The organism is Catenibacterium sp. AM22-6LB (assembly GCF_003435615.1).
GTDB lineage: Bacteria > Bacillota_I > Bacilli_A > Erysipelotrichales > Coprobacillaceae > Catenibacterium > Catenibacterium mitsuoka_A.
The window spans coordinates 443-42,198 of record NZ_QTUM01000013.1 but is presented as its reverse complement, the minus strand read 5'-3'; the positions used below and the strand labels follow the sequence as shown (position 1 = coordinate 42,198).

Genomic DNA, 41,756 nt, shown 5'->3' with positions numbered 1-41,756 from the left:
GCTTGCCCGGTGGTGTGAGAGGACGAAAATAATTTTAATTATTTTCTCCTACTCGATTGCATAAAAAAAAGAAATAGACAAATGCCTATTTCTTGATTTCTTTATAGCTGATTGCGAAAGGTCCAGTTTTAGTAACGATTGTTATTGTATCGCCTTTCTTATACTCTTTAAATTCTTTTGCGGTAGCACGATAAGTAAATTTCTTTTTACCTGTTTTTACATTGAAATGATATACTTGTGAGAACTTAGTTGTATAATGTTCTGTTTTAGTAATAATACATTCATCTGTATTAGTTACCTTTGCAAGAGGATCATTGATCCAGCATAATGCAAGTGGAATAAAGATAATTAGGAAGCATGTAAATAATGCATCTCTAGGTAATCCAGCTTTTTCACCAATCCAGCGATAGAATACAAAGATAATTAAGAATACAATAATTGCTGCATAAATAAGAGGTCTTGTATTTTCCATTGCATATTTAGTAAATAGAATTAACCATCCTGTAATAGTAGGGATAATAAAGTTACCGAAGAACAATCCATATAATTCTTTGATTGCTGGCTGATTTCCTTCGGCAGTTAGACCTAAATAGTAAATACCTGCAAGCACTGGGATAACGATAGAAATTAATCCACCCACAACAAGAGAATCAAGTGCACCAATCATACCAGCCACTAATGACACTAACTGGATAAGTGTTAATACAAGCATTACTGGTTTAGTAACTGATACAGAAGGCATACGACTAGGTGCTTCCTTTGTACCTTCAATATCTTCATAAGGGATCTTATGATCAGTACATTCTTCAACTAATTCAGCTAAATCAGCCACTTCAAATTCTAATGAAGAAAGCTGTGCAATCACACCTTCTTCAGAATAAATAGTAAGTGTCTTACCATCATCTACTAGTTTAGTAATGTCTTCATAAGCATACTTCTTTTCATTATTACCTTCTTTAAAAGTAATATCATCTTCAGTCATCATATAAGAGAAAGTCTTCTTCTTGTTCACCTTTAAAGTGATATAAATCATAAGTAGAAGCCCGATGACACCAAGCCCTGTAATCACATAATAACCGTCGTTTGCTTCTATAAAGCCAAGAACTAACATGATAATACCAAATACAGGACAAAGAAACTTCATTGTACTAATATGAAATAGTAAACTATCCTTATATGTTACGTCTCTATTCATTTGTTTACCTCAACTCCTTACGTATACAGTATATATTACATTAATTTTAGATGTAAACACAAGCGATAGTTGATAAATTATAGCCTTATTAAGGTGATTTATGGTAAAATAAATCTATATGGAGGTAAAAATATGAAAACTCTTACAGTTGCAGTGCCTTGTTATAATTCACAAGATTATATGAGACATGCTATTGAACCATTATTAATATGTGAAAATGATATTGAAATCTTAATCATTGATGATGGTTCTAAGGATCAGACAGGAGAAATAGGAGATTTATTAGAGGAAGAATATCCTGCAACAATCAGATGTATACATCAGGAAAATGGTGGACATGGTGAAGCAGTGAATACTGGTTTAAAGAATGCAACCGGACGCTTTTTTAAAGTGTTAGACAGTGATGACTGGTTTGATGAAGCATCTTTAGTTAAAGTGATTCAGACATTAAAGAAACTTGGTAATGATGTTGATATGATGATTTGTAACTATGTCTATGATAAACCATCAAAGAATACACAGAAACCTATTCGTTATACAAATGCATTCCCTGAAAATAAGATTTTTAGATGGTATGATGTGAAATATTTCTATCCATCACAGAACCTATTAATGCATTCAATTATCTATCGTACAGAAGTATTACGTGCAAGTGGTCTTGTACTTCCTAAACATACATTCTATGTAGATAACTTATTTGTGTATGAACCTATTCCATTTGTTCAGACTATGTATTATCTAAATGTTGATTTATATCACTATTTCATTGGTCGTGATGATCAGTCAGTGAATGAAACAGTGATGATTGGACGTATTGATCAGCAGATCAGAGTGAATAAACGTATGATTGATGCGATTGATATTGATAAGCTTAAATCACGTAAGATGAGAAAATACTTAATCAAGTATCTATCTATGATTACTACAGTAACTACAGTACTCTGCGTAAAGAGTGGTACAGAAGAAAACTTACAGAAACGTAATGATTTATGGGCTTATATGAAGGATACAAAGCCTGCCGTTTATAAGGAAGTAAAGAAGACTGCATTAGGTCTTGCTATGCAATTAAATGATCCACTAGGACGTAAACTAATCGTTGGTGGATATAAACTTGCACAGAAACTATTTGGTTTCAATTAACAGTGATTCTATCACTGTTTTTTTATGTTGACTATTACCTACCGAATCGATAGAATGAAATTTGGGTGATTAAATGATTAAGAAATTCATAAAGACTCATGAACATGCATGGGTTCTTGTCTATTTTGTATTTTATATGCCTTGGTACTTTGGCTTACAACAAAGAGATATTAGTCATTTCTTTGATATGTATGTAGGATTAGATCATATCATACCATTTGTACCAGCATTTATTATTCCTTATATCTATTGGTTTTTATTTGTTGCAGGAACTTTGTTATTTTTGTTTTTTTATGATGCAGATGAATTCTATCGTGGCTTTTCATTTTTAGCTTGTGGTATGACCATTTCACTCATCATATTCACAATCTTCCCGACAACATTCTGTCATCGTCCAGAAGTACTTACAGGCAATGCCTTTGAACAGTTCTGGTTAAGATTCATTTATGGGGCAGATAAACCAACCAATGTATTTCCAAGTATTCATGTATTTAATTCAATAGGATGTGCGATTGCACTCATTAAATCAAAGAAATTCAAAGACAATAAACCAATGCATATATTTGCGATTATCTCAGCAGTACTTATTACATTATCTACAATGTTCATCAAACAGCATTCATGTATGGATGCTGTAGCAGCAAGTATAATCGCATATGTGCTCTATCAGCTCATTTATAAGAGAGAACATCCACGTTTACGTCAATTTGTATATTCTAAGTTTCCTAATAAAGGCTAAAGGTGTCAGTAAAATGACACCTTTTTAATCGCAATAATTCATAAAATAATAATGTTTTGCGGTTTAAAACCGCAAAACCATTGTGATAATGATAGTTTTGCGATAAAATTTATATGAAAGAGGTGATTGTATGATAGAGAGACCATTATATTTAGATAAAATCATGCCTTTTGTAGATACTCCATTTGTGAAAATATTGACTGGAGTTCGACGTTGTGGTAAATCAACAATTCTGAAGATGATTATTAAAAAACTAAGAGAAGAGAAGCATGTGGATGATGAACAGATTCTTAGTTATCGCTTTGATTCTATGGAATATGAAGATATGACTACAAAAGAATTGTATCTGGAATTGAAGTCAAAAATAATACAATCAAAAAAGACATACTTATTCTTAGATGAGATACAAGAAATTGAAGGATGGGAAAAAGTAGTGAATACTCTTGCTTCAGACTTTGATGTAGATATCTATATTACAGGATCCAATTCAAGAATGATGTCTTCGGAGATATCCACATATCTAACGGGAAGATATATTACTTTTCATATTTATACTTTGTCATTTGAAGAATATCTTATGTTCAAGAAAAGCTATACGACTCTTAAGGATTTGAAACAGGAATTTAGCCAATACGTACGATTGGGTGGATTCCCTGCAACTCATTTACAGGATTATTCTCAGGATGAAGTTTATACGATTGTGAAGGACATTTATAATTCTACGATCTTTTCTGATATAGTACGAAGAAATCAGGTCAAGAAGATAGACCAGCTAGAAAGAGTTGTAAAATATACTTTTAATAATATTGGGAATACATTTTCTGCAAAATCGATTTCTAATTATTTTAAATCAGAACAGAGAAAGATTGACAATGAAACAGTTTATAGCTATTTAGAGAAATTACAGAAAGCCTATATTCTTCATAAGTGTTCTCGATATGATTTGCAGGGAAAAGATATATTAAAAACACAGGAGAAATTCTATCTTGCGGATGTTTCTTTGCGTTATTCTGTGTTAGGTTATACTGTAGATAGTGTCGCAGCATCTTTAGAAAATATTGTATATCTAGAACTTAAAAGAAGAGGCTATGATGTTTATATTGGTAAGATAAAAGATAAAGAGATTGATTTTGTTGCAACAAAACAAAATGAAAAAATCTATGTTCAGGTAACACAGGAAATAAAGTCTGAAAAAACACAGAAAAGGGAATATGAACAGCTTTTAGAAATCAGAGATAATTATCCTAAGTATGTTGTGATGGCAGATAATTTTGCGGGTGGTAACTATGAAGGAATAAAAACAATGAACATAGTGGATTTCTTATTAAGTAAAGAGTATTAGAAATGAGTTGAGAGACTCATTTTTTTGCGCATGTAAAAAGACAATATAGAAAAAGTACTATATTGCCTATTACTGATTAAATATGAATAACTCTCTCACAAAGCTTCGCAACATCTAGGTCATGAGTCACAATCACTACAGTGGCACCATTATGATGATATTCCAATAATAGGTTCATCATCATTTTTGTATTTGTTTCATCAAGTGAACCGGTAGGTTCGTCACATAACACAATCTTCGGCTTTTTAAGAAGCAACTTACAAAATGCGATACGCTGAGCTTCTCCACCAGATAAAGAATATATTTTTCTATTCTCATATCCTTCTAGCCCAACAGTAGTGAGTGCTTGTTTTACTGCATTCAATTTTTCTTTCTTATTGAGTTTTGAATACTTCAATACAATATCAAGATTCTCTTTGACGGTATAATCATCTATTAGTGCATTGTTTTGAAACATATAGCCTATATCATATCTCATAAGTAATAATGCATCTTTCTTATTTGAAATTGAATGATGATTAATGATAATTTCTCCCTCTTCTATCTCTTCCAATAACCCCATGATATTAAGTAATGTAGATTTACCAGAACCGCTATTTCCTACAATTGCGACAAGTTCATTTTTTTCTATAGTGAGATTAAAATGATCAAAGATTATTTTTGTATCATAATGTTTTGTTATGTTTTTTAATTCAATCATTTAAAAAGTTCCTTTCAATAGATGAATGATATTCTTTCTCTCAAATTTCTTTATGGAAAGTACATAAGTCATACCCCATAGAGTCATAAGAATCAAATGAATAATAAGAGTGTAGATGAAATAAGAATGACATAATAAAGAAATTAAGAATGTAGATATAAATAAAACAACTGTTGATTTCACAAAATAGAAATACTTGCTAAGAGGTGTATAACCTTCCATTGTCTCTATCGCAAGAAGTGATGCATGATACTGGATGAATATATGAATATTCTGGTAAATCATTAATATCATTAAACTGACTAATGCGACAGAAATCATAATAACCGCAATAAAGAGTGTTTGTTCTTGATGATTTAAAAGAGACATTTCATCATATGCGGTAATGATTTTAGAAGCATATTGATTTAAACTATATTTTTTTAAAATGGACTGAATTCTTTTTTGAGAGCCTTTGATCTTATAAGGATTATATTTATATCCTAGAATGACATCATAATCTTCAGGTAATCCATTTTCATTTGTAAGAACCTGTACAACAGGATTTGTAATACTATTTGAATAATCAGATACGATTAAAGAGTTATAAGTAAAGAATTTCTGATTGTCTTTATAATAGATAATCTTAATACCATGCGGTGTATCAAACATAGCCTGAGTCATCTTATATATCTTCTTTTTTGAATAGTTTTGAGGTGCTAAGACTACTCTTTTCTTTTCATCTTCACTGATGTGAATAGTATGGCCATGTATATCTTGAATCACTTGTTTCTTTAGATAGTTTGTATTGACATAGGCCATACTTGTATTTGTATATGTTTCTTTATCAAATTCATTAAAGTCTGCATAGAGACTACCAAGATGATTGAATTCTTGATAAAGTTCTTTTTGTTTGTTTAAAAAATTCTGACTACTAAACAAGTCACTATTCTCTACATTGGAGACTTCACTCAAGATAGAATAATGTTTCATTGTATTCCACTCATTATGATTATTCATTCTACTTAATAGCGAATAACCAGTCTCTATTCCAATAGATGAGAGAAATAGAATAACTAAAATCATCATGAATAAGACAGCTTGATTGAAATAAATGATTGTTTTAGATGGACCTTTGTTTTTGAGGAAGTCTATTGCTTTCACATCTTTAAAGTGATTGATCATAAGAACACATATACTCAAAGTGAGTAATAGAAATAAGAATAAAATCAAGAAATGATCAATTAAAAATTGAATGACAGATTGATTTATATGTCTGCATACTAGTAATGTAAGGACAAAGAATCCTATGAAAGTAATAAGAAATTGTGATTGTATAATGGGACATATATAATCATACCCAATAGAAAATAAACTATATCCTTCCAGTCTCTTGATGCTGAAAAGTTTATAATTCTGCAGTAAGTCATAAATAATAACCAACACAAGAATGAAATAGAAAGCAGCTAAACAAATGATAATCCATATCATATAATCTACCTGTCCGCTTGAGTCATTGAGGTCTTTTATAGATATATGTAATGTTGCATTCATCTCATTCTTAAATTGATTGAAAGACTGTTCATTTGGAAAGGTAACATATACTTCTCCCTCTAGCTGGTATCCATCACTCAATAGTTTATCTAGCGTATAAGTATTAAAAGTGAATGTATGATCAAACATAGGGGTAGACTTTAAATATTGATTCTTATCATAAGTAGGATAAACATATTTCTTGTAATGGTTATCCTTATTCTTCGTGATAAACAAATTACCCTGATATTTATCTAAACAATTCTTTACAGTATGCAATATTTGAGTTGAATCATTATTCATAATATCATGAGGAATTTGAATAGAATAAAAGCCAGGTAATCCTTTTTCTGCATATACAATATGATTAAAGTATTCATGGCTTGTGAGTGTATAGCTTACAGAAAAGAAGTTACATGTAAGGATACAAAAGATGATAATAATAGCTTTTTTCATAGTAATCTCTCTTTCACATGCACTCTAACATAATAAAAACTGCACTTACATTTAATTGTTGTAAAGTGCAGTTTGTTGTTGTTTAGTGAATCACATCAAAGAGTATGATGTCATTCACTAAACATTGGTCTGTTTGCTGGTATTGATTGATTCCATGATATTCATCTACAATCTCATTAATGATTGTGAGTCCAATACCATGATTATTTTTATTTTCTTTACTTGTATAGCCTTCTTTAAGAGTGACAGGCTGATCAATTGAGTTCTTTATTTGTATATATAGATTATTGTTTTTATTTTTTAAAGAGATAGAAACGTTTTTATCTGTTGTTTTAGAAGATGCTTCAAAGCTATTTTTAAATAGATTATATATTAACGATGATAGCTTTGAATCATTCATTGTGATAGTTCCTAGTACTTGATCATCTATATGACTATGGACTTGAGGATATTCCTCTTTGAAATACTGATAAAGCATATTAATAATATGATTTTGTGAATCATTATTGGTCTTATATAGATGATGACTGAGAATATCTAAATAAGGAAGCAGTTGATCTTGTTGATTTAAATAATAGTCCTTAATCATGAGAATCTGTTTATTGTAATCATGCTTGAATTTTCTAAGTTCCTGATATTTATGTGTATAAGAAGAAAGATATGACTGCTGCAGCTGGATGATTGTTTCTAGATTCTGCTTTGATATATCTTCTTTTTTCTTTTCATAATTCATTTTCAAACAGAAATATAGTAAGAGCATCAATAATAGTGATGTAATGAGAAATAAAATGATATTCCATTTTATACTCTTATTCATAGAAATGTAGAGATTAGTCAATAAGACAAGCTGTGCTGATAATAATATACAGACAGAAGATAGAATAATCAAAATAGAGTTATTAATGATTAAATGATTTCGCTTTGTGATAAAACAAAGGAGAGTTATAAGAATCAATGACACAAGTGCACTGATGAATGATAAGTGATTGATATCGTAGAATGACAAGAACGAATTGATACATATTTGAAAGAATACCATGACAATATAAGAAGAAATAAATTCTTTGATAGATTCCAAGGATAAATCAAAAATAAAAATATAAGCAAGAAACATAAAGACGATATTGATGATAGAGGGATTGATTTCTTTCTTTAATACAATTACAACTAATGAAGCTAAGAAACAAATTATTCCCTTAACACAATGATGTTTATTGAACTCTTTATTGAATAATAAATAACTGATCATCAAAACATTCAACATGAGTAGTATTTGTTCGCAAAATGAAATCATAGTGTACTCCTTATATAATCATAATAGCTTTGTTGGATGTCTTTTAGTTTGCCTCTACTGATTTTGATTATTTCTGAAGTTGTGAGTGTAAGTTCTAAGTGATTGATATCTTTCAAATAATCAAAGTTAATAATGTATGACTTGTGAACACGATAGAAAGGGAAGTGAAGTTCTTTCTCCATATCTTTTAATGATTTGCGAATGAGATAATCTTTACTGTATGTATGGATTATTGTGTAAACATTATCTGCCTTTAAGTAGATGATTTCTTTATAATCAATCATCTGATTATCTAGATAGATACAATCTGTCTTTGATATTTGAATGAGATATTTTTCTAAGTCCTGTGACAAGGTATGACTATTTTTTAATAAATAAGCAATTACATGATTACCAAATGCTTCTATCATTCTATCCTGATATGAAGAGAGAAAGATAATAGGAGTATGAACTTCTAATGAGTTCTTAGTTAAAATACCATCTCCATCATTCATTTCTATATCTAGTATAATAAGAGAAAATGTATCTTTGTTGTTGAGTAGTTCATTACCAGAAAAGAAGTGAGATACTGTAAAAGGTATAGGGTATTTGAATAATATAGAAGTAATCATTTCTTCTAACTTTTGATGAATCGATTGATCATCATCTACAATTGCAATATGAAACATAACATCCTCCCTGTTTAGAGAGATAATAAAAAATATATTATATTTTGTCAATGACAGTATCTATTCCCTAAGATGATTAGGATTTATTATTACATTGTTTGACCATCAAATGATAAATCCTTATAATAGGGAAAAAGGAGTGGGGAGAATGGCGAAAACTATTGTTGGTGCAGTATTAGAAAATGATCCAGCATCACGTAACTGGTTCAATGTAATATTGAACTATCCAGGTGTACATGCTATCTTTTTTTATCGCATCAATCATTTCTTATGGACAAAATGTCATATGAAATTAATTGCACGTTTCCTGTCACAAGTAGCACGCTTTTTTACAGGAATTGAAATACATCCAGGTGCAACGATTGGTAAACGATTATTTATTGACCATGGTATGGGAGTTGTAATTGGGGAAACAACCATTATTGGTGATGATTGTTTATTATATCAAGGTGTGACTCTTGGAGGGGTAGGTACAGGAGAACATACATGTAAAAGACATCCAACCTTACACAATAATGTAATGATTTCAGCTGGTGCAAAAATCATTGGAGATATTACTATTGGAGATAATAGTATTGTAGGTGCGAATTCAGTTGTATTGAAAGATGTACCACCTAACTGTACAGTAGTAGGTGTTCCTGGTATGATTGTGAAAGAGAATGGTGTCAAAGTACATCGCGAATTATAAAAAGGGGCATAAGCCCCTATATAAGTGTCTCAGTAGCTCAGCTGGATAGAGCATTCGCCTCCTAAGGTTGCGTTACAACGGCCACCTCAAAAAAAACTAAATAAGGGATTGCAGTTCGACTTTGATCGGGCTATAATCATATATCAGACACGTCCATATAGCTCAGCTGGATAGAGCACACGCCTCCTAAGCGTGGGGTCGGAGGTTCAAATCCTCTTATGGACGCCAGTGAACAACGCCGAAAGCCTTTGTTTTCAAGGGTTTTCGGCTTTTCTTATATAAAAAGCTACGAAAAAGCTCTTTCACTGTATGAGATAAAATTCTACTCCAAAATTTGATTTTTGACAACCCCTCCAGAATCGAACGGTTGTTATAAGACAAAATCGCCAGCTAATTTTTAGCAGAAAACGGGCTGTTCTTGCTAATGAAAATGCCCTTCCTGCTAATCAGCCCCAAAATCGTGCCAAAAATCCAGCTAATCAAAAAAGGCGGATGTTTTGAATACCATGCAGTTATAGCAGATAAAATTAAATATCGTTATGTACATAGAGCGTCTATTTGCCCCGCATTGGGGATGGATAGGCGCTCTTTTTTTATGCCCAAACCCATGGGCAAATACAAGAGATTGGAGGTGTTTTATTTGAGCAAGCCTGTTTATACCGCAGACAAGCCGAGCGACTGTCATTACTGCTACTTCTGGACGAATGGCAGAAAGGGCTGCCGTCTGGGTAGAAATAATTGCTACTACTTAATCTCTTTGCCGCCGAAACCCAAGTCGGAATGTGATGGCTGTCCCTATGGGCGAGATCACCCGTGCATTGGTTGGTGTACGAAGAAGGTTATGCGTGAAGTGGGGCTTCGTTGATATGGATGTGTATGAACAGGAATACCGCTTCTACTATTTTGCCCGATGTCCTTACGAAAAGACGGATACGACTTTCCGCAGCATTCCGCTGACAACAGAAAGTTTTCCGCAGAAAGAAGGTGGTGAAGCCGTGTGAGTTTTGATTATTTTTACGGTCAGCAATCCGATCTATTCACATTCTATCGAGTTCCGAAGGTGTTGTTCACGAACGAGAGGTTCTGGAATATTTCTGCCGATGCCAAGATGCTGTATGGCATTTTGCTTGACCGCATGAGCCTGTCTGCCAAGAATGGTTGGATAGATAAAAACGGTAGAGTGTATATCATTTTTACAATCGACGAAGCGAAGATGGCTCTGAACTGTGCTGAACAAAAGGCTATCAAGCTGCTCAGTGAACTTGAGAAGAAAGCAGGATTGATTGAACGTAAGCGCCAGGGTTTGGGAAAGCCCAACCTGATCTATGTGAAGAACTTTATCTCTGCTGTGGATTCACAACTCTTGAATTGTGAAAATCACAATTCTGGAACAATGGAAATCACAACTCAAGAACTTCCGAAATCACAATGTAATAATACTGATATTAAAAATACTGAATTTAGTGATACTGATTCTATCTTTCCTTCCGGAAATGGTGGAATGATGGACGAGAATGACCGGTATCAAGAATACTTTGATTATTTCTCGGATCAGCTCAGTATGGATTTGTTGAAGAAGGATTACCCTTACGATTCCGAAATGCTGGATAACATTCTGGAGTTGATCGTTGAAACAGTTTGCACGAAGCGACCGTTGATTCGCATTGGTGCAGAGGAGCGTCCGGCAGAAATTGTCCGCAGTCGGTTTATGAAACTGAATGCCGAACACATTCGATATGTTATGGACTGCTTCAAGGAGAACACCACAAAGATTAGAAATATCCGTCAGTATATGCTGACTACGATATACAATGCGCCGACGACAATAGACACCTACTACGATGCTCTTGTTCGGCACGATATGTCACACGGATATTTGGAAGGAGGATTTAAGAAATTGAAAATGAAGCGAGAGGAAGGAGAGTGACGATAAATGTCGAAAAAAGCAACCATCATTGCGGTGGTCAATCAGAAAGGAGGCACTGGAAAGACCACCACCACCGAGAATCTGGGCGTTGGCTTGGCTCTTGAAGGAAAAAAGGTGCTTCTGGTAGACACCGATCCCCAGGCTTCCCTGACGGTCAGTTTGGGCAATCCCTGCCCGGATGATCTGTCTCCGACACTTTCCGATCTGATGGGAAAGATTATGATGGAAAACCCTATTACTCCCGATGAAGGGATTCTTCATCATCCGGAGGGCGTTGATTTGGTGCCGTCCAACATCGAACTCTCAGGTATGGAGGTAGCACTGGTCAATGCCATGAGCCGGGAAACCATTCTCCGGCAATACCTGGATACAGTCAAACAGAATTATGATTACATTCTTCTTGACTGTATGCCGTCTTTGGGTATGCTGACCGTCAATGCGTTGGCAGCTGCCGACAATGTGCTGATACCGGTTCAGGCAGCATACCTTCCTGCAAAGGGTCTGGAACAGCTGCTTGGAACCATCAACAAGGTCAAGAGGCAAATCAACCCGAAACTGAGGATTGAAGGGATTCTTCTGACGATGGTGGACAGCCGCACCAACTACTCCAAAGACATCAGCAATCTGATTCGGGAGAGCTACGGCGGAAAGCTGAAGGTTTACAAGACCGACATTCCCCGCTCTGTCCGTGCAGAGGAAATCAGCGCAGAGGGAACCAGTATCTTCAAGCATGATCCCAAAGGCAAAGTTGCCGAAGCCTATAAAATTCTGACGAAGGAGGTGTTAAACAATGCAGAAAAAAGGCGCAAACATCAGCTTGAAGGGGTACGATGATATTTTCTCCACCGATCAATCCAGAGCTGAAGCCCAGCAGGAGCGTGTGCAGGAAATTCCGCTTTCTGAGCTACACCCCTTTGAGGGACACCCCTTCCGTGTGGTTGATGATGAAGAAATGATGAAAACGGCAGAGAGCGTCCGAGATTTCGGAGTTCTCACTCCTGCGATTGTCCGTCCTGACCCCGACGGTGGTTATGAAATCGTTTCTGGTCACAGGCGGCACCGGGCATCGGAGCTTGCGGGTAAGGAAACCATGCCTGCGATTGTTCGTGACCTGGACGATGATGCAGCCATTATTTTGATGGTTGATGCGAATTTGCAGAGGGAGAGTATCCTGCCGAGTGAAAGAGCATTTGCTTATAAGATGAAGCTGGATGCGATTAAACATCAAGGTCAACGCACCGATTTAACTTCATCCCAAGTTGGGATGAAGTTGCAGGCAATGGATATAGTCGGTCAGGAGGCAGGAGAAAGCAGAAATCAGGTACACCGTTATATCCGTCAGACCGAACTGATTCCGGAACTGCTGGATATGGTAGATACGGGTCAGATCAAATTCAATCCTGCGGTGGAGCTTTCCTATCTGGCAAGTGAAGAACAGAAGGATTTTCTTTCTGCAATGGATTATGCTCAAGCAGCTCCTTCCCTTTCGCAAGCACAGCGAATTAAAAAGCTCGCACAGGAGGGCGAGTGTACGCTGGATGCGATGTGCGAGATTATGAATGAAATCAAGAAGGGAGAGCTGGACAGAGTAACCTTCAAAACGGATTCGTTGCGAAAATACTTCCCGAAGTCCTATACCAACAAGCAGATGGAGGATAAAATCATTCAGCTTTTGGAGCAATGGCAGAAAAAAAGAGAAAAATCAATGGAAAGGTAAGGTAAAAAATGTTTACACCCAAAAACATTCAGGGCGCTTTGGAAGAACTCTACGACCTTTGCGATCCTGATTATATGGTAGATATGCTCGTAAACTACAGTGAGGAGTTCGATGATATTTCTCCTGCGCTTCTGGCAAAGTCGTTTCAGAAAAATGCCGAGATGATTAGCGAGTATCGAGTATTGTCCTCTGCTGGTGAGGGTATCGACTATCAGGGAAAGGTACTTCTGAACAGCAGAGCCGTGCGGCTTCTGTCCTATGTAGAAGATATGAGCGGCGATGAAAAAGTTCGCACGATTCAGAGCAAGGAGCTGTGGTTAGCAGAAGATATGACATTCTATGTGGTGTCCTGTATGTCTACGATCACGATGGACAAGGAAGAAGCCATTTGTCTTAACGAACACCGCAGCGTGGTTACTACGGTGGAATGCGAGGACGATATTTTCTTCGACATGGGTTCCCTGATTTGCGAACTGGACGATATTTGCTTGTTCGAGCTTTTAGCCGATGTGGATGCGACTATTTATGAACTGTAACAGGTTCATGGATGGTCGCTTTTCTTATTTCCAAAGAAACGGAGGTATCGAAACTTGAAAGAATACGATGTGAAGATCACCGAAACCTTGGAGAAAACGGTTACGGTGCAAGCAGAATCTCACGATGCGGCAGAGGAACAGGTTAGAGCCGCTTATTACAATTCGGAGTACATTCTGGACTCCGAAAACTTTACCGGTGTTGCGTTCGGCACGACCGAGGAACGGGAGGTTCAGAAAGAACAGGCAGATACCATGAATGTGTTGCTGGTAAAGCCGTTCATGTATCCGCAGGCTGTGCAGATCGGCTGTGAGCTGGAGGATTTGCAGAAAGCCGTAGGTGGCGATATTGAGGCAACTTATCCGTTCAATGAGCCGGTTGCACTGGTGATGCACGACGAAGGTAAACTCGTAGGCAAAGAACTGAACCGTGCGCTGCGTGATGATGACGGCGATATTTATGACATTATCGCCGGTGATTTTCTGGTTGTGGGATTGGGCGAGGATGATTTTTGTTCTCTGTCCCCGGAACTGATGAAGCAGTTTGAGGAACACTTTCATCAGCCTGAGACTTTTGTACGCATGGGGCGCAGCATTATGGCGCTTCCCCTGCCGGATGACATGGTGAAGAAAGAAGATGCACCTGTCAAAGCTGATTCGGTTCCCCACAAAAGTAACCCTGACCGAGATGTTCTGTAAGGAGGTTCTTATGCAAAGAAATTCGACGATTGGAGAGCTGATGGAGCGAAAGCGGATTCAGGATGGTGCCAAGGAGTACCAGGGACATACCTATATGGACTTGGCACGATTTGATGACGCCACCAAGCACATGATTATTTTCGATGTGCTGACCGATGAATCGCCTGTCGGTTGGAAAGGCGAAAGAAATCGCCTGTATTTGAGCGATGTGGGTTATCAGAAGGCTCTGGATAACCAGAAAGCTGGCAATATCAAGATTATCAGCCATGCCGCAGTTGCCAAGGGCAATCTGTATTACGACCACAGAGATATGGCACGATAATCTGTTCACTCTACTGCTTGCAGGAGGTGATGAATCATGCAGGAAGAAGTTGAAAACAGAACAGTAAACCTGGCGATCAGCACAACCAAGCTGACGGGGCGCACTATCATTGCCGGTATCCGCAAGTATTTGCAGCACCGGGAAAAAGTGAAGATGAAAAAGGCACGAGACCCTGCCGTTCATGGAAAGCAATCCGTGAAACAGCTTTTGGGACAGAATCAGGGTGCTACGAATGTTGAGATCGACAAAGAGAGTATCCGTGATTTTGAAAAGCTCGCCAAGAAGTATGGCGTGGACTTTGCCGTAAGAAAAGATAAGTCCGTTGATCCTCCCCGGTTTCTTGTTTTTGTCCGTTCTAAAGATGCAGATGCTTTGGATGCAATCTGCAAGGAACATCAGGCAAGGGCATTAACCAAGAATGAAAAGCCGAGCGTTCTGGCGCAGCTGAAGAAGTTCAAGGAAATTGTCGCAGCGATTCCGAAGAAGGTTCGAGAGAAGAAACAGGAGCGTGATCTGTGATGGATAAGAGAAAAATGAAAAAGCTCCTGATTCTGAATTTACCGTATTTTCTGGTAGGGTTGTTCGCTACGAATTTAGGAGAAGCATGGAGATTGGCTGAGGGGGCAGATTCATCTGCGAAAATCCTCAGCTTTTTTCATGCCCTTCCGATAGCCCTGAACAATCCGTTTCCCAGCTTTCACCCGTTGGATTTGCTGATTGGTATTCTCTGCGGCGCAGGACTTCGGCTGGCTGTCTATCTAAAAGGCAAAAACGCAAAGAAGTACCGACACAATGTTGAGTACGGTTCTGCTCGTTGGGGAACGGCAAAAGATATTGAGCCGTTTATTGCACCAAAGTTCGAGGACAATGTGATCCTGACGAAAACGGAGCGGCTGATGATGAGCAATCGCCCGAAGAATCCTGCCAATGCCCGAAATAAGAATGTTCTGATTATCGGCGGTTCGGGTTCCGGTAAAACTCGCTTTTGGTTGAAGCCAAACCTTCTCCAGATGCACAGTTCCTATGTGGTCACTGACCCGAAAGGCAGCATCGTGATTGAGTGCGGCAACGCCCTTTTGAAGCATGGCTACACCATCAAGATTTTCAACACCATCAACTTTCAGAAGTCGATGCACTATAACCCATTTGCCTATATCCATTCAGAAAAAGACATTCTGAAACTGGTGACAACGCTGATTGCCAACACAAAGGGTGATGGAAAAGCCGGTGATGAGTTCTGGACGAAGGCGGAAACGCTGCTCTACTGTGCCTTGATCGGATATATCCACTATGAAGCTCCGGTTGAGGAACAGAATTTCTCCACCCTGATTGAGTTCCTGAACGCAATGGAGGTGCGGGAAGATGATGAGGAGTTCCAGAACCCGGTGGATCTGATGTTTGAAGCCCTGGAAAAGAAAAAGCCGAATCACTTTGCAGTCCGTCAGTATAAAAAATACAAGCTGGCTGCCGGCAAGACCGCTAAGTCGATTTTGATTTCCTGCGGCGCTCGTCTGGCTCCTTTTGATATTCAGGAGGTCAGAGATGTGACTGCCTATGACGAGTTGCAGTTGGATACTCTCGGAGATAAGAAAACGGCGCTCTTTCTGATTATGTCAGATACGGATGCGACGTTTAATTTTTTGATCTCCATGATTTACACACAGCTGTTCAACTTGTTGTGCGAGAAAGCAGATGATGTGTACGGCGGCAGACTGCCGGTTCATGTGCGCTGCTTGATTGATGAGATGGCAAACATCGGTCAGATTCCCAATCTGGAAAAACTGGTAGCGACAATCCGAAGCCGTGAAATATCGGCTTGCCTTGTTCTCCAGGCACAATCACAGCTGAAAGCCATTTATAAAGACAATGCCGATACCATCATCGGCAACATGGATTCCCGAATTTTCCTGGGTGGTTCTGAGCCAACCACGCTCAAAGAACTGAATCAGGCATTGGGAAAAGAAACTATCGACACCTACAACACCTCCAACACCAGAGGTAACAGCCCGTCTTACGGCTTGAATTATCAGAAGTTAGGCAAAGACCTTGCGAGCGTAGATGAGCTTGCGGTTCTGGATGGCAGCAAGTGTATTTTGCAGTTGCGTGGTGTCAGACCGTTTCTTTCTGACAAGTACGATCTGACGCAGCACCCCAATTATAAGTACACATCAGACTTTGATAAGAGAAATGAGTTCAACATTGAGCAGTTTCTGAGTCGAAGGTTGAAGCTCAAGGCAGGTGATGAGTTTGTGGTAGTCGATGCGGATTAAGGAGGTTTCTGTTTGGAAAATCTGAAAACGGTATCTGCCCTGGTTAAGAACATCTTGGAACACGACCACAAGGCAAGAAATACCGACAATCATTTGTACCTGATGGTACTGGAACACTATTCCGGTCTGCGTGGCATCGACATTCATGCCATGACGGTTCCTGTGTTTTTGAAGGAACTGGATAGACGCAGCTTTCCGGGGTTTGAAACTGTCCGCAGAAGCAGACAGAAAGTGCAGGCAACCTACCCTGACCTTGCTCCCAGTGAAGCCGTAGGCAAGCGCAGAGCAAAAAATGAGGTTGTATATCGAGAATTTGCAGAAAGCGAGGTGTAAAAAAAATGACTTGGTGGATCACGGATACCTCTATTGGGCAGCGATTGAAGTTCGTTAGACGATTTCGCCGCCTTACCCAGAAAGAGCTTGGACTCCTGATGGGGTATTCCGAGAAAACAGCGGATGTCCGTATTGCTCAGTATGAGAAAAACGCTCGAACCCCTAATGCAGAAACCACAGCGAAACTCGCAGAGGTTCTGAAGGTTTCACCTGTCGTTTTTTCACCGACAATCTGTGCTTCTCGTGAAGATTTGTTGCAGTCAATGTATTGGCTGTTTCTTATGAAAGGTGGTGGTGATATATATGATTGTGAAACTGAATATGCAAGAAGCAGAATGGAACAGAAACTTGGCGTGATAACCGTCGAGGAGTTCCTTGAAAAGATTCTCGTAAACTAAGCCTTCCGTCCGGTTTTGATGCCGGTAGTACGGAGGGCTTTTTCTATTCTCAAAACAATTTCAAATTTTAGGAGGAAAATATTATGGCATTTTTCAATAGCGCAGTAACCGTTCTTCAGACTCTCGTTATCGCTCTGGGCGCAGGTCTTGGCATCTGGGGTGCAATCAATCTGCTTGAGGGCTACGGCAACGATAACCCCGGCGCAAAGTCCCAGGGCATGAAGCAGCTCATGGCTGGCGGCGGTGTTGCCCTCATCGGCACCACCCTTGTACCTCTGCTCTCCGGACTGTTCGGTTAATCACAAAACAAGGAGGTAATCGCCTTTGGACAGCATACTCCAACAGATCACAGACTGGCTGAAAGAAATGCTCGTTTCAGCTATTATGGGAAATCTGTCGGGGATGTTTGAGTCCGTCAACAACCAGGTTGGCGAGATAGCAACCTCCGTTGGCATGACCCCGGCGAATTTTTCGCCGGGTGTCTTTGCCATGGTACGAAACATCTCCGAGTCAGTGATTATCCCAATCGCAGGCTTGATTCTGACCTTCATTGCCTGTTATGAGCTAATTCAGATGATTATTGACCACAACAATCTGGCAAATTTTGAAACCTGGATCTTCTTCAAATGGGTGTTCAAGACTTTTGTTGCGGTCATGTTAATCACAAACACATTCAATATCACGATGGCTGTGTTTGATGTGACACAGCACGTTATAAACGCAAGCGCCGGTATCATATCCGGAAATACTGCCATAGATGCTTCGGCATTGGAAACAATGGAAGAAACGCTGATGGCAATGGATTTGGGTCCTTTGCTCGGCTTGTTCCTGCAATCCTTTATCGTGCAGGTCACGATGTCCGCTTTGGCAATCATCATCTTTGTGATCGTCTACGGTCGAATGATTGAAATTTATCTGATGGTCAGCCTTGCCCCGATTCCGCTTTCCACTTTTGGAAACAGAGAACAGAGCAATATCGGACAGAATTATCTGCGTTCGCTGTTTGCAATCGGATTCCAGGGATTCCTGATTATGATCTGCGTGGGCATTTATGCGGTGCTGATTCAGTCTATCGCATTCAGTGATGACATCATCGGTTCTATCTGGGGTGTTATGGGCTACACCGTCCTTTTGTGCTTCACCCTGTTTAAGACTGGTTCGCTTGCGAAGGGTGTATTCAGCGCTCACTAAGGGAAGGAGGAAATTGTTTGGCAGCGTATATTCCCGTACCTCGTGACCTGACGAGGGTAAAAACAAAAGTGTTCTTCAATCTGACGAAACGGCAGTTACTTTGCTTTGGTGCGGCGGCGCTCATCGGAGTGCCGATTTTCTTTCTGGTCAAAGCAACCGGAAATGTGAGCCTTGCAGCACTGTCCATGATGATCGTCATGTTACCGTTGTTCTTTCTGGCAATGTATGAAAAGGATAGTCAGCCGTTGGAAGTGGTTGTAGAACACTTCATTCAGACCAAATTCGTTCGTCCCAAGGTTCGCCCTTATCAGACGGACAACTATTATGACGCTTTGATGCGTCAGTACAAACTGGAAAAGGAGGTTGAACGAATTGTTTTTCAAAAAGAAGCCACAGGCAAGAAACATCAAAATGCCTGCAAATCTGAATCGGAAGCAGCAGCGAGAAATTAAAGCTGTTGTGGAACGGGCAAAGAAGGACAACGGTATTCCGCAGACTGCACAGCAGTCCATTCCCTTTCAGAGAATGTTCCCGGATGGCATCTGCCGTGTCACTGACAGTTATTACACCAAGACCATTCAGTTTCAGGACATCAACTATCAGCTGGCACAGCAGGAAGATAAGACTGCCATCTTCGATGAGTGGTGCAGTTTCCTGAATTTCTTTGACAGCTCCATTCACTTTGAGCTTTCCTTTATGAACCTGAGTACCGATGCTGAAAGCTTTGAAAAGAGTATCCGTATCCCGTTCAAGAAGGACAGCTTCAATCCCGTCCGTGCCGAGTATAGCCAGATGCTGAAAAAGCAGTTGGCGCAGGGCAACAACGGCTTGACCAAAACCAAGTACCTGACATTCGGCATTGAAGCCGAATCCATGCGGCAGGCAAAGCCGAGACTCAACCATATCGAAAACGATCTGCTCAATAACTTTCGGCGTTTGGGTGTCATTGCCACTACCATGAACGGCAAAGAGCGGCTGCATCTGATGCACTCTATGTTCCACATGGGTGATAATGATAAGTTCTTCTTCGATTGGAAGTATCTTGTGGAATCCGGGCTGTCCGTAAAGGACTTCATTGCTCCGACGGCGTTTGCCTTTAAGACCAACCGCACCTTCCAGATGGGCAGTATCTTCGGTTCGATGTCTTATCTGGCAATTACGGCATCAGACCTGTCTGATCGTATGCTGGCGGATTTTCTGGATATGGAATCCACGCAGATCGTGACCATGCACATCCAGTCGGTTGACCAGACTGCGGCGATTAAGACCATCAAGAGAATCATCACCGAGCTTGACCGTTCCAAAATCGAGGAACAGAAAAAGGCTGTGCGTTCTGGCTATGACATGGACATTATCCCATCTGACCTTGCTACCTATGGTAAAGATGCGAAGTCACTTCTGAAAGAATTGCAGAGCCAGAATGAGCGAATGTTCATGGTGACATTTCTGGTGCTGAACACCGGGCGCACGGAGCAGGAACTGGAGAACAATGTGTTCCAGGCACAGAGCATCGCCCAGAAGCATAACTGCAATCTGCGTCGTTTGGATTTTCAGCAGGAATCCGGACTGATGAGCAGCCTGCCTTTGGCACAAAACCTGATTGAGATTCGTCGTGGCCTGACTACCAGTTCCACGGCTATTTTTGTGCCTTTCACCACGCAGGAGCTGTTCCAGAATGGTGGAGAAACGCTCTATTACGGGCTGAATGCTCTGTCGAACAACCTTATCATGGTGGACAGAAAGAAGCTCAAGAACCCCAACGGACTGATTCTGGGTACTCCCGGTTCCGGTAAATCCTTTTCCGCAAAGCGTGAAATCACCAATGCGTTCCTGGTTACGGATGACGATATTATCATCTGCGACCCCGAAGCGGAATATGCGGCTCTGGTTCACAAGTTCAATGGTCAGGTGGTAAAAATCAGCTCCTCCAGTACCAACTATATCAACCCTATGGACATCAACCTGAACTACTCTGAGGATGACAACCCGGTAGCACTGAAAGCTGATTTTATCCTGTCCCTCTGTGAGTTGATTATGGGCAGTAAGGATGGCTTGCAGCCTATCGAAAAGACGGTTATCGACCGTTGTGTGCATCAGATTTACCAGAGATATTTCGACAATCCTGCCCCTGAGAATATGCCGATCCTTGAGGATTTGTATGATGCCCTTCTGAAACAGGACGAAAAGGAAGCCCACCATGTAGCGACCGCCTTGGAAATCTATGTTAAGGGTTCTCTGAAACTGTTTAACAACAGAACCAATGTGGATATTCAGAATCGTCTGGTGTGCTTCGACATTAAGGAGCTGGGCAATCAGCTGAAAAAAATCGGTATGCTGATCGTTCAGGATCAGGTCTGGGGGCGTGTAACTGCCAACCGTTCTGCCGGTAAATCGACCAGATATTATATTGACGAGTTCCATCTGCTTCTGAAGGAAGAACAGACGGCAACCTATTCCGTAGAAATCTGGAAGCGATTCCGTAAATGGGGCGGCTTGCCGACCGGTATTACTCAGAATGTCAAAGACCTGCTTCGTTCCCCGGAGATTGCCAACATCCTCGAAAACTCTGATTTCATCTATATGCTGAATCAGGCAAGCGATGACCGAAGTATTCTGGCACAGCGGTTGAACATTTCGCCGCATCAGCTGTCCTATGTAACCAACTCCGGTGAGGGCGAAGGACTTCTGTTCTATGGCAATGTGATTCTGCCGTTCATTGACCGATTCCCGACAGATCTGGAACTGTATCGCATTATGACCACGAAGTTAAACGAGGTGGCACAGGAAAAGGAGGCGTAATGTATGGCGAAAAGACCTACACGACTCCGTTTTACCGAAGATGACCTTGCAGATTCTCATGTGAAGAAAGCTGCCGACCGTGCAGATAAGGCGGTTGATAGGGCTGAAAAAGCGGCAGACAAATTGGCTTCTAAAAAGGCAAAGCCGAAGCTAAAGCTGGAAACAGATGCAGCCGGTTCCCGTAAAGCAAAGCTCCGTTTTGAAAAAGCGGAGTTTACGGAAATCGAGCGCCCATCTGTGGCAAAGCACATGGCAAGCCGTGGTGCCGCAGTCACGCTCACATCCAAAGCACATCGGGCGGTGTCAGAATATGAGGATGATAATATCGGCGTTCAGGCTGTGCAGGAAACGACCAAGGCTGTTGAATCCACTGTCTATACCGTCGATCATGCCGTTTACAGTCACAAGCTGAAAGCCTACGACAAGGCGGAAAAGCTGGTTGAGAAGTCAGATAAAGCAAATGTAAATGCCCTGTATGAGAAGTTCAAAAAGGACAACCCCGATGCCGGTTCCAATCCCTTTTCCCGTTGGCAACAGAAAAGGGCAATCAAGAAAGAATATGCTGCCGCCAAAGCCGGTAAGAATACCGCTTCGACAACGGCTTCTGCATCTAAGGGTGCAGGCAAGGCAACGGGCAAAGCAGCTCAGGGAGCCAAGAACATCACAGAAAGAGTAACGGAGTTCTGCACCACACACTCTAAAACGATTCTGTTTGTTTTGATTGCCGGACTGCTTTTTATGATACTCTCAGGGATGTTCTCGTCTTGTTCGGCTATGTTCCAAGGCGGCACACAGATCATTCTGGGAACTTCTTTTACTGCAAAAGAGGAAGATATTATTGGTGCGGACAATGATTACAAGGCTTTGGAAGCTGCGCTCCGCAATAAAATCAATAATATCGAGCGTACTCATAGCGGATATGACGAGTACCGGTATGACCTTGATGAAATCACCACAATCCTTATGAGCTGGCGGCGTATTTGACGGTGAAGTTTGAGGATTACACCAGAGATGAGGTGCAGGCTACCCTGCAATGGCTATTTGAGCAACAATATGAGCTGACCCTGACGGAAGTAGTAGAGATTCGTACACGAACAACATCTTCTACTGATCCCGAAACGGGAGAGACAACAACAGAGGAAGAAGATTACGAATATTATATTCTGAATGTGAAGCTCAGAAATAAGGGCTTGAACAGTGTGATTTCAAATTCCGGCTTGTCGGAAGATGATATGGAGCGATATAGAATTTTGCTTCAGACAAGGGGCAACAGACCGGATATTTTCGGAAATGACATTTACGCCACCCCTGGCGGCGAGTACACCGATTATGATATTCCGGGCGAAGCGCTGACAGACACAAGATTTGCCAATATGATTCGGGAAGCTGAAAAATATCTGGGATACCCGTATGTGTGGGGCGGCAGCAGCCCGTCTACCTCCTTTGACTGCTCCGGATTTGTTTCCTATGTAATCAATCACTGCGGAAACGGTTGGAGTGTTGGTCGTTTGACCGCAAACGGTTTGATGGGCGTATGCGACATTATCCCGAAAAGCTCTGCCAAACCGGGAGATTTGATTTTCTTCCAAGGCACTTATGATACCTCCGGTGCATCACACGTTGGTATCTATGTTGGCAATGGTATGATGATCCACTGCGGAAACCCCATTTCCTACGCTTCTATCGAATCGAATTACTGGCAACAGCATTTTTACTGCTTCGGCAGAATCAGAAACTAAAGGAGGGATGGCGATTGAGTGCCAAGTTAGACAGAATAGGTGCAGACCTTGAAAAAGCCCGTAAGAAACGGGCAGAATGGGATGCTAAGGTGAAAGACCTGGAACGCAGATACCGTGAGGAGGAAAATTCCGAAATCCATGAGATGGTTCATGCTGCGAACCTGAATCCCGAACAGCTTTCCGAGCTGCTCCGTATGTTTGCTGCGGATATGGCTCCGAAGCCTGATACGATCAATACTATGAATGAGGAGGAAACGCAGAATGAGATTTAAGAAAATTGGAGCCGCATTGCTGGCGTGTGCAATGTGTTTTGGCGTGTTTTCTACAACGGCATTTGCCTATGTAGATGAAAGCGTAGCGACTGAAGAACCTGCGGTCGAAGAAAAAGTTCCCGAAACAGAGCCGGAGGAGCCGATGCTACCGCTTACTCCCGACGGCAATCTGACTTTGGTTGATGACGCTGGCTCGCCTACGAAAAGCGGAAAGCAGTTCATTACCGCTGTAACCAAAAACGGAAACTACTTCTATATCATCATTGACCGTGATGATAAGGGCGAGGAAACCGTGCATTTTCTGAATCAGGTGGATGAAGCCGACCTGCTCAAGCTGATGGACGAGGAAGAAGTTGCAGAGTTCACCAAGCCGGTTGAGGAAACAAAGCCGGAAGTAGTTGAAACAGTTCCTGAAATTACAGAACCGACACCGGAGGAAAAGCCGAAATCCACAAATATGCTCCCGGCGATTCTTACTCTGATTGTGCTTGCCTGTGGTGGTGGATTCTTCGTATTTAAGAAAGTCCAGGAAAAGAAGAAGGCACAGGAAGCGGCAAAGCCTGACCCAGATGCTGATTATGTGGACGATGACGAGGACTATGGGTACGATCCGGAGTTTGAGGACGACGATGAAGATAGCTCCGTCGATGAAGATGATAATGAACCTGTGTAAACAGGATAGGCTTGATGCCTGGGGCAGCCTTCGGGTTGCCTTTACATAGTTTCCGCTTTCAAAAAATAAAAAAATTTGCGTTTTTGAAAGTGACATCTTGCATATACTATTAGCAGACAGTATAATAAGTACAGCGAAGCGGTTTCGAGAAATGAAAAAATTTCAATTTTTGAAAGCGGGTGACTATATGAAAACAATCACGAGAGCAAAATATCTCGATAGAATCATTGAACTGAATGGTACTCCTGACATCAAGATCATCACGGGCATTCGTCGATCTGGTAAGTCCAAATTGATGCAGGCGTATATTGCGTATCTGAAAAGCAATTTTGAAAACATCAATATTATCTTCATCGACTTCATGGATTTGGCGTATGAAGAAATCAAGGAATACCATGCCTTACACGCCTATGTGGAAGAACATTATCAGGAAGGAAAAACGAACTACCTGTTTGTAGACGAGGTTCAGATGTGTCCCAAGTTTGAGTTGGCAATCAATAGCCTGTACTCTAAGGGAAAATACGACATCTATGTAACAGGCTCTAATGCTTTCCTGTTGAGTGCAGATCTGGCAACTCTGTTTACCGGACGCTATATTGAAATTCATGTGTTTCCTTTCAGCTTCCAGGAATATTGCCAGTATTATGATGATATTAGTGACAAAGATAAGCTCTTTGATGAGTACGCTATCAAGGGCGGTTTAGCAGGTTCCTATGCTTATAGAACCGAAAAAGACAGAACAAACTATATCAAAGAGGTCTACGAAACGATTGTTACAAGGGATTTGGTACAGAAATATACTCTCCCGGACACTTTGGTTTTACAACGTCTGAGCGAGTTCCTTATGGATAATATCAGCAACCTGACTTCTCCGAATAAGGTCAGTCAGCTACTGACAGCAAATGAGACTCCAACCAATCATGTAACCGTCGGCAAGTACATTAAGTATTTGTGCAATGCTTTTGTATTTTATGATATTAAGAGATATGACATCCGAGGTAAGAAATACCTTGAAAGCTCTGAAAAGTTCTATTTGTGTGACAGCGGTATTCGATATGCAATACTGGGAAGCAGAAATATAGACTATGGCAGAGTATATGAAAACGTTGTTTGTATCGAGCTTCTTCGCCGTGGATATGATGTCTATGTCGGCAAGCTCTATCAAAAGGAAATCGACTTTGTTGCTCAGAGAGGTAGCGAAAAGATTTATATTCAGGTCAGCGACAACATTTCCGGGCAGGAAACATTTGAGAGAGAATGCTCTCCTCTGCTTCAGATTCGAGACGCTTATCCGAAAATGATTATTGCCAGAACCAAACATCCCCAATATAGCTATGAAGGAATCGAAATTCACGATATAGCCGATTGGTTGCTACAAGAATAAGCAAGGTGAAATATCTCCGTCATTCTCTTTTGAAATGATGGAGATATTTTTATTATGACGGAGATTGTAGAACAGAAAATTGTATCAGGTTGCAAAAATCCTTTCCGAACTTTTTACATAGCAGTCATGCACTACGGTGTGTGGCTGCTTATTTTTTTGTGAAAGGAGCAGATGCAAATGAAATTAGTTTTGGCTGAAAAGCCTTCGGTTGCACAGAGTATTGCCAAAGTGTTAGGTGCTGCCAAGCGTGAGGATGGCTACTTAGAGGGAAACGGATATGTGGTCAGCTGGTGTGTAGGGCATTTGGTGGAGCTGGCACAGCCGGAAGTCTATGATGCGAAGTACAGCAAATGGGCTTATGCAGACCTTCCTATCTTCCCGATGGACTGGCAGTATGAGGTTTCTGCCGGTACGAAAAAACAGTTTGGGATTCTGAAAAAGCTCATGGCCAGAGAAGATGTTGCGAGTCTTGTGTGTGCAACAGATGCCGGTCGTGAGGGCGAGCTGATCTTTCGGTTGGTGTACCACAAAGCCGGGTGCAGAAAGCCGTTTGAGCGGCTTTGGATTTCCTCGATGGAAGATGTAGCAATCAAGGAGGGCTTTGAAAATCTCAGGTCTGGAACGGAATATGATGCTTTGTATGAAGCAGCACTGTGTCGAGAACGAGCCGACTGGATTGTTGGTATTAACGCTACTCGACTTTTTTCGACCCTTTACGGGCAGACCCTGAATGTTGGTCGTGTTATGACCCCTACCCTTGCTATGGCTGTTATGCGAGAAGCTGCCATTTCCGCATTCAAGCCTGAACTGTTCTACACAGTTCAGATTGGATTGGATGGTTTTACGGCTGCAAGCGAACGCTTCAAAACCAAGGCAGCAGCCGAAGCTGTCAAACAAAGCTGTTCGGTGGCAATCGTTCAGAAAGCTGAATGTAAGGAGAAAACAGAAAAGCCGCCTGCGCTCTATGACCTGACCAGTTTACAGAGAGAAGCCAACCGTGTGCTTGGCTACACGGCACAGCAGACCTTGGACTACACGCAGAACCTCTATGAAAAGAAACTGGTCACTTATCCCCGTACCGACAGCAGGTTTCTGACGGAAGATATGGCACATAGCCTGACCGACCTCGTAAAGCTGGCTTTCCACACATTCCCCGTGGAGGATGTGGATAACATACCAGTTCATGCAGAGCAGGTTGTGAATAACAAAAAGGTCACAGATCACCATGCCATCATTCCGACCAGAGAATTGCAGAAATGCAATCTGAGCGAACTTCCCAAGGGTGAACTTGCAATTTTGCAACTGATCTCGAATCGGTTGTGCGTAGCTGTTGGCGATCCGCACCGATACGCAGAGACAGTTATTGAGCTGGACTGTGGCGGTACCGTGTTTTCCACCAAAGGCAAAACTGTTGTGCAGGATGGATGGAAAGCTCTGGTTCAGAAAAATGATTCGACAAAATCCGACGAAAACGTGCAGACACTCCCTTCTGTTTCCGTTGGTGACGAAATGACCGTCAGCGGCACGGAAATCAAGGAAGGGAAAACATCTCCCCCTAAACACTTTACCGAGGATACTCTGCTTTCTGCTATGGAAACTGCCGGTGCGGACGAAATGCCTGATGAGGTGGAGCGCAAAGGTTTGGGAACGCCTGCGACCCGTGCCGGTATCATTGAGAAGCTGGTTCGCATCGGTTTTCTGGAGCGTAAGGGTGATAAGAAAACCAAACACCTGATTCCGACCCACAAGGGTACGGCTCTGGTAACAGTCATGCCGGAACAGATTCAGTCCCCATCCATGACGGCGGATTGGGAAGAAAAATTGTTGCTCATTGAGAAAGGCGAATATGCCAGCGAGGACTTTATGGACGAGATCAAAGATGTGATTGCCGGTCTGATTCAGAACTATGAAGTAATCCGTGATTCCGAGGTTATGATGTCGAAAGAAGCCAATTCTATCGGCAAATGCCCGCTCTGCGGCAGTGCTGTAGAGGACAAAGCCAAGGCATTTTTCTGTTCCAACAGAGCTTGCAAATTTGCCCTCTGGAAAAACAATCGCTACTTTGCGAGCATCGGCAAGAGCATGACTTCTGCCACGGCGCAGAAATTGCTTGGTTCCGGCAAGGTAAAGCTCAAGAATTGCAAGTCCGAAAGAACGGGCAACACCTTTGATGCCACCGTCTTTATGGAGGTATCAGATGATGGCAAAACGAAGTTCAGTATGGAATTTGAAAATGGAGGAAAGCGCAAATGACAAATGAGTACAACCCGGATGGTAAGGAAATCCGATTTATCGACAGCCATTATAAGGATTTGTTTCATATCCCCGATGGCAGCTGTGTGCAGATTCACTACCCGGATGAAATGGTTGTGAAGCCCTGCACCTTCATTGACGAGTATCATACGCAGATCGGATACAATGTGTTTCATATCTGCCAGTTTGCAGAAATTATGGAGCGCAACGGCGCAAGCTATATGCCGGAGCCTGAGATTATGGGCGATGAAGCCGCATGGAAGGTCGGAAAGGATAGAATCCTTGCGGTGCAGACCTGCGAAGATGGTTACGACTACACCCTGTTGGATGAAAACTACAACGAGATTGATGGCGGTCAGGTTGATAACCCTGAACTGTCCATGCTCGAAGTCCGCCGGGATATTCTGGAATCCTTCGGGCTGGAGCGCCGGGAACTGCGGGCAATGTTCTATGAGGATGTCATGGAGCAGGCTTTTGAAGTCGGCAGACAGGCGGTGGTGGTCAATGACCCTATCGCTGAGCTTGCTTTTAAGCTCGACCGTTTTGCAGAGAACTTCGACCCCTATGAATATATGGATCAGGTCGATGATGTGCAGGCGCATATCCAAGAAATCAAGGCAGATCTTGCCGCTGGTAATACGGCTCCGTATCGTGAGTTCCTGAATACAGCCATTGAAGAAGCCCGTGAGGAAACTGCGGTTGAGGTTGCCAAAGTGCTGAAAAGTCAGCTGGATAAGCTCGACTCTCCGAAGCGTGAGTCGGTCATGGAAAAACTGGCACAGGCCGCAGAAAAAGCTGCGCCTGCCAGTCCCTCTCCCAAACGCAAAGAGCCTGAACGATAAGGAGGACACGGATATGAAAAACGAAAAATGGGATGATGTTCACGGAAATACCACCCCGGATGACAGAATGGTTGCTTTTCTGGAAAGCCCCACGGATTCCTATGCGATTCTTCAGCTGCGGGAAGATGTAGACGATAATATCCCGCTCATGTTTGCAAATTACAGCTACCTTCAGAAGAAAGAAATGGAGCCTGAGATTGACCGTTACGAGGTGGTCTATCATGGCTCCATTTCTATGTCCGAGGATGTGAATCGGCAGCTGGAAGATTTGTATGTAAAGTTCAATATTGACCACCCGGATGATTTCCGTGGTCACAGTATGTCGGTCAGCGACATCGTAGCCTTAAAGGTAGTCGGTGAGGTATCCTTTCACTATGTAGATTCTGTTGGGTTTCAGAAGCTGGAAAACTTTATGAAGTCCGAAAACTACCTGAAAAACGCAGAGATGGCAATGGAAGATGATTATGGGATGATTGACGGTATCATCAATAACGGAAAAGCGTCCGGATTAGAGGAACGTCCTTCGGTGTTGGAGCAGTTAAAGGAAAAGCCCGTGCCGGATGTTTCCCATAAGCCGCCCAAGAGCCACCCGGAAAGGGAGATTGAATGATGGATTTCACACAGGATGAGCGGAACATGATGATGCTTTACAGCCCTGGCACAAGGTCAGGGCTGTGTGAAGCACTGACACTGATGAAGGAACAGCTTTCGGAGGACGAGTCAGAGCTTTTTGCTTTGGCAGACTCGGTTCTCCGTAAAGTTTCAGCCATGGACGATGCCGCCTTTGAGAAGCTGAACCTTTATCCGGATTGATAGGATTGGAGGGATACAATGAACGCAAAAGAGCGATTTTATTCCGGATTAGCAAAAGAAACGATTGGGAAAATCACCTCGAACACAGATAACTGGACTTCGTTTTTGAGAACGATGTCCCGCAACTATGAGTTCACCTATCCGGAACAGGTGATGATTTATGCTCAGCGCCCCAATGCGACCTTTTGCAAGCCCTATGAGGACTGGAACGCTGAAAATTACCGCAGATATGTAAAGCGTGGCTCTACCGGCATTGCTCTGTTTGTGATGAACAGGGATAAACCGTATCTGCGCTATGTGTTTGATGTGGCGGATACCGGCGTTCGCCGTTCTTCCCCGGAACTGAAACCGTGGGAGGTGACGCCTGAAAACCGCTCCTATGTCATGGAAGCGATGGAGCGTACCTTCGGTGTTGCCGCTGACGGGGTACTGGAAGCACAGCTTGAAGATATTGCATCCGCACTGGCGGCTGAGTATTGGGACGATTACAAAAAGCAGTTCCTCGACATCGTTGCCAACAGCTTCCTTGAGGAGTATGATGAACTCAACATCGAAGTAGCTTTCAAAAATGCGGTGGCAAACAGCGTATCCTATACGATGTATTGCCGGTTCGTGGAAAGTCCCGACAACTACTTCGAGCATGAGGATTTCCAGAAGGTGTTTGATTTTAACACCAGACAGACGGTAAATGCCCTTGGTACTGCGGTGAATGCCATCAGCACAAGGATGTTTCAGGAAATCGAAAAAGCGATTGGAGAACATGAGCAGATTAAAGCTACCGAAAGGAGTACAGATTATGAGCGAGATGACTTACAGACAGGCCGGAGATTATCAGATTCCGAACCTTCAGTTGGAGAACGAGGGAGAGAAACCTCTGGGCAAGTACGGCAGGATGCGTCGAGCATTTTTGGAACAGAACAATCCGATGCTCCTGAACGACATGATTCTGACGGAGAGCCTGTTCCCGCACCTGTGGGAGATCGAGGAAACAGCGAAAGCCAGAGTGGAGTTTCTGATGGAGCAGTACCTGAAGGACAGCCCCGCACCGGACAAGGAAACGCAGCAGATGGCGTGGGTGCAGCACATGAACAGCCTGAAAGCACAGGCGGAGGAAGTCGTGATGACGGAGCTTATCAACAGCTGAGTCTGAACCTTTTCCTCTCCGAAAATGAACAAATCAGTTTTATCGACCGAGCAGAGAGCTTTACGCCCTCTGCTTTTTCTTTTGCCCAGGAAGAAATCGACCACTTCCTTCTGCTTGGTAGCAATACCGATGAAGCCCGAAAAGTCGTAGCGCTGGAATATATGAAGCAGAAGCCGTTGGAAGAAATCGTTCAGACCTTAAAGCAGGTCTATCACGGCGGCTATGGTCTGAAAGAAGATAGCGGGAATATCTGTGCGTGGTATGCCGAGGACGGTATCCACCTTGCCAAAGGTTCCTCTGCCATTGACAGCCCCAGAGCGCAGATCGTTTCTTGGGAAACGGTTGCCGAGCGCATTGGAGAACTGCTTGAAAATGGTCGGTTCGCAACTAATGTGGAACTGGTAGAAGCATCCGGATATGAGCGTCAGAAGTTGGCAGAATCCCTGTGGCATCTTTATCACGATTTGAGTGAAGAAGCCCGTTCCAGCAACTATCTGGCAATTCTTCATCAGGAACCGTTTCGTGGTTTCCCTGACGAAACCGCAGACTTGGCTGAAAAGTTGGATGACCCTCGTTTCCACGCAACCTTGGTACAGCAGTATTCGGAATTTAGAAAAACCCTTGCGGAAAATCCCGATCTGCTTCGTTTTCACTATCACAAGCTGAATCTCATTCAGAAACAGCTGTATGAGTTGAATATGCCTTTGCGTGAGTATCAGACCGATATGATGCAGATGCCCCTTGTCCGCCAGTTCATTACGGATGATGAAGTCAATGCAGACTTGACCCGTGGAAGCGGCTTTTCCGGTGGTAAAGCCCGTATTTATAACTACTGGCAGGAGAATCATTCTGCCAAGGAAAAGATGGACTTCCTGAAGCATGAATACGGAACCGGTGGTCATTCCCATGCCTGCTCTGGTGCAACGCACAGCGGTCAGGATCACGATGCCAAGGGTGTTGCTTACACCAAGAGCGGTTGCGATAAATTGCAGATGTCCTGGGCGCAGGTGGTGCAGAGAATCGACGGTCTGATACGAAAGGGACGCTACCTCAGCCCGGAGGAAGAAGCGGAACGACAGGCTATCGAAGAAGCTAAAACTGATCCGTTGGAAGATGTTTATGACCGTTTCGCAGTGATTGATACCGAGGATGGCGAGTATGCGATCTGGGATAATCAGACCGATGACTACTATGTAGACCCGGAAGGCGTTACGGAATACTTCACGGACGAATGGCTTGCCAATGACTATTTGGAGGAAGTTCGTCAGTCCGTAGCTGCGATGGAGTCGGTTCAGCCAGAAGCGCCTGTGGCAGAGCCTGCCGAAGTTGTGGAAGCATCTGCTTCCGAGGAACCGAAATGGAATTATCAGGTCGGTGACACGGTATATCTGGACGATACAGCTTTCCGTGTGGAGCAGATCACGGACAGAGAAGTTCAGCTGCGTGACCCTACGCTTGCTTATCCCATCTTCCGTGCCGAGAATCGTGAGAATTTCGAGCGTATGCTCTCTCAGGACGAAAGAAACCATGCGGTAAGGGTTGATGCCCAAACCGAAGAAAAGCCCGTTACAGAGGATTTTCTGGGCAAAACCGAACCGAGGGACTACACCCCTGAGTATCAGCTGTTAGACCGTCTGCGTATGGACTGCGAATACTTCCTTGGTGCAGGACAGCACAGCGAAAAGCATCTGTGGGCAGGCAACCGCCATGCACAGATTGCCAAGATGCGTGAGCTGTATGAAATGATTCCCGACAAACCAGAATGGCTGACACCTGAGATGATTAACAGCTACGAGGAGCGCATGGCTCCCCGCTATCTGGTTGCCGCCTACCATCACTTTGAAAACGGCTTCGATGATAAACTGGACTACTACACTCTGGAAGAAGCGGAAAAAGCTGCCCAGGGCTATGTGGACGGAACCATGGAGGATGACGGATTCAAGTACGATGGTGCTGCCGTTTACGATCAGCAGGAGCATAAGTGCATCCGTATCTATGGGGACTACCCTGACGAAAAGGCACACGCACAGGTCAGAGCCAGTGCGGAACCCGAACAGCAGGAACCGGAACACTTCATCGATCATTTTTATGTTGCCGAGGACATTCAGAAGCGGGGTGCGCTGGACATCAAGGAATACAGTTCCTTTGATGATGCCCTGCGAGCCTACTATGCACTTCCTGACACGCAGAGAAAAGCCCTGGGTGCAATGAATACCAGAGATCTGCCGGGTAGTCTGGACTTCGTACAGTGCGTAGATGGAAAGGACACCATCATTCAGGATTATGCCCAGGTGGACGGATGGCAGAATGCCGAAGTCATGGACATTATCGCTCAGCTTGAGCAGTCCATCACCACCAGAGAAATCCCACCTGTTCCTGCGGTGAACTTCCACATCACGGATGACAACATCGGTGAAGGTGGACCGAAGCAGAAATTCGCAAGAAACATCGCAGCCATTGAAACTCTGTTCAAACTGGAAAGCGAGAACAGGAACGCCACTACCGAAGAACAGGAGATTTTGTCGAATTATGTCGGTTGGGGCGGTCTGGCAGATGCCTTTGACCCGGACAAGGGAAATTGGGCGAAGGAGTATCAGACACTGAAAAACCTGCTTTCCGAAGATGAATATGCTGCGGCAAGAGCTTCCACCCTGAACGCACATTACACCAGCCCTACGGTCATTCGCTCCATCTACGATGCGGTCGGACAGATGGGCTTTGAAACAGGAAATATTCTGGAGCCTGCTATGGGTATCGGCAACTTCTTTGGTATGCTCCCTCCTGAAATGCAGAGCAGCCGTTTGTATGGTGTGGAACTGGATTCCATCACCGGCAGAATTGCTCAGAAGCTCTATCCCAACGCAGAAATCAAAGTAGCCGGTTTTGAAACGACAGACCGCCGAGACTTTTACGATCTGGCTGTGGGTAATGTCCCTTTCGGCAACTACAAAGTGTCCGACAAGCCGTATGACAAGCTGGGATTCTCCATTCACAACTATTTCTTTGCCAAGGCTTTGGATCAGGTTCGTCCCGGTGGTGTGGTCGCTTTTGTGACAAGCCGTTACACCATGGATTCCAAGAACTCTGACGCAAGGCGATATATGGCGCAGAGGGCGGAACTGCTTGGTGCAATCCGTCTGCCAAACGATGCCTTTAAGAAAAACGCAGGCACGGAAGTCGTGTCCGACATCCTGTTCCTGCAAAAGCGTGACCATCCGATTGACATTGTACCGGAATGGGTAAACCTTGACCGCACCGAAGAAGGACACACCATGAACAGCTACTTTGTCGCTCATCCTGAAATGGTTCTGGGCGATACGGTGGAAGAAAGTACCGCCTACGGCATGGACATTACAGTGCGTCCCATTGAGGGCATGGAACTGTCCGAACTTCTGAAAGAAGCAGTTTCCCACATCCAAGGAACCTATCAGGCTGTGGAGCTTCCCGAAGCTGACAAGGGTAAGGAAATCGAAACCATTCCTGCAACCCCGGATGTAAAGAATTTCTCTTATACCGTGGTGGATGGCAATGTGTACTTCCGTGAAAACTCCCTGATGCGCCGTGTAGACCTGAATGAGAAAGCAAAAGACCGTGTGATGGGCATGGTGGAACTTCGTGGTATCGTCAACGAGCTGATCGAATATCAGCTTGAGGATTACCCGGATGAAATGATTACTCAGAAACAGGCAGAACTGAATGATGCCTACGATGCGTTTGCCGCAAAGAACGGGCTTATCAATAATCGAGCCAATGGTCAGGCATTTGCTGACGATTCCTCCTACTATCTCCTGTGTTCTCTGGAAAATGTGGATGAGGACGGCAATCTGAAAAGCAAGGCGGATATGTTCACCAAGCGAACCATCAAGCCGGAACGCAGAGTGACGAGCGTGGATACGCCGTCCGAAGCTCTGGCAATCTCTATCGGTGAGCGTGGCAAGGTGGATTTGCCGTTTATGGCACAGCTGCTTGGAACACCTGGAGAATACGATGCGATTCAGGCAGAGCTTCGAGGGGTGATCTTCAAAGACCCGATGGCTCCCGATGCTGTGGAAGTTGGATGGCAGACTGCCGATGATTACCTTTCCGGTGATGTAAGAAGCAAGCTGCGTGTCGCACAGATGGCGGCAGACAGGGATTCTTCCTTCCACATCAATGTGGAAGCCTTGCAGAAAGCACAGCCGAAGGACTTGGATGCGTCCGAGATTGATGTGCGTTTGGGTGCAACATGGATTGATGCCGATTATATTCAGCAGTTCATGGAGGAAACCTTTGAAACGCCGTATTACTTGCGCCGTTCCATTGAGGTCAAGTTCTCCGAGCTGACCGCAGAGTGGCGCATCAACGGTAAGAGTTCTCCCAACTACAACGATGTGGCGGCGTATGTCACCTACGGTACAGAGCGAGCCAACGCATATCGGATTCTGGAGGAAACGCTGAATCTGAAGGATATTCGTATCTATGATACGATTGAAGATGCAGATGGTAAGCAGAAGCGTGTCCTCAATAAAAAAGAAACTACCCTGGCACAGCAGAAACAGCAGGCAATCAAGGATGCGTTCCGAGATTGGATTTGGAGAGATCCGCACAGACGAGAAACCCTTTCCACCAAGTACAACGAACTTTTTAACTCCACCAGACCTCGTGAGTATGATGGCTCTCATATCCGTTTCGGCGGCATGAACCCGGATATTACCCTCCGTGAACACCAGAGAAATGCTATCGCTCATGTGCTATATGGTGGAAATACGCTGCTTGCACACGAAGTTGGTGCGGGCAAGACCTTCGAGATGGCTGCATCGGCTATGGAGAGTAAACGGCTTGGATTGAGCCAGAAATCCCTGTTCGTTGTGCCGAATCACTTGACCTTACAGTGGGCAAACGAGTTCCTGCACCTCTATCCGAGTGCCAAGCTCCTTGTTGCCACCAAGAAGGATTTTGAAACAGCAAACCGTAAGAAGTTCTGCGCTCGTATCGCAACGGGTGACTATGATGCAGTCATCATCGGTCACAGCCAGTTTGAAAAAATCCCGCTTTCTGCCGAACGACAGGAACGGCAGCTGCGGGAGCAGATTGATGAGATCGAGGGTGCGATTGCGGAGCTGAAATGGCAGCGTGGCGAAAACTTCACGATCAAGCAGATGGAGAAAACACGAAAATCATTGGAAGCCAGACTGGACAAGCTCCTTGCCGCTGACAAGAAAGATGATGTCATTACCTTTGAGCAGTTGGGTGTAGACCGGCTGTTTGTGGACGAAAGCCATGCGTTCAAGAATTTGTTCCTCTACACAAAAATGCGAAATGTGGCAGGTCTGTCCACCTCCGAAGCCCAGAAATCTTCGGATATGTTTATGAAGTGCCGCTATATGGATGAGCTGACCGGCGGGCGTGGTGTGATCTTTGCAACCGGTACTCCAGTAAGTAACTCGATGACCGAGCTTTATACGGTCATGCGCTATCTCCAGTACAGTACGCTCCAGCAAAAGAACCTGACCCATTTTGATTCCTGGGCATCGACCTTCGGAGAAACAACAACTGCGATTGAGCTTGCACCGGAGGGAACCGGCTATCGTGCCAGAACCCGATTTGCGAAGTTCTTCAACCTGCCTGAACTGATGAATATGTTCAAGGAGGTTGCCGACATCAAGACCTCTGACCAGTTGCATCTCCCTGTTCCCGAAGCAAAGTTTGAAACGGTTGTGGTTCAGCCCTCTGAGTACCAGAAGGATATGGTGGCTTCCCTTTCAGAGAGAGCAGCAGATGTTCATGCCGGTATTGTAGACCCGTCCGTCGATAATATGCTCAAGATTACCAGCGACGGACGAAAATTGGGACTGGATCAGCGGCTAATGAACACCCTGTTACCCGATGACCCTGACAGCAAGCTCAATGCCTGCGTGGGAAATATCCTGCGTATCTGGCAGGACGGTCAGGCTGACAAATTGACCCAGTTGGTGTTCTGCGACCTTAGCACACCGAAAAATGATGGAACCTTCAATGTCTATGATGATGTCAAAACCAAGCTGATTGCAAACGGTGTGCCTGCGGAAGAAGTTGCCTTTATCCATGATGCAGATACCGAGGCAAAGAAAAAAGACCTCTTTGCCAAGGTTCGTACCGGGCAGGTGCGAGTGCTTCTTGGCAGTACGCAAAAGATGGGTGCAGGAACCAACGTCCAGGACAAATTGGTGGCAGTTCACCACTTGGATGTGGGTTGGCGTCCGTCTGATATGACCCAGAGAAACGGTCGTATCATCCGTCAGGGCAACCGGAACAAAGAGGTTCAGGTGTATCAGTATGTGACCGAGGGAACCTTCGATGCCTACCTGTATCAGACCTTGGAAAACAAGCAGAAGTTTATTTCTCAGATTATGACCTCCAAATCACCGGTTCGCTCCTGTGACGATGTGGATGAGCAGGCGCTGTCCTATGCGGAGATCAAGGCGCTGTGTGCCGGCAATCCGCTTATCAAGGAAAAGATGGACTTGGACATTGATGTGGCAAGGCTGAAGGTGCTGAAAGCTGACCACCAGAGCCAGCAGTACCGTATGGAAGATAAGCTTCTGAAATACTTCCCGGCTGAGATTGAAAAGCAGACAGGCTATATTCATGGCTTTGAAGCTGATATTAAAACCGTGGAAGCACACCCGCAGATTGCCGATGGCTTTTGCGGCATGGAAATCATGGGCAAAGCCTACACCGAAAAGGCAGATGCCGGTGAAATCCTCCTTGCGGCTTGTAAGGACACGAAAAGTGCCGATCCGGTTCCTCTTGGCAGTTACCGTGGCTTTCAGATGGAGCTTTCGTTTGACAGTTTCCGGAACGAGTTCGATGTGACCCTGAAGGGCGCTGTGAGCCACAGAGTAGCCCTTGGAACGGACGCACGAGGAAATATCACCCGACTGGACAATGCCCTTGCAGGCATCCTTGAGCGCTTAGAACGAGCCAATGAGCAGTTGAATAATCTCTACAATCAGCAGGAAGCAGCCAAGGCGGAGGTTGGAAAACCGTTCCCGCAGGAAGCAGAGCTGACAGCCAAAAGTCAGCGACTGGCAGAACTGGATGCAGCCCTGAATATGGAGGACTCTGTGGAAAATCGTGACGAAAGAAGCGAGTCAGAGCGTCCTTCTGTGTTGGCTGATCTGAAATCCAAAGCGGAGCATATCCCGCCTGCAAAATACTCTGAAACCCGTGAGGAGGTGTTGTAATGGCAAAGCGAGATCAGGATGTTCATTTCCTTGCATCCAAGGAGGAGGTCGAGCGAATCCATGAGAAGATGGACGAGCTTGGCATCCGCAGCATGGGAGCCTATCTGCGGAAAATGGCTCTGGATGGTTACTGTATCAGACTGGATTTGCAGGATGTGAAAGCCCTGGTTTCGCTCCTGCGAATCTGCTCCAACAACCTGAACCAGTACGCAAAGCGAGCGAACGAAACAGGCAGCATCTATCGTGCTGACATTGAGGATTTGCAAAAACGGCTGGAGGAGATCTGGACGGACATGAGAGAAGTTCTTGTTCGCCTGTCCTCAATCCAGTAATCCGACAACTTGTTGGGAAGTCGCAGTTTCGGCTGCGGCTTTTACATAAGGGTTGACATCATTGCGTTATGGCAGATACCCTTGTACAATATAATTAAAAGAAAGGGGTTGAGCCTATGAAGCTGGTATTGAAGATATTGGCACTGCCGGTGCTGTTCGTTGTAAAAGTGATTTGCATTCTTGGAAATCTGCTTACAAATGTTGTGTCCTATGTAATTGGTTTATTGCTCTTGGTCATTGGCGGATCTGCGATTTACTGCATTGTAAAGGCTTTGTGGCAGTCCCTGCTTATTCTTGTGGTTCTTGGAATTGCGACAATAGCAGCGGTGTTCTTGCTCGTCTGGGCTGTTATGAAAGTCGAGAATATTGGAGAAAGTCTGGGAGCATTTATCAGGTCATAAGATAATATCAGAGAAAAGTCACCGACCGGTGGCTTTTTCTTTTTGGGAAGGAAGTGATGGGAATGGCAGCGACAAGATTGATTGCACTCCATGTGAATAAGGGAAAGACGGTCGCTCAATGTTTGGCAGACAGAACCGACTACTCACAAAATGCCGCAAAAACCAATGATGGCGAATTTATCAGTTCCTATGAGTGTGATCCAAAGACAGCAGATGAGGAATTTCTGCTTTCCAAACGGCAGTATCAGCATATTACCGGCAGACAGCAGAAGAACAATATCATCGCATACCAGATACGCCAGTCCTTTAAGCCGGGAGAAATCACCCCGGAAGAAGCGAACCAAGTCGGCTATGAAACAGCGATGCGATGGACAAAGGGAAAACACGCTTTCATCGTTGCGACCCACATCGACAAATCCCACATTCACAATCATATCATTTATAATTCGACCTCGCTGGATGCCACACGGAAATTCAAAAACTTCTTTCTTTCCGGTCTGGCGGTGCAAAGACTCAGTGATATGGTTTGCCTGGAACACGGGCTGTCCATTATTACACCGAAGCCGTATCGGGAGCGCCAGAAAAGAACTGTTTATCCCAAGAAGCGTACCCAGCGTGACGAATTATGTGATGCGATTGATGCGGTGCTGAAGCAGAAACCAAAGAGCTTTGATGGCTTTGTTCAGGCTCTGGCTGACATGGGATTTGAGTTCAAGGATGGAAAGCAGCCTGCGTTCAAGGGCGAGAATCAGAAGCGTTTCATTCGGCTGCGTTCCCTGGGCGAAGGATATAGCAAAGAGGAAATTCAAGCGGTTATCTCCGGCAAGAACCTGCACAAATCAAAAGGCGGCTCTGCCAAGGCTCCTGCCCCGAAGCAGTTCCAGATGCTGATTGATATTCAGGCAAAGATGGCCGAGGGCAAGACGGTCGGTTATGAAAAGTGGGCGAAGAAGTTCAACCGAAAAGAAGCTGCCCGAACGGTAATCCTACTGAAAGAAAAAGGCTTGGGCAACTACGACGATCTGACTGCTCATATTGAAAATCTGTCTGCCCGGTTCGATGCGCTTTCTGATTCTATCAAGGTCGCAGAGAAACGTATGGTTGAGGTTCAGGCGTTGCAGCAGCACATCAAAAATTATCGCAACACAAGGCAAATTTATATCGAGTACCGCAAGTCTGGATATAGCAAAAAATTCTTTGAAGAACACCGTCAGGAAATCACAATTCATAAAGCGGCGAAGCAAGCCTTTGATGAATTGCAGATTACAAAGCTCCCGTCCATGCAATCATTGTATGAGGAGTTTCATCAGCTGGCAGTCCAGAAAAAGCAGGACTACGCTGAGTACCGTCAGATCAGAAAAGAGAAAGAAGAACTGCTGATTGCCAAACGGACGGTTGAAACGATTTTGAATATCGACAGGCAGAAAGAGCAGGAAAAAGAGAAAGAGAAAGAGGAAAAGAAGAACTTCCGTTAAAGCAAAAAGCCACGGTCTGCACTCCCCAAAGGGTGCGGATCGTGGCTGCTTTTTTGCTTTTCGATTTCGGTGCTTTCAACCATGGGCAAATTTTTATTCTACTGTTCTTTGAGAAACGATTGAAAATCGTGTAGCCATCATCGGCAGATGATGTTCAAAGGGGATTGGGGATGCTTCCCCAACAAGCAAATTTGCGAAGATTGCACCGAAGGGAAAATCGAGAAAATGAGTGAACCTGTACAGGTTTACACTGCTTGCCAATTTGTGAGATTATGAATTTAGTATCGAGAATAGGGTACACCTAAATTTTGCAATGCTGCAACCCTATCATCGTTGCATGGATGAGTTGAGTATATTGCACTGAGAAAACCATCATGCGGAACATCTGAGATATGTTGGTCTAATACCGTCGCTAATTCAAGACCAAAACCAATTTTATAAGCAAATTCATCAGCCAGATACTCATTTTGTCTCATAGACCACATCAGAAAAAGCATACAGAACTTTACCCATAACCAAGAAAGTGCTGTTGATATTCCTGCGAAAACTGCGGTAATTATACCCATTACACCACTACGAGAGCATATTGCGAACAGCCCCATGATTGCAGAAAAAATCCAGTAGGATATTTTGATTAACAGGAGGCACCCGGATATAAATATATTGCCCCCGCCAATCAATAATTGGATAACAGTATGTCCGTATGAGAGATGTCCGATCTCATGGGCGAGAATTCCAAGTATCATATCATCGGAGAGTAAAAGCAATCCGTCAGTTATGCATAGTGTTTGCCTACCTAGAGCAAATGCATTTGGAGCAGGATCATGGATAATCTTCACTTTCACTTTTTTAGGACAGTATGATGTGTTCTCTTTTGCTTTATCTAAAACATATTGAACCAGCGGGACAACTCGAAGTTTTATATCTACTCTTTCGTATTATAGAACTAGAAGTTATTCAAGTAATAATTCTAGTTTTTTATTTTATCTAGAAGTGATATCATATCACTGAAGAGAAGTTAATCATTATAACTTGAGACATCCATAAGGTAAGCTCGTAAACAACGATTGATAGCTACGACTATTAATGTATCGTTCTTCTCTTCACTAAATAAACATACTGACTAGAAGTTGCTTATATTTAACTTCTAGTCTTTTATTTTGTAGGCATACATTATAATAGACTTAAGAAAGCAGAGAGATCGCCTCTTGGAAACACAGTTGTGATTTCGTTAAAAAAAGTTCTCTGCTTCCTTTTATGACATGAGTCAGTTTATATCCAAATAGGCCTTTTGATTTAT

At 43.4% G+C, this 41,756-nt stretch carries 38 protein-coding genes, 1 tRNA gene and 1 pseudogene; 33 read left to right on the top strand and 7 right to left on the bottom strand.

Annotation, left to right across the window (positions count from 1 at the left end; all coding sequences use genetic code 11):
• Positions 1–85: 85 nt before the first annotated feature.
• Positions 86–1,195: a hypothetical protein gene (locus DW269_RS04665; RefSeq protein WP_117458734.1), complete on the bottom strand. Its 1,110-nt coding sequence runs from the start codon at positions 1,193–1,195 to the stop codon at positions 86–88.
• Between the two features lie 132 nt (positions 1,196–1,327).
• Here DW269_RS04665 and DW269_RS04660 point away from each other — a divergent pair, with 132 nt between their 5' ends.
• From DW269_RS04660 to DW269_RS04650, 3 genes are all read left to right on the top strand, one after another.
• A complete protein-coding gene (locus DW269_RS04660; RefSeq protein ID WP_117458733.1) occupies positions 1,328–2,335 on the top strand; it encodes a glycosyltransferase family 2 protein in 1,008 nt (335 codons plus the stop codon).
• A gap of 73 nt (positions 2,336–2,408) precedes the next feature.
• Entirely contained in the window at positions 2,409–3,074 is a 666-nt protein-coding gene (locus DW269_RS04655) for a phosphatase PAP2 family protein (protein ID WP_199409923.1), read from the top strand.
• A 130-nt stretch (positions 3,075–3,204) separates the two neighbouring features.
• A complete protein-coding gene (locus tag DW269_RS04650) occupies positions 3,205–4,416 on the top strand; it encodes an ATP-binding protein (RefSeq protein ID WP_117458732.1) in 1,212 nt (403 codons plus the stop codon).
• A gap of 76 nt (positions 4,417–4,492) precedes the next feature.
• Here the strand turns inward: DW269_RS04650 and DW269_RS04645 are convergent, their stop codons facing one another.
• The 4 genes from DW269_RS04645 to DW269_RS04630 all read right to left on the bottom strand — a co-directional run bounded on the left by DW269_RS04645 (position 4,493) and on the right by DW269_RS04630 (position 9,046).
• A complete protein-coding gene (locus DW269_RS04645; RefSeq protein WP_117458731.1) occupies positions 4,493–5,116 on the bottom strand; it encodes an ATP-binding cassette domain-containing protein in 624 nt (207 codons plus the stop codon).
• Positions 5,117–7,084, bottom strand: coding sequence for a hypothetical protein (locus DW269_RS04640; protein ID WP_117458730.1), 1,968 nt, complete (start codon positions 7,082–7,084; stop codon positions 5,117–5,119). It abuts the gene before it with no gap.
• A gap of 82 nt (positions 7,085–7,166) precedes the next feature.
• Positions 7,167–8,378 carry a GHKL domain-containing protein gene (locus tag DW269_RS04635; protein ID WP_117458729.1) on the bottom strand — a complete coding sequence of 404 codons (1,212 nt, stop codon included), beginning with the start codon at positions 8,376–8,378 and terminating at the stop codon, positions 7,167–7,169.
• Positions 8,375–9,046, bottom strand: coding sequence for a LytTR family DNA-binding domain-containing protein (locus DW269_RS04630; protein ID WP_117458728.1), 672 nt, complete (start codon positions 9,044–9,046; stop codon positions 8,375–8,377). The genes DW269_RS04635 and DW269_RS04630 overlap by 4 nt, the downstream gene beginning before the upstream one ends.
• A 148-nt stretch (positions 9,047–9,194) precedes the next feature.
• Between DW269_RS04630 and cysE the strand changes: the two genes are divergently transcribed.
• From cysE to DW269_RS04500, 25 genes and pseudogenes are all read left to right on the top strand, one after another.
• On the top strand, positions 9,195–9,734 hold the full coding sequence (cysE, locus tag DW269_RS04625; protein ID WP_022425388.1) for a serine O-acetyltransferase: 540 nt from the start codon (positions 9,195–9,197) through the stop codon (positions 9,732–9,734).
• A 151-nt stretch (positions 9,735–9,885) separates the two neighbouring features.
• Positions 9,886–9,962: transfer RNA gene (locus DW269_RS04620), tRNA-Arg, on the top strand.
• Positions 9,963–10,531: 569 nt separating this feature from the next.
• Complete coding sequence (locus tag DW269_RS04610) at positions 10,532–10,735, top strand: hypothetical protein (protein ID WP_223385014.1); 204 nt, start codon at positions 10,532–10,534, stop codon at positions 10,733–10,735.
• On the top strand, positions 10,732–11,661 hold the full coding sequence (locus DW269_RS04605) for a DUF6017 domain-containing protein (protein WP_002304312.1): 930 nt from the start codon (positions 10,732–10,734) through the stop codon (positions 11,659–11,661). Before DW269_RS04610 ends, DW269_RS04605 begins: the two co-directional genes overlap by 4 nt.
• 6 nt (positions 11,662–11,667) lie before the next feature.
• A complete protein-coding gene (locus tag DW269_RS04600) occupies positions 11,668–12,495 on the top strand; it encodes a ParA family protein (protein ID WP_002304313.1) in 828 nt (275 codons plus the stop codon).
• Positions 12,452–13,378, top strand: coding sequence for a ParB/RepB/Spo0J family partition protein (locus DW269_RS04595; RefSeq protein ID WP_117458727.1), 927 nt, complete (start codon positions 12,452–12,454; stop codon positions 13,376–13,378). The genes DW269_RS04600 and DW269_RS04595 overlap by 44 nt, the downstream gene beginning before the upstream one ends.
• Positions 13,379–13,386: 8 nt before the next feature.
• Complete coding sequence (locus DW269_RS04590; protein WP_002304315.1) at positions 13,387–13,914, top strand: hypothetical protein; 528 nt, start codon at positions 13,387–13,389, stop codon at positions 13,912–13,914.
• A 54-nt stretch (positions 13,915–13,968) separates the two neighbouring features.
• Complete coding sequence (locus DW269_RS04585; RefSeq protein WP_002588969.1) at positions 13,969–14,610, top strand: DUF3846 domain-containing protein; 642 nt, start codon at positions 13,969–13,971, stop codon at positions 14,608–14,610.
• Positions 14,611–14,620: 10 nt separating this feature from the next.
• Positions 14,621–14,932, top strand: a complete 312-nt coding sequence (locus tag DW269_RS04580; RefSeq protein ID WP_002304317.1) for a DUF5720 family protein — start codon at positions 14,621–14,623, stop codon at positions 14,930–14,932.
• Between the two features lie 36 nt (positions 14,933–14,968).
• Complete coding sequence (locus DW269_RS04575) at positions 14,969–15,451, top strand: PcfB family protein (RefSeq protein WP_002304320.1); 483 nt, start codon at positions 14,969–14,971, stop codon at positions 15,449–15,451.
• Positions 15,451–17,202: a VirD4-like conjugal transfer protein, CD1115 family gene (locus DW269_RS04570; protein ID WP_002588968.1), complete on the top strand. Its 1,752-nt coding sequence runs from the start codon at positions 15,451–15,453 to the stop codon at positions 17,200–17,202. Before DW269_RS04575 ends, DW269_RS04570 begins: the two co-directional genes overlap by 1 nt.
• A 12-nt stretch (positions 17,203–17,214) precedes the next feature.
• Positions 17,215–17,535, top strand: coding sequence for a hypothetical protein (locus DW269_RS04565; RefSeq protein WP_002304332.1), 321 nt, complete (start codon positions 17,215–17,217; stop codon positions 17,533–17,535).
• Positions 17,536–17,540: 5 nt separating this feature from the next.
• Positions 17,541–17,933 (top strand): helix-turn-helix domain-containing protein, encoded by a 393-nt coding sequence (locus tag DW269_RS04560; RefSeq protein WP_002304334.1) that lies wholly within the window; start codon positions 17,541–17,543, stop codon positions 17,931–17,933.
• Positions 17,934–18,016: 83 nt separating this feature from the next.
• Complete coding sequence (locus DW269_RS04555; protein ID WP_002576404.1) at positions 18,017–18,232, top strand: Maff2 family mobile element protein; 216 nt, start codon at positions 18,017–18,019, stop codon at positions 18,230–18,232.
• A gap of 25 nt (positions 18,233–18,257) precedes the next feature.
• On the top strand, positions 18,258–19,124 hold the full coding sequence (locus DW269_RS04550; RefSeq protein WP_002304374.1) for a VirB6/TrbL-like conjugal transfer protein, CD1112 family: 867 nt from the start codon (positions 18,258–18,260) through the stop codon (positions 19,122–19,124).
• Positions 19,125–19,141: 17 nt separating this feature from the next.
• On the top strand, positions 19,142–19,576 hold the full coding sequence (locus DW269_RS04545) for a PrgI family protein (protein ID WP_002304375.1): 435 nt from the start codon (positions 19,142–19,144) through the stop codon (positions 19,574–19,576).
• A complete protein-coding gene (locus DW269_RS04540) occupies positions 19,536–21,923 on the top strand; it encodes a VirB4-like conjugal transfer ATPase, CD1110 family (protein WP_002588967.1) in 2,388 nt (795 codons plus the stop codon). Before DW269_RS04545 ends, DW269_RS04540 begins: the two co-directional genes overlap by 41 nt.
• Before the next feature lie 3 nt (positions 21,924–21,926).
• Positions 21,927–23,662: pseudogene (locus tag DW269_RS13185) on the top strand (C40 family peptidase).
• A 14-nt stretch (positions 23,663–23,676) separates the two neighbouring features.
• Complete coding sequence (locus DW269_RS04530) at positions 23,677–23,934, top strand: DUF4315 family protein (RefSeq protein WP_002304378.1); 258 nt, start codon at positions 23,677–23,679, stop codon at positions 23,932–23,934.
• A complete protein-coding gene (locus DW269_RS04525) occupies positions 23,924–24,607 on the top strand; it encodes a DUF4366 domain-containing protein (protein ID WP_002578950.1) in 684 nt (227 codons plus the stop codon). The genes DW269_RS04530 and DW269_RS04525 overlap by 11 nt, the downstream gene beginning before the upstream one ends.
• Before the next feature lie 151 nt (positions 24,608–24,758).
• Positions 24,759–25,991 carry an ATP-binding protein gene (locus DW269_RS04520; RefSeq protein WP_117458726.1) on the top strand — a complete coding sequence of 411 codons (1,233 nt, stop codon included), beginning with the start codon at positions 24,759–24,761 and terminating at the stop codon, positions 25,989–25,991.
• Between the two features lie 177 nt (positions 25,992–26,168).
• Positions 26,169–28,244 carry a DNA topoisomerase 3 gene (locus DW269_RS04515; RefSeq protein ID WP_002578949.1) on the top strand — a complete coding sequence of 692 codons (2,076 nt, stop codon included), beginning with the start codon at positions 26,169–26,171 and terminating at the stop codon, positions 28,242–28,244.
• Positions 28,241–29,086, top strand: coding sequence for an LPD16 domain-containing protein (locus DW269_RS04510; RefSeq protein ID WP_002304387.1), 846 nt, complete (start codon positions 28,241–28,243; stop codon positions 29,084–29,086). Before DW269_RS04515 ends, DW269_RS04510 begins: the two co-directional genes overlap by 4 nt.
• 13 nt (positions 29,087–29,099) lie before the next feature.
• Positions 29,100–29,696, top strand: a complete 597-nt coding sequence (locus DW269_RS04505; RefSeq protein WP_002304389.1) for a YodL domain-containing protein — start codon at positions 29,100–29,102, stop codon at positions 29,694–29,696.
• Positions 29,696–29,899 carry a transposon-transfer assisting family protein gene (locus DW269_RS04500; protein ID WP_015564218.1) on the top strand — a complete coding sequence of 68 codons (204 nt, stop codon included), beginning with the start codon at positions 29,696–29,698 and terminating at the stop codon, positions 29,897–29,899. The genes DW269_RS04505 and DW269_RS04500 overlap by 1 nt, the downstream gene beginning before the upstream one ends.
• 48 nt (positions 29,900–29,947) lie before the next feature.
• Here the strand turns inward: DW269_RS04500 and DW269_RS12905 are convergent, their stop codons facing one another.
• Positions 29,948–30,541: a hypothetical protein gene (locus tag DW269_RS12905; protein WP_021386789.1), complete on the bottom strand. Its 594-nt coding sequence runs from the start codon at positions 30,539–30,541 to the stop codon at positions 29,948–29,950.
• 67 nt (positions 30,542–30,608) lie between these two features.
• Between DW269_RS12905 and DW269_RS12900 the strand changes: the two genes are divergently transcribed.
• The 5 genes from DW269_RS12900 (at position 30,609) to DW269_RS04480 (ending at position 40,456) form a co-directional block, all read left to right on the top strand.
• Positions 30,609–31,043, top strand: coding sequence for a TnpV protein (locus tag DW269_RS12900; RefSeq protein ID WP_308066614.1), 435 nt, complete (start codon positions 30,609–30,611; stop codon positions 31,041–31,043).
• 161 nt (positions 31,044–31,204) lie between these two features.
• Positions 31,205–38,248, top strand: a complete 7,044-nt coding sequence (locus tag DW269_RS04495; protein ID WP_227612560.1) for an LPD11 domain-containing protein — start codon at positions 31,205–31,207, stop codon at positions 38,246–38,248.
• Positions 38,248–38,580 (top strand): plasmid mobilization relaxosome protein MobC, encoded by a 333-nt coding sequence (gene mobC, locus DW269_RS04490; RefSeq protein ID WP_002578947.1) that lies wholly within the window; start codon positions 38,248–38,250, stop codon positions 38,578–38,580. The genes DW269_RS04495 and mobC overlap by 1 nt, the downstream gene beginning before the upstream one ends.
• Positions 38,581–38,696: 116 nt before the next feature.
• Positions 38,697–38,981 (top strand): hypothetical protein, encoded by a 285-nt coding sequence (locus DW269_RS04485; protein ID WP_002578946.1) that lies wholly within the window; start codon positions 38,697–38,699, stop codon positions 38,979–38,981.
• A 62-nt stretch (positions 38,982–39,043) separates the two neighbouring features.
• A complete protein-coding gene (locus DW269_RS04480; RefSeq protein WP_002578945.1) occupies positions 39,044–40,456 on the top strand; it encodes a relaxase/mobilization nuclease domain-containing protein in 1,413 nt (470 codons plus the stop codon).
• Positions 40,457–40,734: 278 nt separating this feature from the next.
• Here the strand turns inward: DW269_RS04480 and DW269_RS04475 are convergent, their stop codons facing one another.
• Positions 40,735–41,358: a M48 family metalloprotease gene (locus DW269_RS04475; RefSeq protein WP_255413833.1), complete on the bottom strand. Its 624-nt coding sequence runs from the start codon at positions 41,356–41,358 to the stop codon at positions 40,735–40,737.
• Positions 41,359–41,756: the final 398 nt, after the last annotated feature.

Excerpts from the sequence above, each read along its gene's own strand:
- DW269_RS04665 (WP_117458734.1), bottom strand. The coding sequence starts at position 1,195 with ATGAATAGAGACGTAACATATAAGGATAGTTTACTATTTCATATTAGT.
- DW269_RS04660 (WP_117458733.1), top strand. The coding sequence starts at position 1,328 with ATGAAAACTCTTACAGTTGCAGTGCCTTGTTATAATTCACAAGATTAT.
- DW269_RS04655 (WP_199409923.1), top strand. The coding sequence starts at position 2,409 with ATGATTAAGAAATTCATAAAGACTCATGAACATGCATGGGTTCTTGTC.
- DW269_RS04650 (WP_117458732.1), top strand. The coding sequence starts at position 3,205 with ATGATAGAGAGACCATTATATTTAGATAAAATCATGCCTTTTGTAGAT.
- DW269_RS04645 (WP_117458731.1), bottom strand. The coding sequence starts at position 5,116 with ATGATTGAATTAAAAAACATAACAAAACATTATGATACAAAAATAATC.
- DW269_RS04640 (WP_117458730.1), bottom strand. The coding sequence starts at position 7,084 with ATGAAAAAAGCTATTATTATCATCTTTTGTATCCTTACATGTAACTTC.
- DW269_RS04635 (WP_117458729.1), bottom strand. The coding sequence starts at position 8,378 with ATGATTTCATTTTGCGAACAAATACTACTCATGTTGAATGTTTTGATG.
- DW269_RS04630 (WP_117458728.1), bottom strand. The coding sequence starts at position 9,046 with ATGTTTCATATTGCAATTGTAGATGATGATCAATCGATTCATCAAAAG.
- cysE (WP_022425388.1), top strand. The coding sequence starts at position 9,195 with ATGGCGAAAACTATTGTTGGTGCAGTATTAGAAAATGATCCAGCATCA.
- DW269_RS04610 (WP_223385014.1), top strand. The coding sequence starts at position 10,532 with ATGGGCGAGATCACCCGTGCATTGGTTGGTGTACGAAGAAGGTTATGC.
- DW269_RS04600 (WP_002304313.1), top strand. The coding sequence starts at position 11,668 with ATGTCGAAAAAAGCAACCATCATTGCGGTGGTCAATCAGAAAGGAGGC.
- DW269_RS04595 (WP_117458727.1), top strand. The coding sequence starts at position 12,452 with ATGCAGAAAAAAGGCGCAAACATCAGCTTGAAGGGGTACGATGATATT.
- DW269_RS04590 (WP_002304315.1), top strand. The coding sequence starts at position 13,387 with ATGTTTACACCCAAAAACATTCAGGGCGCTTTGGAAGAACTCTACGAC.
- DW269_RS04580 (WP_002304317.1), top strand. The coding sequence starts at position 14,621 with ATGCAAAGAAATTCGACGATTGGAGAGCTGATGGAGCGAAAGCGGATT.
- DW269_RS04575 (WP_002304320.1), top strand. The coding sequence starts at position 14,969 with ATGCAGGAAGAAGTTGAAAACAGAACAGTAAACCTGGCGATCAGCACA.
- DW269_RS04570 (WP_002588968.1), top strand. The coding sequence starts at position 15,451 with ATGGATAAGAGAAAAATGAAAAAGCTCCTGATTCTGAATTTACCGTAT.
- DW269_RS04560 (WP_002304334.1), top strand. The coding sequence starts at position 17,541 with ATGACTTGGTGGATCACGGATACCTCTATTGGGCAGCGATTGAAGTTC.
- DW269_RS04555 (WP_002576404.1), top strand. The coding sequence starts at position 18,017 with ATGGCATTTTTCAATAGCGCAGTAACCGTTCTTCAGACTCTCGTTATC.
- DW269_RS04540 (WP_002588967.1), top strand. The coding sequence starts at position 19,536 with ATGCCTGCAAATCTGAATCGGAAGCAGCAGCGAGAAATTAAAGCTGTT.
- DW269_RS04525 (WP_002578950.1), top strand. The coding sequence starts at position 23,924 with ATGAGATTTAAGAAAATTGGAGCCGCATTGCTGGCGTGTGCAATGTGT.
- DW269_RS04520 (WP_117458726.1), top strand. The coding sequence starts at position 24,759 with ATGAAAAAATTTCAATTTTTGAAAGCGGGTGACTATATGAAAACAATC.
- DW269_RS04515 (WP_002578949.1), top strand. The coding sequence starts at position 26,169 with ATGAAATTAGTTTTGGCTGAAAAGCCTTCGGTTGCACAGAGTATTGCC.
- DW269_RS04510 (WP_002304387.1), top strand. The coding sequence starts at position 28,241 with ATGACAAATGAGTACAACCCGGATGGTAAGGAAATCCGATTTATCGAC.
- DW269_RS04505 (WP_002304389.1), top strand. The coding sequence starts at position 29,100 with ATGAAAAACGAAAAATGGGATGATGTTCACGGAAATACCACCCCGGAT.
- DW269_RS04500 (WP_015564218.1), top strand. The coding sequence starts at position 29,696 with ATGGATTTCACACAGGATGAGCGGAACATGATGATGCTTTACAGCCCT.
- DW269_RS12905 (WP_021386789.1), bottom strand. The coding sequence starts at position 30,541 with ATGCTCGAAGTAGTTGTCGGGACTTTCCACGAACCGGCAATACATCGT.
- DW269_RS12900 (WP_308066614.1), top strand. The coding sequence starts at position 30,609 with ATGCCATCAGCACAAGGATGTTTCAGGAAATCGAAAAAGCGATTGGAG.
- DW269_RS04495 (WP_227612560.1), top strand. The coding sequence starts at position 31,205 with ATGAAGCAGAAGCCGTTGGAAGAAATCGTTCAGACCTTAAAGCAGGTC.
- mobC (WP_002578947.1), top strand. The coding sequence starts at position 38,248 with ATGGCAAAGCGAGATCAGGATGTTCATTTCCTTGCATCCAAGGAGGAG.
- DW269_RS04485 (WP_002578946.1), top strand. The coding sequence starts at position 38,697 with ATGAAGCTGGTATTGAAGATATTGGCACTGCCGGTGCTGTTCGTTGTA.
- DW269_RS04480 (WP_002578945.1), top strand. The coding sequence starts at position 39,044 with ATGGCAGCGACAAGATTGATTGCACTCCATGTGAATAAGGGAAAGACG.